Raw genomic sequence first — 57,671 nt, 5'->3', positions numbered from 1 at the left:
GCATCGTCGCTCAATATGGTATTACTGGCCTACAAATCGCGACCATGATGGCTGGTGTGATATTACTCGTTCTTGGTCTTGCTAAACTGGGGAGTATTATTCGCTACATTCCTCATCCGGTCATTGTGGGCTTTACCAGTGGTATTGGGGTCATCATTTGGATTGGACAGTGGCAAGAGTTTTTTGGTTTACCGGCAATTACCGGAGAACATTTCCATCAAAAACTTATTGCGCTTTTTTATGCCTTGCCCAGCCTAGATGTGACGACCACCCTGCTCGCCCTATTTTCACTTGCGTTGGTTATTTGGGGGCCGAAACTTCCGAAGTTAAGTAAGGTTCCTGGGCCACTATTGGCTTTAGTCGTTGTCACTGTATTTCAATATACGATTGGTTTTGATGACGTGCGCACCATTGGTTCTGCTTTCGGTGGCATTCCGCAAGGCTTGCCGGAATTCTCAATACCAAGCATTACGTTTAGTCAAATGCTATCACTGATTGGTCCTGCTTTTGCTATCGCTATGCTTGGCGCTATTGAGTCACTACTCTCTGCTGTCGTCGCCGATGGCATGACCGGCACCAAACATAACTCCAACCAAGAGTTAGTGGGTCAAGGTATGGCGAATATCATCGCCCCACTATTTGGGGGCATCGCAGCAACAGGCGCTATCGCTCGTACCGCCACCAATGTGCGTAATGGTGGCAATAGCCCGTTATCCGGAATCGTCCACGCTCTGACTCTTGTAGTGATTCTATTAGTCTTAGCGCCACTGGCCGTCAATATTCCCCTAGCAACGTTAAGTGCCATTTTATTTGTCGTGGCTTGGAATATGAGTGAAGCACCACATTTTATTAAATTAATAAAACGCGCTCCAAAGGCAGATGTGGCTATTTTGCTGATCACTTTTGTATTGACCGTATTCGCCGATTTAGTGGTCGCTGTCAATATTGGGGTCATCATCGCGACCTTGCATTTTGTTAAACGCATGGCCTCTAGTGTCGAAATTAAAGCCAGTACAAGCCCAGATTTAACTCAAGAACTTGCAGAGCATGGATTATCTCAATTGCCACGTGATATTGCCGTGTATGCTCTAGAAGGGCCATTTTTCTTCGCTGCTGCAGAAAACTTCGAACATGTGATGAGTAATATCCAAGAAACACCACGCATTTTAATCATTCGTTTAAAATGGGTACCTTTTATGGACATCACTGCGTTGCAAACGCTAGAAGCGATGATCAAACGCTTCCAGAAAAAACAGGTCCAAGTACTGATCTCAGGAGCGAACTCTCGCGTGACACTAAAATTGCATCGTTCAGGGATAACGGAGTTAATTGGTGAGCAGAATCTTTATGCTACGTTTTCAGATGCATTAAAAGATAGCTTAGCAAAACAGACTAAACCTACGGTTAATTAAATCGTATCTCAAGTTCTCTATTTTAAATCACGCCAACCATAACAACCCTTATTTCTTGTTGTTTTTCAATAAAATACAAAAAACAATCAACAATAAGGGTTTTCTTCACTCCCTTACACTCCTACAAAACAGTGCTACAACTCACAAAAATAACACCGCCTACTTAAACAATAATTTAACCAATGCAACAATAACAAAACAATTCGCTACTATCTGTTTTTTGATTAGCGCAAACGATTGAATAACTAACCCCATTTATTGAATAGTATTGCAAGCAGGGTTGAAAATAGTTATTCTGCGCACATTGATTAAATAGGGATGTTTAGTGAATTAATATGCCAAGGAATGGCTTTAATTAAACAGTTGTAAACAGGAAAAGTAATGCAAGATAACTCTCAAACTTTACCAGCGCAGGAGAAAAATCTCCCTGCTGCTAGTCTGTGGATGTTCCTCATCCCATCATTAATTGGTGTGTTCCTGTTTATGGCACCCGTTTACTATAATGGTGGATTGACAATCCCTGTCGCCGTGTTAGCCAAATCGATACAAGCCCTGTTCGGTGATTACTTAGTCAGTATTATCACGGTCATTGTCGCTTTTATGTCTATCGCTTCAGTGGCGACTAAACTCTTTAAACCTCGTGTGATTGTTAATTCCCCTTTCCTCAACAATTTATTCAATCCAAGCTGGGTATGGCTGACGGTTCGTGTTATTGGCGGTGCAGCCATCATCATGACCTTTTTTAAAGTCGGTCCAGAACTGATTTGGGAAGAGAACACGGGTGGATTAGTCTTAGAAGGCTTACTACCCACTTTATTCTCGGTGTTCATTTTTGCCGGTTTACTGCTTCCACTACTATTAAACTTTGGTTTATTGGAACTGATGGGAAGTTTACTCAGCCGTGTCATGCGCCCTTTGTTTAACCTACCTGGACGCAGTGCGATTGACTGTACCGCTTCTTGGCTTGGTGATGGCAGTGTCGGCATCTTGCTGACCAGCAAACAATATGAAGATAAATTCTATACTCAACGTGAAGCTGCGGTCGTCGGGACTACCTTCTCTGCTGTCTCGATCACCTTTAGTTTAGTGGTGCTCGCGCAAGTACAATTAGAACACCTCTTTTTGCCTTTCTACGGTGCGATTTGCTTGGCTGGTTTTGTTGCAGCGGTGATTATCCCTCGCTTGCCACCACTCAGTTTGAAGAAAGATGAGTTTATTGATGGAACTAAACCACATAAAGATGCCGATGCTATTCCAGAACAGCACAGTGCTTTCTCTTGGGGTATGTCACTCGCATTAGAGAAAGCCGCGCAAGTGAAATCCGTAAAATCGGTGTTTGGCGAAGGCATCCGTAATGCGGTTGATATGGTATTTGGCGTCTTACCGGTCGTGATGGGTTTAGGTACGATGGCTTTGATCATCGCTGAATATACTTCTGTCTTTGCGATTCTTGGCCAACCTTTCGTTCCTTATCTAGAGTTTTTAGGGGTACCAGAAGCCGTACAAGCCTCACAAACGATTGTGGTTGGTTTTGCAGATATGTTTATCCCTGCAATTTTGGCAGCGTCAATCGATAACGAAATGACTCGTTTTGTCATCGCAGCAATGTCAGTTACTCAGCTTATTTATATGTCTGAAGTCGGTGCATTATTACTCGGTAGCCGAATTCCGGTTAATATCCTTGAGTTATTTGTGATCTTTATTCTCCGGACTCTTATCACACTACCGGTTATTGTCGGTGTAGCACACTTAATATTCTAAGCTCACAAGGCTTGATCAAACAAAAAGCGCCACTCAATAATGAGGGCGCTTTTTGTTTTGACTCTTACTAACTAAGACAGTTTTGACTGCTTGAACAACATAAAGTGAGTAGCGTTATTCGTCATCAGGCTTAGGCGCTGTTTTCTTTTTCGGGATAAATACCGAATCACCCACCGCCACATTCTGATAAAAACTTTTATCGCGTTTCACTGGTTTTTGGGGCAGCGTTTTAACCTGCTTTTTCACTTTACCTGTTGAAACCGTTGCTTTATTCAGAGGCTGACGAGGACGTAAGCCTGTAAACTTACCTTGCAGACCTTCTAACACTTCAAATTGAATATCTTGCTGTAAAAAGGCTTCCACTCTTTTAAAGCTGTCCCAATCTTTAGGACCAACCAAAGAAATGGCATCACCTTGATTACCGGCACGCCCCGTACGACCCACGCGGTGCACATACTCTTCCGTATGTTTCGGCATATCAAAGTTAATCACATGCGTGACGTTGGCAATATCCAATCCTCGAGAAGCAATATCGGTGGTAACTAAGATCTTAAATACCGCACGTTCAAATTGACTCATAATCGTATTACGTTGAGTCTGAGTGAGGCTACCACTGAGGGCAACGACTTTTAAATTTTGCTCATTTAGCTTATTAGTTAAACGTTCCGTATCTGCGCGAGTCGCTGTGAAAATGATCACTTGTCGATACTCAGCATCGTTTAAGATGCGATCCAGTAATGCTTCTTTATGATCAAGATGGTCACACAAATAGAAACGCTGGCGAATGTCTTTATGCTGTTCATTGCCTAAACCAATCGCAATCCGTTTAGGCTCTTTCAACATCTCATGCGCAATGGTGTTCATTTCTGCGTGATCCAACGTGGCAGAAAACATCAATGTTTGTCGGCGACGATGCTTAGCAGCATTGTGGATATGCCGTAACTGTGGTGCAAAACCGAGATCCAACATCCGATCCGCTTCATCCAAAATCAGCGTATCTAACCCTTGTAAGAAAAGAGAGCGATGTTCAAGGTGATCCGCTAAACGTCCCGGCGTAGCAACAATAAACTTAGGACCTCGACGCAAGGCATTCACTTGATCATTGAAGTTTTCCCCTCCGGTGATCAAGGTTGCCGTGTAGCTTAATCCCGCTAATGCCGAACGCAATTCACTGTAGACTTGTTTTGCTAACTCACGAGTAGGGACCAAGATAACACCACGAGGGTCACGTGCAGATAACGCTTTGGTTTTTAGCGCTTTATGCAGCATTGGAAGCAAGAAGGCTAACGTTTTCCCCGAACCCGTTTTGGACGAAGCCAATAAATCTTTACCTGCCATCGCAACAGGAATAGCTTGTCGCTGGATATCGGTCGCTTGCTTAAAGTCATAATGTGCTAATGTTTTTAATAAGCGATTGTCTAGGCCTAATTCTTTAAACTGCAAAGGATTCTCCAATAAAAATAACGCCGCCTGAAAAGTAGGCAGTCAACAAAATATCAAACGTAGTATACCAAATCACTTGCAACGACAGTTAACGAAATGACGCTTCCTTCAATCCGCCTACATATAGGCTCTGTGATAAAGTGAATGCGGCTTCCAACCTCTGATTATAGCGTCAAGTAACGACTGGGTATCAAGTGACATAATAACTTGAATGTGACCGCTATAGATAGCAATCCCATAAAATATTCTCTGTTTTAAACAATACCAAAGTCATAAAACATTGAGGCAAAGCCCAAACAATTGATTAAGGTATAAAATTTTGGGTTATTTTGACTTTTAATCTATAGTCGTGAGTGAAAATAGTGTCTACACTTTAACTCGCTACTATATGGTATACACCTAGGCGGTTGGTCAATGCCTCTCCGGAGCACATGAAGTGGCAGGTCGATGGCAAGATAAGTAAACCCCATTAGCATGGATAGTGTGACTGGGCCAGCTTGTGGAGCCAATACCACGCTAACCTCAAGTAGAAACGGATCGCCAAGGTCAAGTGAACAATAATGTATAGGGCGTATTTGATAAATATCAACAAGGAGTTCAATATGAACAAAATGTTACTTGCCGCTGCAGCGTCTTCTGTACTTCTCCTAGCCGGTTGTGCATCAGGTCCTGACGAAGCAACCACGACTAAGCTAGATCAGTTAAACAACCAAGTCAGTCAACTCAATAGTCAAATTGCAGCACTGAAAAGTGAAAATGCCTCGCTAACTGATGCAGCCCTCGCTGCACAAGAAGAAGCAGCACGCGCGAACGAGCGCATCGATAATATTGCTCAGTCTTACACCAAGTAAGTTGTTCGATTCAGTAAAAAGGGTAAGTGAAGCTTACCCTTTTTACTTTTCCTCATCTCAACCATCGCCTTTCACCATCACACACGACTCTCAATATCGTTCAGCAACCCTCAAGGATTTTCAATCATTGCCTCTAACCAACGTCCGGTTTTGTCGCGTTCAATTCAGCTGCTTTTTGCAAGCTGTACGCCGTCAACGGATCGATGTTTTGCACTAATTTTTCAACCTGTACAATGGCGTCGATGGATGAACTATTTTTTCGATAGCTCAGGTAAATTGGCCAATACCAATCGGCAACGGCAGCCACTCGATACAATTGTCCCGATTGGATGAAGGGAGCAACCACGGATGCGGGTAAATAAGCACTCCCTCCTTTCTCTAAAATAAAATCTAAAGCAATACGCGCCGTCGAAGTCCGTAAGAATGGCGCAGGTGCTCGAGGATGCCTATCGGCATGCTCTGAAGCAAAACGCATTCCCCAGTCAACATAAACATAACGATTCTCAAAAACGCTATCAGCAGTATCTGGTCGAGTTGAAACAAGCACTAACACCAAGTCGGCGACTTTCTTGCATTGCAGCTCATCGGCTTTAATTTGATCAAAGGCAAACGCCATATCCAGCGTGCGTTCAAGTAACTGACGGTTCAGTTGCTCTCTCCCCATCACCTCAGCTTTAAAGCCATAACCACTGAACGCATCAGTCACCGCGCTTAGACAGTTTTGCAAGTACGCATCCCATATGTTAGGTGTTCCGCCTAACGTGAGCTGTAGCGCCTTACCGCTCTCTAAAGAGAGCTCAAGCTTAGCTTGCTGTAACGTTGCGACCATGACCTCTGCATAACCGACCAAACGTTCACCAGCTGACGTCAATTTAATGTTGTTTCGATCGCGGCTAAACAGCTGCGCGTCAAAATAATTTTCTAACTGTTTGATTCGAGCGCTAACGGCAGCTTGAGTCAAATAAAGATTTTCCGCTGCCCGTCCAAAATGACGAACTTTAGCCAGTTCAAGAAAAGTACGAAAGACTTTTACGTCCATTATTGAATCCTCTGCTATGACTGGTGAAGATTAACAAGGAACGACAATTATGACGATAAAAAATTTTTGTTTTTCTTTTCCAGAGTTTGCGCCTAACTTTCGCCGTAATCCACAGCTAAGTAGTGGTGTACCTAAATGGCCTCAGAGATACGCCGTATCACTGGAACATTGAGCCTAAAATACCTTTAAGTACTCCGCGTATTCACACGAGGTTGATATGTCTGAAACAGTCTTTCGTCACGGTAAAAAACGTTTTTACGATACCAAAAAATTTCCCCGCGGTTTTGCCAAGTCTGGTGATTTCACTTTAGGTGAAGAAGAACTGCTGATCCTTTACGGAGATACTATGCTTGGCCTTGAATCCGGTGAGCTAGTCCCAGAAAACGCTGAAGAACAACATTTTGTTGAAGTACTAGCCAATCCAGAACTAGCGAGCAGTAAGATCGAGCGAGTTTGGATGAAGTATGTACGTCTATCACGCGGTCGTAAACGCTTCCATACCCTAAATGGACGTAATAAACCCGATGCGTCCGATGATTATACTGATGATGAACCAAGCTTGGTTGAAGAAGATTAATCGTTACGAATGATAGCAGACCGCTCATCAAATTAAGCCCGTAGTGCGTGTTAAGTCACAGCTCGATGGTCAATGCCTTGCACTTGATGACTCAAACGCTACATTAGTGATTGGTTTTTTAACCCAATGAATCTTTCTCCCAAAGCCCCTAGTCTATTTTTGCTCGGGGCTTTGTTTTTGATATCAATAACAGCCAGTAAGGCATCAATACTCTACCTCTCCCAGATTCTATCCACATTATCGCATCATATACCCAAACGACTTAGAGTTGCAGGTAGGCGGAAAGTGGCTTGATAAAAGAAATCTATTTAGCCAATAGCGCAATTTTTTTCAGAAAACTGTCGCGTAAATGCTCTTGGTCATAATCCAAATGATACGTATTATGGAAACCCACTTTGAGTTCAACACCATTGCCTCGCAGATACACAGTGTATCCATCGTAATCAGAAAAGGCCTCTATGCCTTCATAAATTTTACCAAATTCTGTCGGTGTCCCGTGTTCCATCACTTTTTCGTAAGCGTGCAGTATTTTGCTTGATTCAAGTTCATTTTTCATTGCAGTAGCTCCCTTAAGTGCTCTCCCATTTAGTATGGATAATGGGATGATTTCTTGCCACTCATTCACTCTAAATATCCACATTACCATTCTGCTTAGAGCAATATCTAAAGTGAAGAGACTTAATTCACCCTGTGAATTTTTCCTTTTTATCATTCAATAAAATTAACCCAAACGGTTCATGTAAGTGGAGGACAAACGCATTCATTGGCTGATAAAAAGCAATCCATCTCCCTAAAACAAAAAAGTTTGACCCAAAGCATAGCCGTTACGAACAACTTATTTTATAATGAAAATTAATGTAATTAGCACCGTATCCGTAGCACTGAGAGAAATGGGTGAGCATTACCTCACACCATAACAGCTTTAAGTCGCAGGGGATCAATAAATATAATTAGGGGTAACTGATGAGATTAATTCCATTACAACAAGCGGCACAGGTAGGTAAGTGGGCTGCGGCACATATTGCAAAACGTATCAATGCTTTCAAACCGACTGCCGATCGCCCTTTTGTACTTGGGCTGCCAACCGGAGGAACGCCGCTAGCCACTTACAAAGCACTGATTGCGTTGTATCAAGCTGGTGAGGTCAGCTTTAAACATGTCGTGACGTTTAATATGGACGAGTACATAGGTATTGCTGAAGATCACCCAGAGTCCTACCACTCTTTTATGTACAATAATTTCTTCAACCATATCGACATTCAGCCGCAAAATATTAACTTATTAGACGGCAATACTGACGACCATGAGCTGGAATGCAAACGCTACGAAGATAAAATTAAATCTTACGGTAAAATTAATCTCTTTATGGGTGGCGTGGGTAATGACGGACATATTGCCTTTAACGAACCTGCGTCATCACTCTCTTCACGTACTCGCATAAAAACCCTAACTGAAGATACTCGTATTGCTAACTCGCGCTTCTTTGACGGTGATATCTCACAAGTACCTAAATATGCGCTAACGATTGGTGTTGGTACCTTGTTAGATGCTGAAGAAGTGATGATCCTCGTAACCGGACACAATAAAGCACTCGCCTTACAAGCCGCTGTTGAAGGTTGTGTGAATCATATGTGGACCGTATCAGCGCTACAATTGCATCCTAAAGCGGTGATTGTTTGTGATGCTCCCGCGACTCAAGAACTTAAGGTCAAAACGGTCAAATACTTTACTGAGCTAGAAGCTGAAAATATTAAAGGCTTCTAAGCAAAAATTTAGGCCCGCATAATCGCGGGCCTAATTGTTTAAGCAACCTCAGGAATAGGCTTAGGCGGATCGTCTGGATTAGGTTCTTTCTGTACGGTTGGTATTTGACCTTCTTCAACGGCATGTTGATAACAACCCGTCAACTTAATCGCCAAGTACATATCCGCACGCAACACCAGTCCGCCATCCCCAACAGGGACGCCCGCAGCTTCACACCATTGGCGTAGACTGCGCTTGCGTCCGGCAAGAATTAAACGAATACCACGTTTTTTAAGTAACGTCTGTGTTTCAGCCAGTACCGCCATTACACTTAAATCCAAATGAGTAAAACTCGCTACGGCGTCAATCACCACACAGCTCAGTTCACCTTGATTTTGATCGATCTTTTCTAATAAACGCGCTTTAAAGTACGGCGCATTAAAATAAGTTAATGGTGAATTAAAACGGTACAACAAAAGGCCAGGAATGGCAGACGCTTTACTGGATTCATCCATGGTACGAATTGTACCGTCTTCATCCAAGCCTAAGCACTGATCGCTCGGGCGCATCACCACACGTAAAAATTGGAATAATCCTAATAAGACGGCAAGCGTAATACCAGGAATTACCCCTACGACCAGCACCGCGATCAACGTAATCGACGAGAGATAGAAGGCATCACGATTGCGTTTTCTTAATCCCCAAACCCCTTTGAGATCCAGTAATGACATTGAAGCAATGATCAAGACGACTCCTAATGCCGCACTCGGAATATATTGCAGTGGTTGGTAAAGAAAAATCGCCACAAAACCAATCACTACAGCAGCAATGATTGATACTAATTGCGATTTTCCGCCATTAGCATCGTTCACGGCCGTACGCGAGTCCGCCCCACTAATCGCAAAACCTTGTGAAAAAGCCGACGCTAAATTTGCTAAACCAAGCGCTCGAAACTCTTTATCCGGATTAATATCATAACCATTTTTCGCCGCAAAACTGCGCGCAGTCAGCATCATACTCACAAAACTCACTACAGCTAAGTTAAGTGCAGGCACAACCAGTTCTCGAGTAATACCAATATTAAATGCTGGCGCTTGAAAAATCGGTAGGCCACCTTCGATAACCCCAACAACACTTACCCCATAACGATCAAGTTTAGTGAACCATACCAAAATAGCCGCAACCACGATGGCTAACATTGCCGCAGGCCACGCAGGTCGAAAGCGTTTCGATAACCAATAAACGAGTAACGTTATTCCACTGATCAACACCGTTTGCCAGTGTAAATCCAATAAACGGTGGGGAGCTTCAATGATTCTTTCTAATAGATAACGCTGCTCATAGTTAATGCCGAAGACTTTACCTAGCTGCCCAACAATAATGGTTAATGCCACGCCATTGAGTAGCCCAAGTAAGATAGGACGAGATAAAAAATCAGCAAAAAGACCTAAACGAAAGCGACTCGCAATTAAGCACCAAAAACCGGTCATCGCCGTCATGGTAATGACCAACTGCCAGTGTTTAGTCGGATCACCAGCGGCTAGAGGTGTAACTACAGCTGCCACTACCGCGCACGTCGCCGCATCAGGCCCCACAATTAGTTGTCGAGAAGTACCAAACAACGCATACACCATCATCGGTAGTACGCAGGAATAAAGGCCAACAATCGCCGATACCCCTGTCAATTGAGCGTAAGCAATCGCGACAGGTAGTGCGACTGCCACCACTGAAAAGGCGGCACGAACATCATCCAACAACCACACTTTTTCATACTGCTTAAGCTGATATAACCCAGGCATCCACTGCTTGATTGATATTGACTTCAATGTTGTTTACCCTACCAAAGATTGCCAAATAATAACTCAGAGCTGTTGTTCAGCTTAGAGCGACTGACGATGATACTGAAAAATGGATCGTTATCTATCATAACTCAAGTGTTATAAACTATCTCGGCTAATTAGATGATTTATATAACCAAAAATCACAGAGATAGACTTGGATTTGTTCATAACGTCACTTCAATTAATAAGACGATATCAACGTTTACTATCACATAAAGATAATGATCATTCTTTCACTCTGCCCAAAGGTTTTTTATGAATTATAATGCTGCTATTTTTGATATGGATGGCCTACTGCTTGATACCGAACGCGTGTGTTTAAGAGTATTTGAACAAGCATGCCAGACGGTAGGTGTTCCTTTTCTGCGCGAAGTCTACCTCTCTGTGATTGGCTGCAACGCCGCTGGAATTGAGCAAGGTTTAAAAGCAGGCTATGGTCCCGATCTTGATTATCCACGGTTGCACAAAGAATGGCGCAAAGGCTACGACGCGGTCGTTAAACATCACCCAATTCCCGTCAAAGAAGGCGTAATTGAGTTACTGGAATGGCTGAAGCAACACAATATTCCTACTGCTGTCGCCACGTCAACGCAAAAAGAAGTCGCTACCATTAAATTACGCTTAGCCAAACTTGATCACTATTTTGATTCCCTCACTACGGGTTGTGAAGTTGTCAATGGTAAACCTGATCCTGAAATCTACCTTTTGGCAGCCCAACGACTATCGGTAGATCCTCAACAATGTTTGGCATTTGAAGATTCCAATAATGGTGTTCGCTCGGCCATGGCTGCCAAGATGCATACGTTTCAAATCCCAGATCTCGTCGAACCTAATGACAGTATCCGCGCACTTGGCCACCATATTCGGCCATCATTACAACACGTCCTCAATGAGTTACAAGCATAAAACAAGCAGACGCCAGACGTTAAGCCCTCAGTGTATCGACACTCTGGGGGCTAGTTAACGTCACCTTTAGCGTTTCATGCGTCGCCAAAGCATTTTTTCAAGCTCAATCAATATCATGACTGCAATTCCGTAAGCGACCATCACCACCCAATAGCTAGCCGAAATTGGCGCACTTTGAAATAGCACGTTCATGAACGGCAAATATAAAAATGCCAATTGTGCGCAAATCATTGAGGCAATCCCAACGACAATCCATGGGTTGGTCTGCCATGACATAGTAAAAATCGAACCATTCAAACGACGGCAGTTTAATAAAAAGAAGCTTTGCACCACCACAAACAGAGTAACAGCAATACTGCGCGATTCTTCTAAACTCGCACCTTGTGCAACTGACCACTGGAATAACCCAAACGCCCCCAATAGTAATAAGCTACTGACCGAAATAATCCGACCGACAATTTCTCGGCTGAGAATCGGCTGTTTTAACTCGCGAGGCTGCCGTTGCATAATGCCTTCTTCTTTGGGTTCAAAAGCCAGCATTAAGCCAAGAAAAACGGCAGTGGTCATATTAAGCCACAGTGCCTGTACAGGTAAAATTGGCAATGTTAATCCAAAGACAATCGCCACCATAATCACTAATCCTTGGCCTAGGTTCGTTGGCAGAATCCACGTGATAAATTTGATTAAATTATCAAAAACATTGCGCCCCTCTTCTACTGCCGCTTCAATCGATGAAAAGTTATCATCGGTCAGTACCATGTCCGAAGCTTCCTTCGCGACTTCAGTACCGCTGATCCCCATGGCAATACCAATATCCGCTTGCTTTAAAGCAGGCGCATCATTGACGCCATCACCTGTCATCGCGACAACCAATTGGTGAGATTGTAAAGCATTAACCAATTGTAACTTTTGCTCGGGTGCCACTCGAGCGAATACCGAAACTTCACGACAAGCTCGCATCAACTGCTCGTCATCTAATGCACTCAACTGTTGACCCGTTAATACCGCCCCAAAATCAGAGTGAGTATCACTGGCGATACCGATTTGAGAGGCAATCGCTTTCGCTGTTAGCGCATGATCGCCGGTGATCATCTTGACTTGAACACCCGCTTTTTGACAGGTCTTAATCGCTTCAATTGCTTCGGCACGAGGGGGATCTATCATCGCTTGCAAGCCTAAAAAAATAAGATTCGCTTCGCCTTCATGTTGATTAAAACGCTGCAACGTTTGTTCATGATGATCAACCCACTGCAACGCAAACGCTAATACCCTCAACCCTTGACTCGCCCATTGAGTAACTTGCTCATCCAGCTTATCGTGATCGAGTGTTACGACACTACCATCAGACATCAATTGCTGACGACAACGGCGACTGATTTGTTCTACCGAACCTTTGAGGTAAATCAAATTGTGTTGATCATCAAAAACGATGCAAAGTTGCCATGTATTGACGGTCAGACTCAAAAGGAATGGTATCGAGACGACGGTAAGTTTGCTGGCAAGACGCATTATCTAATCCCGCTTTTAATCCGCAAGCGATCAGTGCCCCCTCCGTTGGATCACCTTCTACCAACCAACGGTCTTCTTTTTCCAACAGCCGCGAATCATTATTTAATAATCCCGCACGTAATAAATGTTGAAAAGCCGTATTCTCTTTCCAAATATCAGAAACTTCACCATGCGGAGCATAACCACTGCCTGTTACTTCAAGAGCAGAGCCTCCCGCATAAAGCTTTTGCACCGTCATCTGGTTTTCGGTCAAAGTCCCCGTCTTGTCTGAGCAAATGACGTTGGTCGACCCAAGCGTTTCTACCGCTGATAGCTTACGAATAATCGCATTACGTTTTGCCATGCGACGTACACCTATCGCTAGCGTAATGGTAACCACCGCAGGAAGACCTTCCGGAATCGCGGCCACCGCCAAAGCAACGGCTGCCATAAAAGTATCCGCAGCAGGTAAACCATAACCAAGCCCGATAAAAAAGGTTACCCCTGCTAAAACTAAAATGACCCATAGCAATAATTGGCTAAATGCATGGATTTTCCGAGTGAGTGGCGTTTCTAACTGGGTGGCTCCGGCAATCATGCTCGCGATTTGGCCAGTTTGAGTGTTATCGCCAGTGGCGACAATAATGCCTTGAGCGGTACCATAAGTGACTAACGTGCCCGCAAAAGCCATATTTTGCCGATCGCCTAATACGGTATCTGGTTCAAGCTCGCCCAACTGCTTTTCAACGGGCACTGATTCCCCCGTTAAGGTCGATTCATCAATTTGTAAATCTCGGCATTGATAAAGACGAATATCGGCAGGCACTTTATCACCCGATGCTAAAACGACAATATCGCCACACACAAGATCCGTGGTAATCACCGACTGTTTTTTACCATCGCGGATCACTGTTGTATTGGAAGACAGCATCTTCTTGAGTGAGTTAATCGCTTGCTCGGCTTTACTTTCTTGCATAAAACCTATCAACGCATTGATTAAAACCACCAATAAGATGACCCCAGCATCAACGTATTCGCCCAAGATGGTCGTGACTAACGTTGCGACTAACAATATGTAAATCAAAGGATTATGAAATTGTAATAGTAAGCGTTTCCATGCTGGCATCATGGCCTGACCAGTAATGACATTTCGTCCATCACGCTCTAGTCTAATTTGAATTTCTTGGGATGATAAGCCATTGTCTGTATTGGTATTGAGCTGTTGGACTATATCTTGCTCAGATTGGCTATGCCAGGCTTGGCGGCGGACTTTCGTTGTCGCGGTGTTCGGTGAGTGTTTTTCCATAATCACCTCCTTTAATGATGACCCTAAATAAAGACAAACGGCTTGGTATTTTTAACCTATAGTGCATGACGAAACAGCATCAAACTCTGCCAAAGCAGGCTCCTATAAAGATAGCGTTTGTGGAGCAAGTTATGAGAATAGCAACAAAAAATTGTCTTAGTGTTCAAAATTTTTCCGTGAATAAACATCAATAAGCACCTGATGCTGATTTGACCATAATAAGAACTCACTCTCATTAAATAGACAACATTCTCATTAGTGAGACAGCATTTTCGCAATATCTGTTCAGATAACACCTGAGGGTAACACAAAGAGTGCTAAAGTAATGTAAACACACGACCGTTTTAGGGATGAAAATCTTGCCAGTCAATCGCACAAGACAACGCACTTTCTCTTTGTTGCTTCTGCCACTTTTGATTTATTTTGCCACTTTTCCACTGATTAGCTCTTACGCTACAAACTTATTATTGACGCAAAAAAATCCCAAATCGAACGTTATTTGACCCTGCGTAGTAACGAGTTACAAACCATGATTCAGCAGCAGATCAAACAACTGCAATTTGACTGTGGCGATCATGACTGGCAAGTGATTCGCGATCCCCACTATTACAGTCGTTATATCCGTTTTATGGGCATCGCAACCAATGAAGGGAAACAGTGCTCAACTCTTGGGTATCCATTAGAATGGACTGCACTGAGTGATCTAAATCATAGTAAAGGAGCAGCGGTATTTTCTCTCGCGGCAACACCAGACATTGCCGGTACAGAAAGTGAACTAATGATCCAATTTTCTCAAGAAGGTAATACAGCAATTTGGGTTTTAGATAGCAGTTGGACACAAAGCAAGCTCAATCAACCTTGTTCCGGCTGCTTTTATTATGAAGCGCGATTTGTCAATCAAGAGCATCTCGTATTATTAGTTCAAAGAGGCAATGAAGCCATTCTCAACGAAACTAATGCTTATTCATTGAACATGTCAGTGCAAGGCATTGCAGCCGCCAATACACAAGCTCTCTGGGCGGGGCAGGCCCTAAAACAGTATGTACAACATAACCTATTGATCTGGGGCACGCCATTGAGCCTTTTATTCGGTGGTTTACTGATGGGCGGTTATTGGATTATGCGAAATTACCGCAATTCAATCGAAGGCTTAATTGAAAAAGGGATTCGCGACAATGAATTTCTTCCCTATTATCAACCCATCATCGATAGCCGGACTGAAAAAATTGTCGGTTACGAAGTACTTCTGCGTTGGCAAAAAGGTCACGAATTAATCGCCCCAGATTTATTTATTCATGCCGCTGAAAGTACAGGATTAATAATTAAAATCACCAATCAAATCATTAAGATCGTCTTACGTGATTTAGACCATTTACCAATATCACATTGGGTCAGTATTAATTTGGTCGCTGAGCATGTTGAAAAGCGTCATCTTTCTACTCTGCTACGTTCTCTGAATTGGCCTCAATCTGAACGCATGAAGTTTGAACTAACAGAACGTATTCCGATCAACGATTTAGCCGTCGCGAGTGAGGAAATTGCCCTACTGATGAACAAAGGTTACCAGTTTAAAATCGATGATTTCGGTACAGGTTATGGGGGGTTTTCTTATCTACAACATTTGCATATTCGTAGCATAAAAATAGACAAAATGTTTGTTGATATGATAGAAACCGATGATGTGAAAAAGAGCGTGCTAGACTCGATTATTGCTTCAGCAAAAGCGGTCAATATTGAGTTAATCGCAGAAGGCGCAGAGACCATCAACCAAGTCGATTACCTTGCTCAACAAGGTGTGTTTTTAATTCAAGGGTATGTCTACGCAAGAGCGATGCCGATTGATGCGATAATCAAAAAACTTGATGCTGAAGAATCAGTCACAGTGAACTGATAATATCTCGCCGTGATGACTTATCATCACTAAATCGGCTTATTGGTAAAAGATAAACTCGACAGTCCTCGCTGTTTATACCCTTCCTACTTGAAGCAGCAGCGGTGTTGGCTACGTTCGTTTCCCCCAATCACATCGTTTTTCTATGCTCATGGGGATTTACTCACTTGCCGCCTACCTGCAACTCCAAGTAGTTGGGTATAGCGAGTATGACGTCGAGGTTAGCGACTCGGTAGACATGATGCTATGGGAAGCAAGTATGTGAATCACAAGCTCAATCAATACGCTTAAAAGCCAATCCCAGCCCCGATAGTAATTGAGGTTGAATCTGCACTTCCTTGGGTGCTATAACCGATTTCTAGAGAAAAATTCGAACCGTCCATATTATTCAGATTGATTCCTACGGCTCCAGTCAAACCAAACCCATCACTTTCAACGTCTTTATAAGTCCGATTGTAGTATTGACCACCCGCTCGTAAATACACATCACCTATCTGCATAGGGTGACGCAGCGTCATAGTTAGCGGGACGGTATAAGCTTTATAAGCGTGTTTATCACCTTCTTTATCTTTTAAATCGGCGTTCGTTTCGCCATAGCCTAAGTTAACCGAACTAAATGGCGTCAAACGGTAGGAGCCTCGAACTTGCCATTGATAACCCGTTGCACTTTGCCCGCCATAAGACACTTGCGTAGGACCAGCACTGGCCGTCATATTAAAAGGGGTAGATTGAGCATAAACGGGGGCAGCAGCAGCCAACAATAAAGCCGCTAAGCTTAAGGTTGGAAAGTACTTTTTCATGAGTATGTCCTTATCTGTCTCTAGAGCGAAAAGTCTTTCTAGTGTAACGGCTAATCGACTAAAAAACTTAGCCCTTTTTATCACGGGGGAGAGCTAAGCCACAAAATCGCCATGTACATAGCAAAATCCAGTCACATCATCTTACTGCACCCTCATAGCTAAACCACTTGGAGTTATAGCTAATCAAGCCATATGGAATAAAAAGTGTAAAATAGGCATACTGTTGCGAAATGATTGAAATAACGAACCCATTTATCTTATATAGGTATTGACGGCATCAAATGCTAGAAAATGCCCATAACCAAACAGAGTGATTGAACACTCAATTTATCATTTTGATTGGAGAACACGATGCGACGCTACATTTTACGCTTGATCAGAATAGCTCTATTTATCAGCGTTCTCTTATCTGGAAGCACAGTCGCTTCACCACGCGCTGAAATTGCTTGGTCCATGATCGCTGAAGGCGCAGTGTTGATTGATGTTCGAACTGAACAAGAATTTATGCAAGGGCATCTTGACTCCGCTCAGCACATCCCACTGAGTGAAATGATGAACTCTGGCTTAACCCAATTTGCCAAAGACCAACCTATCGTGCTTTATTGTCGCACTGGTAACCGCTCTAATATCGCTAAACAACATTTGATTAAACAAGGGTTTACTCATGTCCATGATGCCGGTGGACTGGATGAAATACGCCAATCCATGCCAAATCGAGATTGATTCTATAGTATGAAGACTCACGAATATCAAACGCTTGGCGAGGTCATCGCGGCATTAAAAACCCCCCAGTTTACCGCTCAGTTTATCCAACTGCTTAAGCGCTTTGTCACTTTTGACTGCGCTGTGATCCTAGGCTATCGCCAACATAAGCATCCGATTTATCTCTATGATTCACTGCCCTCGCAACGTCAATTGCTATTTCAGCACTATTTAACTCATTCGTATCGATATGATCCCTTTTACGTCGCGATCGTTGAGCAACAACAAACTGGTGTTTTACAACGTAGCGAGTTTAAGCCTGTCAATCCATTGCAGGAAAATTATCATGTCGATTTTTATCAAAAAACGGGTTGGCAAGATGAAGTCTGTATTGCCGTCGATCTGGAGGATAATCGCTGGATCGTTATCTACTTAGGCATGCTACAAACCGATCAACCTATTTCACAGCAACAAATTAATGGCTTAAAGCAAAGTTTTACGGTTTTGCAGGCTTTATGCCGTCAACATTGGGGATCACAAGCATTATTCCTGGCAGAAAACAGTCAATCAGAGCATGATTTACGCCACTGGGTAGCAGCAGCTATCGCTGATTTTGCCACCGATTGTCTGACTCCTCGTGAACAGCAAATCACTACGTTATTGGTTCAAGGACTCGATTCCCAAGAAATCGCCGCGCAGCTTAGCATTAGTCACGGGACGGTAAAAAACCACCGCAAACGTATTTACCAGCAATTGCAAATCTCATCATTAAGTGAATTATTCCAATTATTTTTAAACCATTTGATCACCAAAGGCTATTGACAGCAGAGTTAACGCGCCCTATCAGCTTTACGTGAGCGATTATTTTCCCTCATCCATAAAATTGCCCTATCTATCCCTTTAGGGACATCGTCTCTGATGGGTTTTATCCGTATTCTGGCCAAATCCAGTCTATAAAAGATGAAAGGCCGTATGAACTCAGCACATTTCCTACATGAATTAGCCCAACGAGGCTTAATGGCACAAAGCACTCCTATCGACGAGCTCAGCGAGCTCTTGAACCGTCCACAAACACTTTACTGCGGCTTCGACCCCACTGCTGGCAGCTTACATATTGGTCACTTAGTCCCTTTATTAATGTTGAAGCGCTTTCAAGATGCTGGGCATACCGCCATTGCTCTGATTGGTGGCGCAACGGGGATGATTGGCGACCCCAGCTTTAAAGCCGCGGAGCGAACATTGAACCCATCAACCACCGTGCAGCAATGGGTCAATGATTTAGCTCAGCAAATTGATCAGGTGATGACACCACATATGACTCAGCCACTTCTTTGTGTCAACAACGCCGATTGGATTACAAAAATCAATGTGATCGACTTTTTCCGTGATATTGGTAAGCACTTCTCCGTCAATACGATGATCAACCGTGAATCGGTCAAGCAACGGTTAAGCCGTCCAGATCAGGGGATCTCGTTTACTGAATTTAGCTATTCCTTGCTACAGTCATTTGATTTCGCCCATTTGAATCAACAATATCAATGCAGATTGCAAATTGGCGGTAATGATCAATGGGGTAATATTGTGAGCGGAATCGACCTTACCCGCCGGCTTAATAATCAAGTGGTTCATGGTTTAACCCTACCTTTGATCACTAAATCAGATGGCACTAAGTTTGGTAAAACAGAGAGTGGGGCTATCTGGCTCGATAGTAACAAAACCTCACCTTATGCCTTTTATCAATTTTGGCTCAATACCGATGACGCTGATGTGTATCGCTTCCTACGCTACTACACCTTTTTGTCACTGTCCGACATTGAAACCATTGAGCAACAAGACAAAGCCAGTACGGGTAAGCCACAAGCGCAACAAGTGTTAGCTGAACAGTTAACTCGCTTTGTACACGGTGAAGAAGGCTTATTAAGCGCGCAGCGCATCACTCAGGCGCTATTTCGTGGTGAGATGAACCAACTGAGTTTAGCTGAGTTGCAGCAGTTGGAACTGGATGGGCTGCCTTGTTATCAAACGGATAATACGGATAGCCTTATTGAGTTGATGTTGGTAACCCAATTAGCTAGCTCAAAACGTCAAGCCCGCGAGTGGTTAGCCAATGGTGCGATTCGTATTAATGGTGAGCGTGTGGAGCAAGAACAGCTCAGTAGTCAATTTGCCTTGTTTGATCGCTATTATGTCATTCAACGTGGTAAGAAACAGTTTGCTTTGGCCAAACTCAATTAAGTTTTACAGTGTAAATAGGCACCATAATTATGGTGCCTTACAACCTCAACCTAGCGAATAAACCTCAGCTCACTGGTAGAATATGATGATAGCTAATCATTCTCTATACTTAGGGTCCGCTGACCTTTTGAGCTGATTTTTCAGCAATTTGTGGCTTCTTTATACAAAGCAGAGAAATGTAGTTATTCTACCTGAGAAACCGATAACGCCGTAGAAAGGAACCATAAACGCAGCCCGAAGGGTTCAGCTAAAAACGTTTTAATCGCAAAGGGTCAACAGACCCTATAAACATTCAATAATAAACCACACGTTAAGAATATTTTTATGCTAATTCATCCCTCTTTATGGATTTGGATACCCTTGTTGCTGGCCGTAATCGTGGGCTTTCAAAAACGTCTTTTACTCACCTTCTCGTTACTTGCTCTCTCACTGGTTGGAGCATGGTTCACAGAACGCCTCTCTAGTCTCGCATTTTTGTATGTTTCACTAGGGCTGATACTCGCGTATTACACACCATCGCTCGCCAAGCGTTGGCAAACCGTAGCACAGTGTACTTTGCTCGTTTGGTGCGGCTTATTGTTGTTACACATTATCCCAGGATTTGAAAACCCTAAAGTCTTAGATGGGGTGCTGGCGGGGCCGAATAGTGTCCCTTTCAATCTCTATCTTAATCTCGATAAACCGATGGTCTTCTTTGCCCTTCTGCTGGCTTATCCTACCCTATTAGGTCATCAGCAGCGCATTCCTTGGCGGCAAGTGGTTTTACTTTCACTACCATTATTCAGTTTGTTATTGCTTGCTTGGGGATTCGGTGCGATTAAACCAGAGTTAACGCTCCCTACATGGTGGTGGTTATTTGCTCTTAATAATGCGTTGTTGACCTGCGTTGCAGAAGAAGCGTTCTTCCGAGGTTATTTACAACAAAAAATAACGGATAAGTGGGGATTTAGTTTAGGTATTATTATTGCGAGTAGTCTATTTGGCTTAGCTCACCTAGCAGGAGGCGTCACTTTAGCACTATTTGCCACTTTAGCTGGTGCTTTTTATGGTGCGATCTATTATTGCAGTGGTCGTTTGTGGGTTGCCGTGCTCTTGCACTTCTTATTTAATTTTATCCATCTTATTTTCTTCACTTACCCAGTAGCAATGAAAATCTCGATATAAGCTAGACAACAAAAATGCCGCACTTGTACAAAGTCGGCATTTTATCAATCTCGATACTCATTACCAGCCTTGAGGCCGATACACTAACTTAGCCACGCAGACGTTGAGAAATAATCTGATCGATACTCAATTTACCCGCACCAGACATCATTAACGACACGCTGGCCGCCAATAAAGCTAATGCAAATTCGTAACCACCATTCGACATGAATAAACCATGCTCAAAATGCACCGCAAAAATAGCTACTAACATAGTTACAGAAAGTACCGCTGCAGCAGGACGAGTCAAAATACCCAGTAAAATGGCTAAACCACCAAAAAACTCACCACTGCCGGCTAAAAATGCCATCAACATACCCGGGCCTAAACCGATCGATGCCATCCATTGTCCGGTTCCCTCTAGTCCATAACCACCAAACCAGCCGAATAACTTTTGTGCGCCGTGTGCCATAAAAACAATCCCAATCGGGATACGTAAAGCCAGTGTACTGTAACCAGATTTTGATTCAACCAGCTTGGTAATGAGTGATTTCATGTCTTTTCCTCAATAAATTTAACGATTCAATTTAGACAAAGAATTATTGTCTTTCCTAAGATAGTGCTTAGTTTAGAGAAAAAAATTGTGATGGAAACCCATATAAACTGACAATAACATACGAAATTTCTGAACAAGATGAATATTGAGCCAATGCTGCTCATCTCAGTCCACACAACCTCCATTCAATTGTCACGATTTTTATCCGAAAGTACCGCTTATACCCCTATAAACTATCCGTGTTTGTACAAGCCATGCTTCGCTATACTACGCGCCAACTCTTTATACGGTTTTTAAAAGGTCCCCAATGAGTCACTATGTTGTCTGTGCTCTGTACAAGTTTGTCGAGCTTAACCATTACCAAACGCTGCAAGCTCCACTGCTTGAGCTAATGGAAAAGCATCATATCCGCGGTACATTATTACTCGCTAGCGAAGGGATTAACGGCACGGTTGCCTCATCACGAGAAGGCATTGATGCTTTAATTGCTTGGCTGGATACAGAGCCTTGCCTCAAAGGAACCGTTTATAAAGAATCTTTGGCTTCAGAGCAGCCCTTTCAGCGCAGCAAGGTCAAACTCAAAAAAGAAATCGTGACGATGGGAGTTGAAGGTATTAATCCTCGTCATGTGGTTGGCACTTATGTTAAGCCGAAAGAATGGAATGCGCTGATTTCCGATCCTGAAGTGCTGGTCGTCGATACTCGTAACGATTATGAGATCCAAATTGGCACCTTTAAGCATGCTCAAAATCCACATACCGAAACTTTCCGTGAGTTTCCCGACTATGTAAAACAAAACCTCGATCCTGAGAAACATAAAAAAGTAGCGATGTTTTGTACCGGCGGCATTCGCTGTGAAAAATCCACCGCTTATCTTAAAGAACAAGGATTTGAAGAGGTTTATCACCTCGAAGGTGGCATTTTAAAATACTTAGAGGAAGTGCCAGAGCAAGAGAGCTTATGGCAAGGTGATTGTTATGTCTTCGATGGCCGCGTCGCGGTTGGTCATGGATTACAAGAAAGTGATTACCAAATCTGTAATGCCTGCCGGTTACCGATTACCGAACAAGATAAGCAAAGTGAACAGTTTGAACAAGGGGTTAGTTGTCCACAATGCTTTGGCACTCATAGCGAAGAACAACTGGCACGCTTTCGTGAAAGAGAAAAACAAGTGCAGTTAGCCAAACAAAGAGGTGAAGCGCACATTGGCAGCGATACAGCGCAGATTATCGAACAAAAACGAGCTGAAAAGTTAGCCCGTAAAGCCCAGCAACGTAACCAAAAAAAACCTCGTTAATCTGCCATTCAAGCTTTAGCCTTAATGATTACCTTCATTAAGGCTAGCTCAGCGCGTTAGAAGTAACGCTAGCGCGCTGCTCGTGCTTTGCGGCTAACCATATAAAAACTCTGAGCAAGATTAATGCCGCCACAGCGCCAATCAGCGAGACATACAGCGTACTGAAATAGTTGAACAGCTCACCCACGACACCCAACGCTACACTCGCCACTAATGAGCTAATACTAAGAATACTGGAAAACAGTGTGGAAGCTGTCCCCAAACGATCAGGCATCATATCCTGCAACACCACCATGCCTAAAGTCGCACAGACACCGATAAAAAAGCCATTGAGGATTTGCGCTAATAATAAAGTGGTGAAGGTCGTATTGGTTAGCATAATCAAATAAAATGCCATGCCACTCATTATACCCGCGCACAGAAGTTGAGTCGTACCAAAACGCTGCGCTAATTTCCCCGCCAGCAACATGATTGGTATTTCACATAACGCTGCCATCCCAAACAGTAAGCCTAACCAATGAGCGGGAACGAGCAACTCTTGTGAAAGATACAAAGGCATGCTGGTAATGTATAAATTATTCGCTGCAAAGGTAAACACCATCGTCATACAATATAAAATGATAAGCCGCTTTACCGCCCCTTGCTTGGGTAATGATAACGCGGCAGCAGGATCTGAGGCTGACGCTTTTTCAACACCTTTCGGTAAATATTTAGCAATCAGCACAATAGCAATCGTCACAATCACAGCAGAAACACTGAACGCCGCATTAAAACCAAAGCTGGCTTTGAGCATAAATGCCAAAGGAGGGCCAAACACCCAAGCAATGGCAATCCCTGCGCGCATCGTGGCAAGAAAAGTAGTTTTATCTGCCACATGGCGATCAGCGTACTCCCGTCCTAGGGCAAACAGTTGACCAAACGATGCACCACTTACACTACCAAATAGGGTAACGACAACAATCGCTAACCAATAACTACGAATGAGGGTAAAACTGACCACAGTGATCAAATAACAGCCAAGTGCTACCAATAAAATCACTTTGCGTTGCCAGTGCCGATCCGATTGTCTGGCTAACCACTGCGACACCACCACGGAACTCACAACCGCCATGACCATATACACACTCAGCATCATCGGCGAAGCACCGAGCGCTTCAACAATAAATAGACTCGATAATGGGTAAAAAAAAGCCCCACATAATCCCGTCACTAAGGCGGTCATGATAAACAATAAGGCGGTTTTATCTTGATACATGTCATGCTATCCAATGGCAGGAAGTAACCCGATACGAGTCACAAATAAAAATTACCATGTTCCCAAGTTGCTTGGCGCTGCCGCTTTAAGTTGTAGGAGAACACGCCGCTAGTGTAATCAATCCTGATAAGATAAATGATGCTATTCCTGCCACTTTTAATACTAAACCGTCAAAATAAATACATCATTTGACAGAAAAGGCTAAGCCTTTATGATCAGAGCCAATAGATGGAGAACAGCTATGCGCCCTTTGATTGAAAATGTACTGCAGAGCCTAAACCATGACTGGGTTATCCGTCATTATCACTGCCAAGCGGATACGGAAGAGTTTTCTTGCCCGTGGCATTATCATACGGAATATGAATTGGTGCTCTATCACAACCCGAACCAAAACTTTCAGGGAAACTATTTTGCAGGGGATGCTAGCGGTACCGTGGACGATCACACCTTATTATTATATGGCCCCGGCTTGCCTCATATGATCACTGGTCGCCTACACCACAAACAAGCGCAAGCACTGCACTCAACGATTGTCTGGTTTAAACCAGAATGGATTGATAAAATTCAAGCTATCTTACCACCGACACAGTCTATTCAACGTTTACTTGAGAATTCAGCCTACGGCTTAAAACTGAGCCACGCAACGGCTCAGGCTATTGCTAACCAGTTGAGTGATATTGAAAAGTTAGCCAGTTCTTATCAGGCGCTACGAATTATAGAGTCGTTATTGATCATGGCGGAAGATCAAGACGCTCAGCGTTTATCAGCCTCTAGCTACCGACTATCGCAATTAAGTGCCAACAGTGAAGCACACAAAAAAGTCCACCTTGCCAAACGCTATATCGAATCTCATTTCGCTGACCCGATAAAAATAACCGATTTATGCCGTGTACTGCATATGAGTGAAAGCTCAACCTATCGCTTATTTGAAAAACACTACTCGATGAGTTTTTCTGAACATCTTAAAAAGTTTCGGATCGGTAAAGCATGTGAGCTGCTAGCCAGTTCTTCGCTTCCCATTGCTCTGGTTGCTGAGAAAACTGGCTTTAGTAATCTATCCAATTTTAATCGCCAATTTAAAGCGATTAAAGCCATGACACCAAAAACGTTTCGCAATCAGTTTCAAACTCTACGTTAATCGTCATCAGTCAAAAGCTGTGTCGCTGCAATGCCATTATCTTGTAAAAATGCCAGTAACTTGACCAAATTCTGTACTTGAGCGGTTTTATCCGCTGCAATCACAATAGGCTGTTCGCTGGTTTTGCTGCGCTTTAATAATGCCTCTGTAAAATCTTGCCAAGCGACATAAGTGGTACCATCAATTGCCCAATACGGCTGTTGAGCCAAAATATTCACCGTAATGGATTGGGTATTGATTTCACTGACCACAGATGAATCGGTGCTCGGTAAAGACACGTCTAATGACGTAAACTTAACCGCGGCAGTCAGCAGTAGAAAGACCATCACAATAAAGATGATATCCAATAATGGCGTTAAATCTGGCATCAGTGATGATTCTGTCGTTGGCGGCGTTTTAATCATGATGGATTGACCGCTGTTTTTTCAACGACATGATTAGCATGGCTGCAACGTCCATTTTTAGTAGTGCAGTCATGCTGTAGCGATACCCCTTCAAGCCATAAATTGACATAGTTTAAAGTATGCTCAAGTTTCGCCATGACTCTATCTGCCCATGCACCAAGTAATTGAGCCGCGGTAATCGCAGGGACGGCAATCAATAAACCTGCTGCCGTCGTGCGCATCGCAATCCCTAATCCATCGGCGAGATCATTCGGTGTAATATTGCCAGACGAAAGCGCGACACCTTTAAACATTTCAATTAATCCGAGTACCGTACCTAATAAACCCAGTAATGGACTGATCGCACCAATCAGGGATAATAATCGTAATCCGGAATGAAGCTGATGGCGCTTATCTTGAAGCCAGATCCCCGCCGTATCTTCACGTAGCCCTTTAGAAAAATCGTGATGAGCCAACAGCATCGCGACCCCTTTGTAAAGTAGTGACCGTCTAGTCGATAACTCCTCTGCTAACGCTTCAATTTGATCGCTGTGCATCGGGGAAATTTGATTAAGCGCCGCACCAATCGAACCTCGACTGGCCCCAAGGGTAAATAACACTTGGATTAGACGTTCAACGATAATCATCGTCGCGAAAAGAGAGCACAAAAATAATGGCCAAGCCATCAGGCCAAGCTCTTGCTCAAGTTGAGTCAGTAGTTCCATTATCCTTCCAATTTAAAACGTACAGGGATTTGCACACGGTGAGCCATGGTTTGCCCATTCACCGTGTAAGGTGAAAATTTCCATTGTTTAATCGCACTCAGCGCCGATTGATCGAGCAATTGAGCTCCCGATGAAGAGAGTAAAATTTGCTTAATTTGTCGGCCATGCTCATCCAGCCACACTTCATATAAAGCCACCCCCTCAATACCACGCTTTTGAGCCAGCCTTGGGTAGTGAGGCGGTGTGGGGCGCGAAAGAAATGAGGGCGTTTCCACAAGCGTAGGTTGATTGGTTATCCCACTACGACTGGGCTCTGGAGCCGGCTCCTTATTCTCTTGCCACTGATTGGTCGGTTCTTCCTTGACTACCGACGATGATGATGAGGGCGCTGTTTTTTTCTCCAATGGTTGAGTCGCAGGAGCAGGTTTATCCGACTTCACTACCTTTTTCGCTTCTTGAGGCTTTCTCTGCTCTGGCTTCGGCGTATTCGGCTTGCTCTGCTGTTTAGGTTCAGTTGGCGATGACACCAGCTGCTCATGACGTACAGTTTGAGGTTGAGCAACAAAGTTGAGCGATACCGAGGTCGATTGATTCCCAGCTGGCATAGCAAAAACTTTGGCTTCATCATCCATCAACAGCAGGGTTCCATGAATGGCAAGTGAAAGTGTCGCCGCAACACAATATCTGGGGAAATTCACGTCGTGCTCCAAATCAAAACTAAGCGCCTTAATGGGGAGATTATTACCCAACAACTAAACAATATCAATTATCAATTGCATTATCATTTACAAAAGATGACAACTTGAGCCGAAGAGGTAAAAATTGCAGTAAAGCTTTATATTTCAATGAATAAGAGTTTAGTTTGAGATAGGTCGGATGAATGTTTTGGGCATAATCAGTTAATGTAATGCCATAGCTTCAGATGTCAGAAGACAATCTAAAACTATGGCAGAGCAAAATCACCTTTTACTTTAATAATTAAAACTCATATTTTGCCGTAATTGCAAAATTACGCTTCGATTGAGAATAATCATTATCTAAAATATTCTTACCTCTAATGTCATTCCAGCGGTAATACTCTTTATCTGCAATATTAAATATACCAGCAGTCAAAGTCAGGTCTTTGATTGGTTTATAATAAGCTGTAATATCAAAAATAGTTGAACTAGATAACTCAACTTGATTCTCTGTACCACCAGTTGCTTTATCATTATTAATATTACGGTTTGATTTTCCCGCAGTATAGTTGAGTTTTAAACTCGTTCCCCATGTCGAATCTGGATCATCAAAATTCAAAGCTGCCACAACATTCCATGGATTGATACTATTAAGAGGTCGTCCATCACCATCTTTACCTTCGGTATAATTCGCTGCTAATCGAGTTGTCAACCCTCGTGGAGCATTCAATAATTCATCTAACTTTAACTGATTAGATAATTCGACGCCCTTAATAGTCGCTTCACGTAAATTGATATAAGAGTGATAGTTTATTTTCGATTCGACCTTAGTCACTACCCGCTCTATAAAATCATCATAGCTGCTATAAAATAGTGAGATATCTGTTGCAGAAAAATCGTTATTGTGACGATAGCCTAGCTCATAAGAAAGGCTTTTTTCAGACTTAAGATTTGGATTAGGCTCAATAACGTAACCATGAGCAAGGTTACTAAAGCTATAGTAAAGCTCGGTAAAGTTAGGTGAGCGCAACCCCTGACTCACTTGCGCGAAAATTGCACTGTTTGGGTCTAAACGATAAAGAGTACCCAACCGCCCGGTTACAGCAGAATCATTAAATTTGGATAGCCCTTTTCCAGCATTATCACCAGGTTCAGTTCTGAATGAATCGTAACGTAAACCAGGTGTTACAATCAAATTACCATTAAGCAAAGCAATTTCGTTTTGAATAAATAAACCAATTTTCTGTTCTTCAGCATCGGGTGTATACACAATCACCTGATTTGGTGTCGCTGGATCAGAATTATATTCATTGTTAATATTTGAAATATCACTGCTTAGCAAATTGATACCATACATAATATTATGCTCACTATTATTTAAAGTAATGAGCTTATCGAACTGAGCTTCTAATTCAATTTTGTCATCGCTATAAAAATAATCTTTCGTTTGATGATTATCATTGTTAGCGGGTTGATAAGGAGGTCTTCCGGCAGAGGCTGGCTGAAAACGCTTAGTTAAACCGTTTTCTTCCTTACTTTGCCATGAGACTCGACTGGTTATCGTATCGGCAAGCGGTAAATCAGAAAACCAAATATGTTTTAATCCAAAACGGTACTGCTTGGTAATATCTCGTCCGGTATAATTTTTATAACTTGAGTGAACAATATCAGAGTCAACCTGATTACGCAGCATTTCTCCTGTAAACTCGATTCGATGCGCTTCAGAAAGTTGATATTGTAGCTTCAATAATAAGTCATTATTCGCGCTGTCTTGTCCAGAAATTGAATAATTTTCTTTGTGATCACCAAAGTTTTTTGGCTCTTGACCATCACGACGAGTAAACGCCACTAAGGTTTCTAAATCACCGCTACGATGAGCAATAGCAACGTGTTCACTGAATGATTTATCTTCCGAAGCATAAGATAATTTAATTTGTCCACCTGTCGTCGCATCCCCTTTTAAAAAATCTCGTGGATCTTTGGTCTCAAAAGCTACAACGCCGCCAATAGCATCACTTCCATGTAAGCTTGATGCCGCCCCTTTAACAATTTCAACACTTTTCAGCATGTCTGGTTCAATGCTAATAGCGCTTGAACTAATAAAAGAGTAAGGCCCTCCGTCATCAAAAGCTTGGCTTTGTGTAACACCATCAACCAAAATTTTAATGCGGTTACCCTCTATACCCCGAATATTAATGGTTTGCATTCCTTGACGTGAAGAACCACTGGTCGTTACTCCCGGCGTGTATTCAAAAATGTCCGCAACGTCTCTAACCATAGTCGCTTCTAATTCTTTACTTGAGATCACAGCTACCGAGGCTGCGGTATTATCAAGACTTTGCGCCGTCCGTGTCGCAGATACGACCACTTCATCAAACTGAGTTGTTTTTTCGGCAAACGCCGCAGGAGAAAGAGCAAGCAATATTGAGGTAGAAAGTAGCGTTTTAGTCAACATCTGAGTGATTACCTTATTCATCAATAACAGATTTACAATGTGCGCAATACTACTTTATACGAATAACAATTACTATCATTTGCATTAACCAGAAATTAAGTTGAGATTGTGCTGAAAATAACCAAAAAATTCAATATGCTTATATTTATTAACACGTTAGATTTAAAAACTATCGTTTAGCCAATACAGTGGAAATCAAAAATACGTGATAAGTATCACAATCAAAGCTGCGCAGTAAAAAACCCAACTCAGTAAAACGCTACCTTTACAACCCCCAAATTTATTTACTTTTGTAAAAAAATGTATATGGTACCGCTCCCAGATATTGATAATAAAAGATGGACAAGGTACTCATATGCAACCACATAAATTCTCAACGTTGGCTGGGACACTGTTACTGATCTCGCTATCCGTGACTGCGTCTGAAAAAGAATTGGATATATTTAACCAAAGCACTAGCGATAAAGCGGCACAGACCTTAGACCTTGATGCGCCAGCAAAAGACAGTTTCATTTTCAAATTGCCACCCACTCATAATCCTTATCTTGATTCTCAAGAAAGCTACGATTATCTGGCCTCTGATGCTCGACCGAGCGTTAACTCACCACTCACGCTAGACGCACCAGATCCTCATTCTTTTAGTGTCAAACCAACCGTTAACAATCCTTATCTTCGTGATGGCCAAGATGATTGCCAGTATGTTGAAATAGTTTTCGATCACCAAGACAAACAGTTATCGGTCGGTTCTGATAACCAAGGTAACCCTTGCAGTCGGTCGCATTTGACTATCTCGGACTATCAAATAACTACACGCTTTAAATATGAAGAGTAAATAAGCGGTTTTCAGCCTTTATAAAAAACAGATTATTGATTAAATGTATGATCGCTCTCAATCGTAGGGGGACATATGTCCTCCCGATTAACACAAAGAACCATTTAAGATAGGCGCATACAATCAATCACCACGGTAATGACTATGGATCTTTTTGCTCTACTCGATATTAATAACACACTGGTTAATATCCCGATTGGCTCTGGCTATGCCATGAGCTGGATCGAAGCTTTTGGTACCGTATTTGGCTTGCTATGCATTTGGTTTGCCAGCCAAGAAAAAACCATCAACTATCTTTTTGGTTTGCTCAACGTCACCCTATTTGCCGTGATCTTTTTCCAAATTCAACTCTACGGTTTGTTATTGCTTCAACTGTTCTTTTTTTGCGCAAATGTCTACGGTTGGTACGCATGGACAAAACCCAACGCGGAAGGTGATATTTTACAAGTTCGTTGGTTAAGTAAACAAAAACTACTGATCACAGCGGGTATTAGTATCGTCAGTATTGGTTTACTGACGGTTTATATTGATCCTTTCTTTTTTGCTCTCGCAAACATTAGTGTCGAAATCATGAATGGATTAGGAGCTGAACTTGCACAACCTGTGTTAGAACCCGATGCTTTTCCATTTTGGGATTCAACCATGACAGTGTTATCCATCGTCGCGCAAATTTTAATGACACGTAAATATGTCGAAAACTGGATGCTATGGATTGTGATTAATATCATCAGCGTCGGTATTTATGCGACTCAAGGTGTTTATGCGATGTCTGTGCAATACGCTATTTTGATGTTTATTGCCGCAAATGGAACTCGGCAATGGGTTCGTACTGCACAACGTAACAGCCAAACCGTAACGTCAGCAAACCAAGTTCAAGAGGCCTCGGTATGATTCAGCCCCACATCAATGTTGCCCATGGCCAAGTCGCCAATCGCGTGATTGTCTGTGGGGAACCGAATCGAGCCAATCGAATCGCAGCACTACTCGATAATCCTGAGCTGATTGCTGAAAATCGTGAATACCGCTTATTCAATGGTCGTTATAATGGGCGAGAGATCACCGTATGTAGCACTGGTATTGGAGCGCCTTCTTTGATCATTGCGATAGAAGAGTTAAAGCAGTGCGGTGTCAGCCATATTGTGCGCGTTGGTTCTGCTGGTGCAATGCAGGCTAACATTCAACTGGGTGATCTGATTGTCGCGGAAGCCGCGGTACGGGATGAGGGCGGGTCAAAAGCCTATATTGCAAACACCTACCCTGCATTTTCCAGCTTTTCGCTTCTGAGTCGCTTACACGAATTTTTAACACAGCAGCCCACAGCGGTCCATTTTGGATTGGTTCGCTCACACGATAGTTTTTATACCGATGAAGAACAAAACCTGTGTCATTATTGGAATAAGAAAGGAGTCTTAGGGGCAGATATGGAAACATCAGCGTTGCTCACCGTAGGGCGATTACGTGGCTTACAAGTTGCGTCTGTACTCAATAATGTCGTTTTGTACCAGCAAGATGTACAGCAAGGCGTCACGCAATACGTTAACGCTGATCAAGCGATGATGGCGGGTGAAACACTTGCCGCAACGGCAGCGTTAGATGCCTTGAGTCACTGCGTTTAATTTTTCCTGCAAGCGCATTAAGCAGCGGTGACTACCATACCGCTGCTTATCTCATCTCTTAGCGCTCATTGATTTTCACATCAGAGAAAGCAAAACTTGCGACCTGTGGCTAATCAAGCTAACGTTGAACATCCTGATTTCTCGTCGATATATTATGAAAATAACCCCCTATTCATCCGGTCGCTTCCACGCCTACTTGGTAGAACAAAAGCAAGCCTTTAAGACATTCATCTATCAGTGCCAAATGAGTACCGCTTATATCGATGCTGGGAGCGATATTCTTAAGCAAGGTGAACCACTAGAGCATATTTACGTGGTTCCCGGCGGGCGCGTTTCAATGAGCATTCTCGCCGCTAACGGGCGACGATTTCAATTAGGAGAGGCTAACTGCGACTATCATATTTTTGGTGAGATGGAGTTTTTTACCGCAACGCCCTGTCAGTGGACGGTCACCGCCGATGAGCATCTACAAGTCGATATTATTTGTCTCACTTCGCTAGCGAAAGCCCTTGAACAACATCCCGAAATGATGGTGTATTTTGCCGCTGCGTTGGCAGAAGATTACCGTGATTCAATGGAGATCTACACTAACCGCCTACTCCATCCTTTGACTTATAACATTGCTTATGACTTACTTTTACGCCAACGCTCAACGATGGCGCTGGGGAGCTTTAGCAAAGCGAGTCAAGAAGCCGAGCGATTTGGTACCTCAGGCAGAGTCTATCGCCGAGCGGTCAACGAATTGATCGCTCAAGGGTTAGTGGAAAAAACCGCGACTGGACTAACTATTGTTGATGAACAAGAGCTGCAACGCTTCTTAAATAGCAATCCTCAATAACTTAATTTTATATACCATCACACTTTAGGGTTTTCGTTTGCATTAGGTTTCTTCGTTTCAGCGATACAATCACACTTTGTGGTTGGCAAAATCGATACACTGAAGTCTAAAAACACACGGAGTACCCCTCTTTATGACACGTCCGATTATTTTAGATTGCGACCCCGGCCATGATGATGCCATTGCGTTAATTCTAGCTTGCGCTTCCCCATCGTTAGCAATCAAAGCAGTGACCACCAGTGCCGGTAACCAAACCCCTGAGAAAACCTTAAATAATGCTTTACGTATTCTTACCTTACTGGGTAGAAGTGATATTCCAGTGGCTGGTGGAGCACTAAAACCCTTAATGCGCGAGTTGATCATTGCTGATAATGTTCATGGTGAGACGGGGCTGGATGGCCCAACCTTACCTGACCCCAGTTTTGCTCCTCAAACGGAGCACGCCGTTGAGCTAATGGCTAACATCCTTAGACAAAGTGAACAACACGTTACTCTAGTGCCAACGGGTCCACTGACGAATATTGCCCTACTGCTGGCCACACATCGTGAGTTAATACCGAAAATTCAAGAAATTGTCCTAATGGGCGGCGGCGCTGAAACCGGAAACTGGTCTCCGGCAGCGGAATTTAATATTTATGTCGACCCGGAAGCCGCTAAGCTGGTTTTTCAATCCGGTATTCCGATCACCATGTGCGGACTCGATGTCACCCATCGGGCACAAATCATGGATGAGGATATCGAACGTATTCGGAAAATTGATAATCCGATTGCTGGTGTCGTGGCCGAACTGCTCGACTTTTTTATGATTTACCATCGTGACCCAAAATGGGGGCTAGCCGGCGCACCGTTGCATGACCCATGCACCATCGCTTGGTTATTGGCCCCTGAACTGTTTAAAGCTCAAACATGCTGGGTCGGTATTGAAACTCAAGGTGAGTATACGCGAGGCATGACCGTGGTTGATCGTTATCAACTAACGAATCAGCCCGCCAATGCGACCGTGTTATTTGATGTTGATCGGCAGGGATTTGTCGATTTATTGGTTGAACGTTTGCACTATTTTACCACTCATTCATCCGCTTCCTAAATGATGTGATATCCAAACGACTTGGAGTTGCAGATAAGCGACTCTCGATCAGCATCAATATTAAAACGAGCTGAACTGACATCGCTGCAACTTCAAGTAGCAAGGGGATAGTGTTAACGGAGCAGAGATAATCAGATAATCATAGGGAAGTACGATCAACTCTGCTAGAATGCGCACCCTCTGCAAGGATGAACAAGTACATCACCAATATCTGCCAAATCCTGCTATACCTACCCTATCTACCGTTTACCCTTAGGAGCCGATTATCATGACTGATCAAGAAAGAATTGAACTACAAAAAAACAACCCATTACACGGCCTTAAGTTAGAAACCTTGCTGCAAGAGCTGGTGGATTTTTACGGCTGGGATATTTTAGATACGGCGATGCGCTTTAACTGTTTTCATACCAACCCTTCGGTAGCAAGTAGTGTCAAATATTTAAATAAAACCGATTGGGCACGAGAAAAATTAGAAAACTTTTATCTGTATCGTTTTAAACGTATGCCCCGCGCTTCCAGTGAAGAGTTCAATATATCGCCACGGGCACGTACCTTCCCTCATGGCCTACAGCCCAAAGAGCCGATGGAATTAACCGTAGACTCGATTTTGAAATCACAAGCTAAAGCGGCTTCCGCTCATAAAGAAAGAGCGGCACGCAGTCGCCAAAGCCGTCGTTAAATTAATATCCGATGCGCTTTCAGGGTAACGATAAACACTATTCACTGACTCGCCGGCGTTGATTGATTTTCTCGACCACTTTTTTCGCGACCAAAGGGAATATCCCTAATAACGCGAACGAGAATAAAATCGCTGGCGATAAAATCCCCCCAAGGCTATCTAGTTGCGCTAGTTGAGTCCCCGCGTTAACGTAGACAAGGGTTCCGGCCAACATGCCCACTTGACTGACCCAGTAAAAGGTTACGGCGCGAAGCGTGGTTAAGCCCATTAAAATATTGATCAGAAAAAAGGGAAAAATAGGCACCAGCCGTAGAGTAAATAAATAAAAGGCTCCGTCTTTTTCTACGCCATTATTCAGTGCTTGTAAGCGCTCACCAAAACGCCGTTGTACGGTTTCTTTCAGTAAATAGCGCGCAACTAAAAAAGCGCAGGTAGCACCGATGGTGCTGGCAAAAGAAACGATCAGTGTTCCCCACCATAAGCCAAATAACGCCCCCGCGGCAAGCGTCATCACCGCTGCTCCCGGTAACGACAACGCAGTCACTAGCACATAGATCGCTAAAAATAGCATCCCCACCAGCAAAGGCGCATCACTACGCCATTGTTCAAACTGCGCTAAATGACGCTGAACGCCGTCTAAGGTCAGCAACTGATTGAGATCGAGTGCAAAAAATGCTACGCCCAATATCGCAATCGTGATCAGTAATAACCACTTTTTCATATTTATATTCCTTATTAATCATCGTGATTGCCAATACAGGCTTTACTCTTTGCATAAGCAACTGACTCGCTATGACAATTGCACCGTTTTCTGAATGATTTCACGCCCTTCTGTTTGCACATAATTGAGAAAAACCTCGGCAATCGGCGATAAGGCGCGCTGCCGAGTCCACGAGAATGACCATCTGGTTTTGATCGGTAACGACTCAACATTAATCACTTGAACACCGTATATATTACCAAACGCCAAGGTATGAGCAGATAAAATAGAGACCCCCAAGCGAGCTAATACGGAATGAATAATCGCCTCATTACTGGCAATCGTCATTTTAATATTAGGCTGATAGGCTTGTTTCTTAAAGAAAGCTTCCGTTGCATAGCGGGTTCCCGAGCCCACTTCACGGATCAAAAAATCTTCCTGACAAAACTCGGCTAATGACACGCTCTCTTGCTGTGTGAAAGGGTGGCTCGCCGCGGCAATCGCCACCAAATCATTGGCCATAAATTCAATCACGTCCAGCTCTAAGCCTTCGGGTAAATGACTAAACACATAAAAATCATCGGCACCATTCTCACAGCGCTCCATCACTTGCTGCCGGTTGGCGATCGTCAATTGAATATCGATGCCGGGGTAGCGCTGACAAAAAGGGCCAAGTAAATGAGGAATAAAATACTTTGCCGTGGTGACCACCGCTAATTTGAGCGTTCCCGACTCAAGGCCTTTTAAACGCGACAGACGCATGTCCAATTCTTCACAGTTTTGGAGAACTTTTTTCGCCGTTTCTACCGTGGCTAATCCAGCATCGGTAAAACGAAGTGTTCTACCAACTTGTTGATAAAGCGGTAAGCCTATCGCCTCAGCAAGCTTTTTTAACTGCATAGAAACCGTAGGTTGAGTTAAAAACAAGCTGTCTGCCGCAGCCGTAATACTTCCGCCATGATAAACCGCTAATAAGATCTCTAGCTGGCGAAACGTGCCAATATGGGCGTGTAATCTCGATGCCACTGCTCACCTCCAACCAAGTTTACCGAGATAATATAGAGCATTATCTATATAAAAGTTAGTAATTATCTATTTTTATCTATTATTAAAACAGCATAACATGCTGAAAAATTTGCAGGAGAGTGTGATGAGATTTCGTACAATGGCACTGCCAATGACCACAGTGATGATGCTAGTAACCTTCTACTATTTAGGTTTGTCCATCGGGCATAACACGTTTAGTTTTCTTGTTTGTGCTACTTTACTAGCAAGTTATACGGCATTCCAAGGGGTTAAAACCGCGTTTAATCGTTCTGGCAAAACAAAAATGCACACCATCAGCTTAACAAGCAAGGAGAGCACTAAACATGGTGCTTGATGCGGTGATTGCTTTTTTTATCCTGGGTATTGTCTGCCAGCTACTGGGCGCAAAAATTCCTTTCCCAGATAACCTGTATAAAACCCTCAGTCTGATACTGATGATTGCGATAGGCCTTAAAGGCGGTATTGCTTTACAAGCACATATCGCGGCCAGCTTAGTCGTGATGGCTTTGATTGTGGTGGCATTCGGTTTGTTGCTACCTCTGATTGCTTACCCACTGCTGAGATATTTTGGTCAATTAGATAAGATTAATGCCGGTGCCATTGCTGCTCACTATGGCTCGGTCAGTGTCGCTACTTATGCCGTCGCGGTTGCTCTACTTGAAGCCAAGCAGATCCCGTATGAAGCTTACTTCCCTCTGTTTGTCGTGTTATTGGAGATGCCAGCGATCATCGTTGGTTTAATTCTCGCCAAAGGCAGTGTATCGCTGATTAATCGTCACTTTCTTAAAAAAGAACTCCTCGCCAATCCAAGCCTGCTATTGATGATCGGCAGTTTAGTGATTGGTTATGTAGGTGGCGATACCGTATACAAGCTTTCGCCACTGTTTATTGACCTTTTCTCGGCTATTTTAGCGTTATTTCTTCTGAAAATGGGCTTAATTGCCGGTCAGCAATTAGCAACGCTTAGAGATAACAGCCTATTTTTAATCAGCTTTGCTATTTTAATGCCGATGATTGGCGGGTTAGCCGGTACAGGGCTCGGCATGCTACTTGGGTTTAGCGCTGGCGGCATCACGCTGATGGCGGTACTTGGAGCCAGCGCATCGTATATTGCTGTCCCGGCCGCGATGAAAGAAAGTCTGCCCGAAGCCAATGCAGGGATGTCGATCACCGCGGCATTAGGCATTACTTTTCCTTTTAATGTCCTATTTAACGTGCCATTTTTTATTGCTCTTGGTCAGGCTGTTAGTTAAATACCGTTCACCGGTTCGAGACCATAGGTATCATCTACACCGAAGAGATAAATACCTGCCTCTTCCTCTATATCACGGGTAAAACAAATCAGAAAAGGCACCCAGTGTGATAAGCTGCTGTGCCTTTTATCCATACATCAATTTATCTTCACACTACTTCACTGACGGCCTTTGGCATCATACGGTTGTGTGGCTGCCATGGTGAGTTGATCGATGGTGGCTGCAATTGAATACGCCAACATTGATTACTCGGTGATAACGAATGGCTCGCTTGCAGTGTCGTTAAGTTATTTACGAAAAGAATATCCCCTGCCACCAAAGTATTTTCAAAGCAAAGAGACGGCTCTGTGCATAAATGGTCAAGACGCTGTTCAATCGGCTCTCCACTTGAACGCCCATCCACTTGCGGTAAGCGTATTGTTGAATGTTGACCACGTGAGTGACCCTGCCAGCGCAAAATATCTTGCCGAGATACTTGGCAATAACGAATCAATGGCGGTAATTCCTGCTCAGCGTAGTCTTGGTGATGCTTTATTGGATATAACATGCTCTTTCTTAGTTGCTCACGTTCTTGACCACGTAAGGTTAACGGCGCTAATCCAGCATCTATCGTAGTCACATGGATAGGCGTTTCTGAATAAGCGCAATACAGAGCATATTCATGAGGAGTAATATCTTCGTAATCGTATCGATAAGTTCGATTAGCCATCGCATCAGATAAAGTAGCGAATTGCCAACCAATAGATTGCTGTAGCGCATCACCGGACAATTTTTCAACAACGCGATCATTATCCAAAATGACAGCAGAACGATGTTGCAGATACCAAGTCGAAAAATCATCTGGATGATGAAAAGGCGCAAAACCATGCAATAACACCGAACCAAACTCTTTAACTAGTTGGCTCAATTCATTAATGTTCAAGACAGACGCCGATAAAGAAGGTGTAGGACTGATTAAACGTAAACCTGCTTTTTCATGATGTAACTCTGCTCGAATTTGGCTGACAACGTGACTCATTGATTGATCAACGCAAGTTAATTGTAAATAACACCATGTTTTATCCTTATAGAAAATAGGTAAAATAATGCCTGTACGCTTGAGATAGTTTTCTTTAGTGTCAATCATCACTTTACCTTGGCTTGCATCAAAAAGTACTGTGCTATGCCAAGGTGTTTTAAATTGTCGCTCTGTAAATAAATATAATGAATACTTTTTTCCATTCATTGGATGTTCATGAATACTCAAACGAATCGAATCGGAAAACTTTTGTTTTAGAAAGTTATCTAGAGCTTTCCCTTGTATCATCATTCCTTTAGCAATTTCAGCTAAACGACGACGACGCTCTTTGTAAGAAAGCGTTGACAATACATATTTTTGATCTTGATTCATGAATTTTTTCAAACCTAGATAGGTTTGATTCATTTTATTATTCCTAAGTTTTAACTCAGTGAAATTTTCCGCATAGCCTGGCTCTGAAAACATATTACGTAATCCAGAAAAATACTCGGTATCACAAAGATGATCAAACTCTTTAAAATCTTCAAAATTAATTATTTTTATTAAATCTTCAGCATGCATATTGACAAGCATTTCTTTTAGTCCATCAGAATACGCATAATGATGAGACAAATCAACGGCAATATAATCTGAGAATGTATGGTAGTCTGAAAAAATATATAAGACGACCCCTGGAGAATAAACCGCTTCAATATCACGAAGACACTGTAAAAAGCGTCTTAACACTAGATATTCACCTATATCTGGCTCATGGCTGATCACTTTATCTAAATTATTGGTTTTACATGGGAATGCAGGTAATAGTAATTTGATTTTTTTCTGTTCTCTTATCGAATCACGCAGTTGCTGTTTTAGTGTGGCAATCCCTTGATACGATGCATCACATTGCGCAATAATTTGGTCAAGTAAAATAAACGTAATTTTATCTATCTCTGTTTCTCGGTAAACATCAAGCATAACCAGCCCTTAATTATTTTCATAATACTGAATAAACGATGACAATTTAGGTTATTGTCAACCCATAAAATGGAACCGCTCCCATGAAAATGGGGTTTAAGAATTTAATTATTATTAAATCGAAACCAAAGCATTCAAATTCTCTCTAATCGACTGTGTCATTATTTAGATGACAACGCAGTTTGACTAGATGACAAAAATAGAACCCAAAGTTACCAATAAGGGAACAGTAATGCTTAATGAATTAAAACGTATTGCCATATTTAATAAAGTGGTCGAATGTGGTTCCTTCACATTAGCAGGAGAGTCACTCGGCATGGGGAAATCCAAAGTCAGTGAACAAGTCACGCTATTAGAAAAAAACTTAATGTGCGGCTACTTCACCGAACAACCAGAAAAATTAGTTTGACCACCGAGGGAAGCACTTTTTATCAATACAGCCGTGGCTTACTGAATATCGCTGATCAAGCACTGGGAGCAGTGAATCATTTAGCGTCAGAGATATCAGGAACAATTCGTATTGGAACGACGATTGACGTTGGAACCTTTCTGATCAATCCATTATTAAATGACTTTTATCAACAGTATCCACATGTCAATTTTGATCTTTGCTTAGATGATGGTCTGCAAGATATGGTCGAATCTAACCTCGATTTAGTGATTAGAATTGGTGAGTTGACGTCATCGTCGATGGTAGGCCGAGTGATTGCTCCTTTTGAATTAGGTATTTACGCCAGTCAAGATTATCTCAATAACGCCAAGCCGATCACTTGCCTAGACGATTTACAAGATCACGACTGGGTTTACCTCTCTCGGCTAAATTTACCGAATAATATTCTTACATTAACTAACCATAATGGGCAGGAGCAGCAAATAAAATTACAACCTAAACACACCAGTAATGCGCCGTTAGGTGTTATGGCCATGATTCAAAATGGATTAGGGATTGGCCCTATCGCTCATTTTTTAATTGATAAAATCCCCGGTCCATCACTCATTCGGTTATTTCCCGATTTTTACCAAGTCAGCACAACGATGAATATTCTCTACCCAAGTCGAAAAAATATTCCGCCTCGTGTACGGTGCTTTATTGATTATTTGATAGCATCACTCAAAGTATGATGGAGAATAAACAACCCGACTATTTTGCCTCATAAAATGAGTCGTCGGTAACATCACTGGCGTTTTAGATAGTCGATGAGTAGCAAAGAAATAAGCAAATCATTTGCGCCACCATCAACTGTCTGTTGGTGAGGACGATCATCGTCCTCACCGCTTAAAGCTCAGGTTGCACTGATAAACCATTCGATATTGCCTCGATACTGGTTGCTAACCACGCATTCAAATCAAGTAAACCATTGATTGAATGAATGTAGCTATCTGGACGTATTAATAACGCTTGGTCAGTGTATGGATTTTGACTTGTCCAATAAGGAGCATACTCTGCCCGCGAGCCAATTCGAATCACCTTAATAAACTCTGGCAGATTCAACTCATAATCGGTATCACTTGCGATCAATAATGTCCATTGACGATAATCCAGCAATGAATAAAGCCGAGTTTTTTGCGTTGGCGTATTGAATACAAAATCAAATATCCGCGTACCGACTAATCCTTGTTCACCATAACGAATGCCCATTCCGGTAATATTGCCCGAACGCTTCTCGACTATTTTCACGTAATCTTGCGCATGAGTATTCGTTGCAGAAAACTTGGTCGAGCGCACTAACTCACCCGAGCTGGCAATTACACTCTGGGCAACGGGTTGACGCTCCTCTTGATAGCTGGTTAGCAGTGACTCATTCGTATGACCTTTTAGGGCCATGTTCAGTTTCCAGATCAAATTAAACGCATCGGCTAATCCGGTATTCAAACCTTGCCCGCCATTGACAGAATGAACATGACAAGCATCTCCGGCTAAAAAGAGGCGATTTTCTATGTCATAACGCTCAGCAACGGACTCTTTAACCGCAAATTGAGAGAACCACACTCTCTTTTTAAACCTTAATTGATGTGGTGCCATGGCACGATTAATTTTTTCAATCACTTGCTCTACGGTAAAGTCATGCGTATCCATTCGGACATAAAAACGGTCGATGTCACCTTCACGAGGAATCCACGCGACATCCGAAGTCTCTGCTTGAAAGACGATGATTTCCGGAACTTTGGGGAAGTCACTGTCAATAACGCCGTCAATCACAGCCCAAATAATTTCCGGACGCACTATCTGGAAGGGAATAGTGAACCGCTGGCGAACAAACGACTGAGCGCCATCGGCACCAATCACAAAACGCGACTCAATGATCTCGCCATTGGTTAACTCGGTCAGGCAATTCTCTGGATGAATAACAATATCCTTCACCGATGTTTGACGCCATACTGGGGCATTCAATGACGTGAGTTTATCGTCCAGTAGCTGCTCAAGATAAGACTGACCAAGCATCAAAAAATGCGGATGCAAGCAGCCTTCCAACGCTTCCCACCATGAAGATTGGCGGGAAATAAATTGTCCATCTGCCCATACGGAACTGGTATTGCAAGGCTTACCCAGTGGATACAGCGGCTCAAAAAGATCGACAATTTCTAATAATTGTAACGTTCTCGCATTAAGCGCATCAGCACGACCAACCTGTAATGGCTCTGACGATTTATCAATGATAACCGTACTCAATCCACATCGCTGCGCTAAGTAAGCGCTCATTAAACCAACCGGACCTGCACCAATAATAACAATATCAACTACTCTTGCGGACATTCGTACGACTCCAAACTAGGGTTATGGTAAGGCGGATTGCTTAAAACCTGCACACGACGAATATGCCGTGGGGTATGTGATGTGAAAGCCTCGCGGCCATGTAATAAAGAGAAGTTATCAGTAATAACAATGTCCCCTGACTGCCACTCATGTGCATAGAAGTTGCGTGGGTCATACAAAGCGCGGCGTAAACTTTGATGGCACGCCATTGCTTCGCTACCTGAAATGCCCGATAACGTAACATCTGGTGGATTAAGTAAATCACCATTGTCGACCACATGGGGTTCGTTATAACGAATGACGTCATAGCCTTTATATGGATGAGGCATCACGATGGGAGAAACCGTTTTACTGTGATAAAACTCCATTTTACGTTGATAGTGTCCCGTCACTTTCCGCCATAATGAGCGCTCCTGCTCCGAAGCATTGTCTAAGGCAAGCATGGTATGACAAAACGTTGTCCGTCCACCATTACCGGGTAAGGGAGCCTCGACACATTGGAAAATCTGATATTCCGGTACTTGCGGACGATACATACCATCCCAATGCATCGGCATGTAACTGCTGTCGAAAATATGATCTTCGGGCTGCTCTTTTTGAATCAGCTCAAGTACTCGGCCAAACGGCCATATGCTCACTTCTCCCCATTGCTCACAATAATCAGCAAAATCTTCAGCCTGTTCAAAAACCGTAAAGCCCCGTAAGAGCACGAGCTGATGACGCTCAAACAGATGACGTAAGCTCGATATATCAAGCTCAACAACATGGGTAGAAGAGTGTTGCGCTTCAACCATAACCCCAAAAGGGTCGAGTGACGTTATTTTATAAGGCATTTCAACGGTCTCCATACTGGGTTAGTCAATACTTCTCCGTCAGATTATTCGCCTTCTGTATCGTATTGACTAGACAGCCAAAATAGAACCCATCGTTACTGATCAAGGAACAATCGCCTGAATATGAACACACGATGCGATTGAGATAAACGACGAGGCCCAAACAACGACGGCTTCAATCAATCAAGTTAACCGCGTCTTTCATCGTTCTGAAATGAAGATGATTTGTTGAGAGCAAACACCAAGTCGCTACTGTATCTGCCTGACAAAAATGGTAGTTGACCGTCACTCTCGAATTGAGAACCTCAAGTAAAAAAGGAGAAAACTGAAATTGTAATGTCTTTTGTTTTTGATCCACAGTAATCAACTGTACACAGTCAAAATCTAAAACTTGTTTTACAAAAGGAAAAATCGCTTTATAAATCGACTCTTTCGCGGAAAAAACAAGGGTTAAGAACGATTGAAATTCGTCAAACTGTTCTGCGAAAACCATCTCACCCTCTGACAACACCTGATTGGTAATTTCTTTAGCAAATTGCGTAGTGATGACTTTCTCAATATCTATTCCAACTGAGATACATTCGTCGCTTTGAAATCCGACGGCTGAAACGGCATAGCCCAAACAATGGGAAATAGACCCAACTATCCCAGTCGGCCACATCGGTTGCCGATGTTCTCCGATTTTAATACTCACTACGCGAGAACCCATCAATTGATTCAGCCCACGTTGTGCACATACTCTACCGGCCAAGAACTCACATTTTCGCTTCAATACCGCTTGATTTAAGGTGTGAGGTAACTCGGTATACTCCATTAACATGGTATTGATGAAGTGATACGAATAATCCACGGTTAAGAAATGGATTTCTAAAAAACTAGGCAAGTTTGGAATAAACATGAGTATTTCTATCCAGCCAGCAAATGACAATGGTTAGTATTAATATTTATAATGCAATAAAAACAATGTGTTATATATACTAGGACGCATTTCCCCATTTTCCTACCTCTTCTGAATATTGACAAATTACCGTTAGTCTCACACTATACCCCAAACGCAATGATAATAGTTATCATTAACAAATGTGGGACAATAGAAAACCACAGATTAGCTCGATTTGGAAACGCCCATGCACTCTATAACCGACGTCATCAATGCTTCAACCTTCTCCCCTTTGCCCGATATTGGCGTATCGTTAACCAATACTTCCGTGGATGAACGACTGTATCGCTTTGTTAAAAAACAAAGAGAGGAAATTAAGCGTATTATCTGTGGGGAGGATTCTCGTCTCTTAGTCATTATTGGCCCATGCTCGATCCATGATCCTAAAGCAGCCCTAGAATACGCGATGCAGCTCGCCAAAATTCAAGAAAAATATCGTGATAGCTTAAAAATCGTGATGAGAACTTATTTTGAAAAGCCACGAACCCGCAGAGGATGGAAAGGATACATCGTTGATCCTAACTTAAACGGCCAATTTGATTTAGTTCAAGGCCTGTATCGCAGTAGAAAGCTGCTGAAATCGATACTTGAACTTGGAATCCCAACGGCTACAGAGTTTCTTGACACCAATATCGCACCTTACATCGCTGATTTGATCTGCTGGGGAGCAATTGGAGCAAGGACAACAGAATCACAACCACACCGCCAACTCGCCTCTGGATTAGATTGCCCAATCGGATTCAAAAATGGGACCGATGGCAATACCGCAATCTCTATTGATGCGATTCACGCAGCACAAGATAATCATGTACTGATTGTGTCATCAGCTGATGGCACCCCAATGGCCGCACACACAGTAGGCAATAAACATTGTCACATTATTTTTCGTGGTGGCTTAACTCCCAATTATTCAAGCGAACATATAAAAAATACAGCTGAACACTTAGAGTCCAACAATCTTAGCCCTAGACTGATTGTTGACTGCAGTCACGGGAACAGCAGTAAAATTGCTAAAAATCAATTGAAAGTGGTGAAAGATATCGCTACCCAGCTCATTGATGGAGAACAAAATATAGCAGGGGTGATGTGTGAAAGTTTCTTAAAAGGTGGAAATCAAAGACTTGATCAGACTCTCGTTTATGGTAAATCGATAACCGATGAATGCCTAGACTGGGAAGACAGCACTGTTTTCCTAGACACACTTGCTCAGGCAGTAGAGTATTATCGTAAAGTACACTGTCTTCAATCAGAAATCGCTTAATAAAACAGGCTCTAAGAGCCTGTTTTATTTTGACTTTTTAATATTGTCGAATAATTAATTATCGAGCGTTGCGCCGCCATCTACTCGTAAGTCATGCATAGTAATTTGACGCGCAGAGTCTGACATGAGGAAAAGCACCGTATTCGCTATATCAGCAGGTTCAGCCATCCTTCCCAATGGAATACCTAGACGATATTGAGCAAGATTTCCTTCAATCACTTGTTGCTCACCGTAACTTTCATTCCAAAGCTGTGTCTGCATTTCTGTTCTCGTAGAACCTGGGCTGACTATATTGCAGCGAATACCGAATTCTGCCAACTCTAATGCACAGCACTTGACTAACAGATGCAAGGCAGATTTTGATGCTGCATATCCACCAATATTCATTCTTGGCGTATTAGCGGAATTTGAACCAATAACCACAATATTTCCCGACTTCCGTTGTTTCATTCCCTTGGCTACATTCTGAATAATGCTCATGGCAGCAAAAGTATTAACCTCAAACATTTTCCTAATTTCTTCAATAGGCATTGAAGAAACACTCCCGATGCTTAATATTCCCGCACAGCTGACTAAATGATCAAAACGATACTGACGACAAAGCTGCGCAACTTTCTGATCTAATTGACTATCAAGCAAATCAATCGCATAACAATCGAGCTGATCAGCATACTGTCGTTGCAGAGAGGCCAAATGTTCATCAAGCTTGTCAATGCATCGATCGGTTGCAACCACTCTATACCCTTCGATGAGCAGTCGTTCCAATACCGCATACCCAATACCTTGGCTTGATCCTGTTAGCAATACTGTTTGATTGTTCTGATTCAACCTAACATCTCCTCTTTTATATTAACCACCCACCAAACAAGATCGATTACCATTTGAAACTGATAATCGTTATCATGTATAATCTTACAATGTATTGCGTATGAAACAAATAGCAAATATTTGCCACCTTTGTGAATGAGGTCATTATGAAACGCGAAGTTGTCGGATTCTCCAGAATGGCTGAAGAACTGTTGAGCCAAGAACTAGAAACTGCCCCTTTTTTCTTTGCATCGCCACATAACTCAATGCTGGGTGTGGGTATTGAGCAACAACTCGATCAAGCTATTCCATTTTCTGAGCTAGCTCTTCGTGCTAACCAAATGCTCGAACAGGTGAAAAAATCAGAGAATGATAATCCTGTATTGTTTGCTATCGTACCGTTTGATGAAAAGACTCCAACTAAGTTTTTTATCCCTGAGAAGCTGTATATCTCCAGTAGTGCACGAGAACGTAAAAATAATAAGGTTGGCGCAAACAAGGCGACGGTCATTTCTCCCCCTACAGGCAACGACTATAAACAGGGTGTCGCAACCTTGTTAAACCTGTTTAATACTACCGATCTTTCTAAAGTCGTACTGTCTCGATCAGTGCGAATAGCCACCGATCAAATCATTGATCAAAACGCATTACTACGAAACTTACTTGCCATTAATTCTCTCGGTTATACTTTTGCTGTCGATATTGGAAAAGAAACTAAGCTGATGGGGGCAAGCCCAGAATTGCTATTGGCGAAAAAAGGTGGGCATGTGGTTTCCAATCCACTCGCAGGCTCACGTCCAAAATCAATCAATGAATCCGATAACCAGATATCTCACACTTCTTTACTCGACACTCAGAAAGACTTAAATGAACATAGCTTTGTCGTGGAAGAAGTTGAAAAAGTACTCAGCGGCTACTGCCGTAATCTCTTTACCCCCATGGTGCCATCTGTGATCGAAACGGAAACGATGCTCCACCTCTCAACGAGATTAGAAGGCCAAGCTATTGATCCAGATATAAACTCACTTCAAATTGCGGCAGAACTTCATCCGACACCAGCGGTATGTGGCTTCCCAAGGCACTCGGCTTATCAAGCGATTAAACAGATTGAAAAGTTTGAACGTGGTTATTTCTGCGGGATGATTGGCTGGTGTGACGCGCGAGGCAATGGTGAGTGGGTTGTGACCATTCGTTGTGCTGAAGTTAGCCAACGAGAAATGTGTATTTTTGCTGGTGCTGGAATCGTCCACGAATCATCGCCACAAAGTGAACTTGAAGAAACAGGCGCAAAAATGAGTACCATTTTAAAAGCTGCCGGGATAAAGATTGACGAATTACTTACGGCATAAGGGCGTTCTATGATTTCTTCGACTTCAACACCATTAGACTTTACACCTTGGCCTACTGACTATGAGCAGTACTACCGTAAACAAGGATACTGGCAAGATCGTACACTATTTGATTGCTTATCGGTAACGACGGTCCAATCACCGGACGCCATCGCCTTAGTATGTCAGGATCAGCAATATACTTATCAACAGCTTCAAAATAATATTGCCCAACTCTCAAAAGGCTTTTCTGCTCTGGGCCTCAGTGCTGGTGATAACGTTGTATTACAGATGATCAATGAAGCTGAATTTTTCTTCTGCTTTTTTGCTCTCACCATGAAAGGGATCAAGCCCATTCTTGCATTACCAGCACATCGTCATAACGAGTTGAACTATTTCTGCCAGCACGCTGAAGCAAAGGCTTATATTTTTTCTGATCAAATCGCAAATGTTGATACACAAAAACAAGCCCTATTGTTACTTGAAACTTGTCCATCACTAAAATTCGCTATTACATCAGGTAAAAGCACTTATAGCGATATTCAATCGCTCAATACTCTTTACTTGGATGCCTGTTACCAACAAAACAGTAAAGCAGAAGATGTCGCTTTTTATCAGTTGTCAGGCGGAACAACCGGCACACCAAAATTGATACCGAGAACCCATAATGACTATGTCTATAGTGTAATAGGCAGCATCGAGATTTGTCAGTTTAACTCAAGTACCAAATACTTATGCGTACTACCTGTGGCGCATAATTTCCCACTGAGCTCGCCTGGCTCATTAGGGGTACTGTTTTCCGGCGGCTGCGTGATACTCAGTCAAGATTCATCGCCTAAAGCCGCATTTGACTTAATAGAACGCCACAAAGTGACGGTATCAGCGCTCGTTCCTCCTTTAGCCTTACTATGGATGCAATACGCACCTTCAGCTAACGAGGACATTTCTAGTTTAAAGCTAGTGCAAGTCGGTGGTGCTAAATTCAGTCAAAGTGCAGCACAACAGTTACCAGAAAAACTAGGTTGTCAATTACAGCAAGTATTCGGTATGGCAGAAGGCCTCGTCAATTACACGCGTTTGGATGACCCCATCGACGTTATTGTTTCAACCCAAGGGCGGCCTATTTCCCCCGATGACGAAATACTGGTGCTCAATGAAGACGGTAAGCCGGTCCCCCCTGGTCAGGAAGGTCAACTCCTGACCCGAGGTCCATATACCATTCGCGGTTACTACCGAGCACAAGAACATAACCAACGCGCTTTCAATCATCAAGGGTTCTATTCTACTGGCGATTTAGTCAAGCTGACTCCAGAGGGTAATATCATTGTCACTGGACGCGATAAAGATCAGATCAACCGTGGTGGAGAAAAGATTGCAGCAGAAGAAGTCGAAAATCTATTATTACAGCATCCAGATGTACATGATGTGGCACTAATTGCCGTTCAAGACGAATTTCTAGGAGAGCGTAGCTGCGCGATTATTGTTTTAAATCAAGAAAAAGCACTTAAACCAATCATGCTCAAACGTTTTCTGCATGCCAAAGGGCTAGCTGAATACAAAATTCCTGATCAAATCCGATTTATCGATAAATTACCCAAAACACCTGTCGGTAAAATTAACAAAAAGCAACTGAGAGAACAATTCTCAACAAACTAAAGAAACACTAAAAAACCGATTTCGGATGAAATCGGTTTTTTATAATAATGGTACGGCTAGGCTATTTCGTAATTCTTAGCTTTTTCAATCGTTTGCCACCATTCTCTCAATGTCACTTTCTTAATAATTTCAGAGAAGGCGATATTGGCGCCTTGATTTCGCCAACCTTCGAATAATCTCATGGCACGAATCGAGTCCAAACCAATCAGTATCAAATTTTCATCAACGTCTACATCTTCTATATCGAGATCTAACATTTCTGCGATATCTTTTTGCATCACTTCTAGACTGAGCGGTGCCACGAATTGAATGCTGTGATGAATTTCTTCAATCACGCGTTGCGTAGACTTCACACTACCAGCTCGGCCAGTAATGTACGCAAGCATCTGCTGGTGCTCTGCCAATGAAAAGTCGGCTACGGCATCACCGACCACAAAAGGCTTAATATCTAGCATAAATGCATCAAGAGCCGTTGAAAGAATACCAATATGAGCGTAAACACCCACGATAATCAGTTGATCGCGACCCGTTTCATTCATCCACTCTAGCAATGGCGTTTTCTTAAAAGCGCTATAACGCCACTTAGTGTAAGTAATATCCTCTTCTTTCGGCGCGACATCTGAAATAATTTCTGTATCTTGGGTCAATCCTGTCCCCCAAAAATCTGTTAATAATGCGCGCTCTTCTGGATCTTGATTCGCTGGCTGAGCCGTGTATACCACGGGAATATTAGCCAAACCGGCGGCTTGTTTTATTAATTGAATATTCTTTATCAACTCAGGGATAGGGGCCTCGGCCCTATCAAAGAAATTAATAAAGTAATTCTGCATATCATGCACCAATAGCACGGCTTTCTTGGCATCTAGCTGCCAGTTTACCTTGTTGGCTGGAAACGAATCACTTGAGGGTATGTGGTACGCTGCTATCTTAGGAATGGCCATTGTTACTATCCTTGTGGAGAAAAGTTGCTGACTTACTGACGTTCAACATACATAGGCATATGAACAAAGTCGTTCTAATTTGTGTTGCACCGCAAAGCAAATGCTAACAATTATCATTAGCGAGATAATAGACAACCATTCCATTTAAATCAATTGATAATGATAGTGATTCGCAATACATTATCGACTATTCCCCCAAACAACCTGACGTGACCGCGAGACGGTCAATCAGTACCGATGAACATTGATAACGATGTGACGAGAACGAACATACCCAACAAGGGGAGAATATAACGGTGTTACTGCTAGACCATATTAAAGAAAACCCTACGCACAATAACCATTGGAGATCCTTATGCGTCGCTTATCATTTCTCATGTTCGGAATTATTGTTACCCTTGGCATAATAGGATGTAACGACAACACAGAAACCCATTTATCTCCCAGAGACCTAACCATTTCCCAGGGCTGGCCTAAAACGATTTCGAGTAGTTATGGTGAAGTTGTCCTTAGCGAACCACCAAAACGAATCGTTTCTACCAGCGTCTCGATAACAGGAACCTTGCTGGCTATTGATGCTCCACTGATTGCTTCAGGAGGTACTGGCCCAAACACTCTCGTAGCCGATGAAAATGGGTTTTTTCATCAGTGGAGCCAAGTTGCTTCCGATCGTAGTATTAAATCTTTGTATCAAGGCGCGGCGAATGCAGAGGCGATCGCCAAAGAGCAGCCTGATTTGATTATCGTTGCCGCAACAGGCGGAGACTCAGCGGTGAAACTCTACCAACAATTCTCAGTCATCGCTCCTACTCTTGTTGTCAATTATGATGATAAGAGTTGGCAAGAACTGGCACGATTATTAGCTTCTATCACCGACAGAGAACAACAAGCTGAAGCCGCGATCAGAAGGTTTGATGCCAAACTTACCGCATTAAGAGATAAAATATCACTACCACCTCAACCTGTCTCAGCGATGGTGTACTATGGCGATGATCGCGGCGGAAACTTCTGGACAGAAAGCTCAGCTCAGGGACAAATTCTAAACGCGTTAGGGTTTATCATAAGCCCGCTTCCAGATAGGCTTAAAAACAACCATCAAATGGGAAAACGTAAAGATATTGTTCCGGTCAACGGAGAACACTTTGCTGATGCCATTACTGGCCGCTCTATTTTGTTATTTTCCGCCGATGACACCGCTATCGAACGAGTAAAAAACAACAAATTCATCGCCTACTTACCCGTGATCAAACAAGGAAATATTTTTCCAATGGGCAATGATTCTTTCCGGCTCGACTACTATAGCTCGATGAATTTACTGACCACTCTAGAATCTGCATTTACTCCCAGAGACTTAGAGATGCCAGTAGGCGGTAAGTGAGTTTATCGCCAATCACATAGACAGACGATGCGATTAACGTAAACGAACGCAGCCAACACCACTGCACCTCCAAGCAAAAAGAGGGCATGCCCTGATATCGCCTCACATAAGGCGGTATCCGTTAACTTGATGCCACTTGTGAGCAATCCGTTAATTTTTCTGGAGGCGCTAAGGCAGGATCAAATAATGTTGCTTGGCGTAGCGAACGAAATGCAATCACCATCAATATACCCATTCCAGTCGCCCCTAATCCAAAACTCAAAATTGACATCGCTGGAGCCATAACTTTACCCAATGCTCCTAGTCCTAACGCACCGACAGAGTCACCACTGACATTTTGTGCCGTCCATAAACTACTGACCCGTCCCAACAAGTGATCAGGCGTATGGCCCTGTACTATTGAATATTGGATCAAAGACGCCACAGAACCTAAATAGCCATAGACCACCAACACCGCGAGAAACAACCAGAAGTTGCCCGCTAATCCCATCAAGACTATCGATAAAAAGGTACCCATTGTCGAATAAACCATGACCATGCCTGGCTTAGGTGACATTTTCACCCATCCAGAAGTTAACGCCCCTATCATTGCACCGAGGGGAATGGCTGAATACATTAAACCGACATTCGTAGCATTACCGGTAAACGTCTCTAAAGCCAAAACTGGAAACATGACTCTAACCGCCGTTGCTAACGTTTCTAACGTACCAAACACCACAACACAGCCAACAACTTTGTTGGAAAATAAAAACCTCACCCCCTCATACAACGAGAGTAATGGATTCTCCGGTGTCTGATGAGTCGCTTTCATTTTAGGCAATTTAAACAAAGGGATTAGGGTACCTAATGTGCCAATAGAGGCGGCTAAGTAGTTCCAACTCACATCACCAAACGAAATGATAAGCCCTCCGATCGCTGGAGAAAGAACCATCCCAATGCGCACAGTTAACATACTCAAAGCCGCTGCGGCGGGTAGGTTTTCTCGACCGACAATCACCGGTAGAGAAGCCATCAAAGCCGTCATACCCATCGCACCAAAAAAACCATCCCACACAGAAAGTATATAAAGCGCAGCCAATGATGAATTAGCCAATAAACTGTTCAGTGCTAATGCACCAAAACCGATTCCGCAGGTCGCGCGGGCAATCAAAATCAATTTTCTTCGGTCGTATTTATCGGCCAGTACACCACCAATGAGTAGTCCGACAAACATACCTATACCATCTAAGGCCATAATTAGACCGACTTGCAGGGTTGACCCCGTCATTTGATGGATCTGGATTGGAACAGCAACGGTCATCATTCCTAAAGCAAGAACTGACATCATTCGAGCAATGAATACCATTCTAAAATGGGGGTTTTCTTTGAGCAGGCTAAAATCTAATAGTAATTGGGAGGTTTTCATATTTTTACGTCGAAAGTTGAGGAAACAAAAAGTAGCTCTGAGCTATAAAAGCTTAAAACTTGAACATTCTAACCACTAGAATATAATAACGCCAATGATAATAATTATTATTGGTATTTGTAGTGAGTGTATTTCCACAATTGAGTGCGAACCAACAGGTTCTCAAAACATCCGTACTGAGTACTCTGTTTTCTAACCGACTATCGAGTCAATTGAGTAAGTTCATTTCTCTTACCGTTGCCCTGTTTATTGTCTGTATAGCGAGTTTATTTATTGGGGCAAAAAGCATCCCACCCAGTGTTGTCATTGATGTATTGCTATCCCAAACTATCTCTACTGACAGCCTTATTATTATAGAAAGCCGCCTACCTAGAACATTGACCGGCTTATTCGTCGGATCGGCTTTGGCTGTCGCTGGCTGCTTGATTCAATCCATCACCCGCAATCCTCTTGCTGACCCTGGGATTCTTGGGGTCAACTCAGGGGCAAGTTTCTTTGTCTTAGTTGGCGTGGTCGTATTAGGCAATCAAAGTATGTCAGAACATCTTTGGTTAGCGTTCTTAGGGGCAATGATCACGAGTATTTTTGTGTATTTAATCGGAACATACAAAGAAGCCAAAGTTAACCCTCTTAAGATGACGTTAGCCGGGGTGGCTATCGGAGCTCTACTTGCGGGCGTTTCTTCTTCAATCACTCTGGTCAATCCCATCGCGTTCGACGAAATGCGCTTTTGGGACGCGGGCTCATTAGATATCCGAGATCTTTCACTCGTCTCAATGGCTATTTTTCCTATCCTAGTTGGCATTATCGCAGCGATAATCATCGCCCCAGCTTTAGATAATATTTCTCTCGGTGAAGACATTGCACAAACATTAGGAACAAACGTCAAGTTCGTACAACTTACCGCGTTATTTGCTATTGCGTTACTGTGTGGAAGCTCGACAGCGATCGCAGGCCCGATCGGCTTTATTGGCCTCATGATCCCGCATATCGCTCGTCGTTTGTCAGGCCCCCATCAGTTATGGTTGACCCTATATTCGATCGTACTCGGACCTTTGCTGATCATCAGTGCCGATATTATTGGCCGAATTATTGCCCCCAATGAAATTCGTGTTTCTATTATGACCGCTTTTGTAGGGGCCCCTGTTTTGATTTATTTGGCTCGTAAAGTCACCACTTTTGGTAAACAATAATGCAACCATCCAATACTATTTTGCTAGGTAGCCAAAATGGCTGGCTGAATATCCTTATCTCAAAACGCTCGCTCAAATGGTCTTTAGTTTTATTCTGCTTCACCATCATCGTCGCAGCTTTTGCGCTCTCAACTGGGCAGTTACAGACCTCCTTTACTGAGCTGTCACAAGTACTTCTTGGCAAAGGGGAAAAGTTTCTTACTGCCGTCATCCTTGAATGGCGACTACCGCGTCTCACCTCCGGACTCATCTTTGGTGCCGCTCTCGGGGTGAGTGGTGCTTTGTTTCAATCCTTAATCCGTAATCCATTAGGCAGTCCAGATATTATTGGATTCAATACTGGTGCTTATACTGGTGCACTTGTTGTCATTATTCTGATTGGAGGCAGTTATTTCCAGATAGCTTTAGGTGCGATTATCGGCGGTATTGTCTGCTCAGGTGTGGTTTATTTACTGGCCTTTAAGCACGGTATCGAAGGTTTTCGTCTTATCATCATCGGTATTGGTATCAGTGCAATGTTAAGCGCTTTGAATACTTGGATGATGGTTTCAAGTAGCCTAGAAACTGCGATGACCGCCGCCCTGTGGGGAGCAGGCTCTCTTAACGGGTTGAGTTGGAAGCAAATTATCCCTTCATTATCATTTATATTAGTGGCTTTGATCGCAGCAGCCATGCTGACACGAAAAATGAACATACTAGAAATGGGCGATGACAGTGCAAAGATTCTGGGAATCAGTAGCGAAAAAACACGCCAACTCGCCCTATTATTCGGTGTCATTTTAACCGCAGCTGTAACCGCCACAACTGGCCCTATCTCTTTCATTTCTCTTGTTGCGCCACAATTGGTGAAAAAGTTGATGAAGGAAGGGGGAGTCGCCCTCATTCCGTCTGCATTAATGGGGGCAATGCTGCTTACTTTATCAGACTTTATCGCTGCTAATTTATTTGCCCCTAATCAATTGCCTGTCGGAGTTGTCACCATCAGTATTGGTGGTTGCTATCTGATATATCTTTTAATTCAACAATCCGGAAGCTGATGTTTTGGTAAATACACTACAATCCATATTTGAAGAGAGCCGTTTGCAAGCCAAAAATATCACGCTCGCTTATCAAGATACTCAGATCACTCATGGACTATCGCTTGACATACCAGATAAGCAATTTACCGTTATCCTTGGACCCAATGGCTGTGGTAAATCGACTTTACTGCGCGGGCTAAGTAAACTGCTCTCCCCCAGTGAAGGAAAAATTTGCTTCGATGGTAAGAACCTCGAACGATATCCACGAAAAGAATTAGCCAAAATACTCAGTTTGCTCCCTCAATCTGCCATCGCACCAACAGGTATCACTGTGCATGAACTGGTCGCAAGAGGACGCTTTCCCCATCAATCTTTTCTACGTCGCTGGACATTAGAGGATGAAAAAGCCGTCAAGGATGCCATTCAAGCGACCAATATAGAGGGATTACTGCAGCAAACGGTTGACTCTCTATCCGGCGGACAACGTCAACGTGTATGGGTAGCGATGGCTTTAGCACAGCAAACGCCCTACTTGTTATTGGATGAACCCACAACATACCTAGATATCGCCCATCAAATCGAGTTACTCAACCTGTTTAGAAAGCTAAATCGAGAAGAGAATCGCACCGTCGTTGCCGTACTGCATGACCTGAATCATTCTTGTCGCTACGCAGACCACTTGATTGTGATGAAGTCAGGCGCGATTATCGCCCAAGGTAGCCCAAAAGAAATCATTAGTGAAGCATTGATCCACCACGTCTATGGGTTACACAGCATTATTATTGATGACCCTCTAAGCCATACTCCCTTGATCATACCCAAGTCTTGATAACGAAAAAAACCGGCGTATGCCGGTTTTTCCTTATGCTTTGAGCGTCTTTTTCTCGGATAACAGTTGGTTAAGTTGCTCACCGATTTTTCCAACATGTTCGGATGTAATAATGTCTTCATGAGAGCAATCAAAGTAATACTTTTCTAGCCCTGTTATGAATGACTGCCAGTGCTGATCAATATCATAGCCTTGGGGTAGCGTTCTTTGAGCGACAAATAACTCCACTCTACCCTGATACTTTAATGATTGAGCCCCAGACAGCAACCGAACCGCATCCTCATAGTTGGCGGTGATGTCCTCAAACATCTTGGCTCTTTGCTGATCAAGTTCATCATCTGTTACATCATTGGTGGTAAGAAATCGCTCTTTCTCTCGTTGGATTTCATCCTGCACCTCTTCATTCATTGGTCCTTCCCAATCCTGCCCTTCGGGTGGATAAGTATCGAAAAGACAAAGAAAGGCCACCTCTTCACCTTGCTGCTGAAGCTGAGCAGCTAAGCTATGTGCCACATTGCCGCCAAATGAATAGCCCAATAGATGATAGGGTCCATGAGGCTGTATCGCCTTTAGGGCTTTCAGGTAAATATCACAAGCTTCTTGCATGTCTGCTCCCACCGCCATGGCCCCAGATGGGCGTGGAGATTGGAGACCAATAATAGGATAATGTCCTTGTAAATACTTCGGTAATCCTGTGTATTGCCAAGCAAAACCCGATGCTGAGTTGATGCAAAATAAAGCAGGCCCATGGCCTGCACGGATAGGAAGTACGTCTCCAAACCCTGCCAAGGTTGGATCATTACGAGCCTTATCATCAAGCAGTAATAACGCCAGTTTTTCCACCGTAGAATTGACCATGATTTGACCGACAGTAACTGGGACATTTAAGACTCGTCGAATGTCTGCTGCTAGCTTCATAGCCATTAAAGAGTGGCCGCCTAACGAGAAAAAATCATCTTCAGCAGACAGCGAGTCAATGCCTAACACATCAGCAAAAATACCTACTAGTTGGGTTTCTAAGCCAGGACGCGCTTTACGGCCTTCCCCTATCAGTATATCGCTAGGTAAAGGCAGCGCCTTACGATCTAACTTACCATTAGCGCTGAGAGGAAATGTCTCCATGATAATGATTGCGATGGGCACCATATGAGCAGGAAGGTAATCTGCCAAAGCAGCTTTAAGCGCTTCACCCTCGATATGGACATCTTCATTGAGAATCACGTAACCAACCAATTGACGCTCATCGGCTCCTGCCATACTTTTTTCTAAGCCGAAGACTTTGGCACAGACCAAGGCTTGCTTAACACTTGGCAAAGACTGAAGGGCGACTTCGATCTCACCGAGTTCAATTCGCTGACCTCGGATTTTTAGCTGCTCATCACTTCTTCCCAAATATTCTATTTTCCCTGACGGTAACCAACGGACGATATCCCCCGTCCGATACATGCGCTCTCCATGAGTAAACGGATTGGCTATAAATCTATCGGCGGTAAGTGAATGTCGATTAAGATAACCAATCGCCAGTTGTTCTCCAGCAAGATACAACTCACCAGGAACACCGAGAGGTGTTTCTCGCAGAAAGCTATCTAAGACATACAACTGCGTATTCCAAACTGGCAAGCCAATCGGTACGCTATTGCCAAAACTCTCGTCCAGTGATTCACCAAACGCTGGA

52 protein-coding genes and 1 pseudogene (2 of these 53 only partly in view) are annotated in these 57,671 nt (G+C 43.1%); 30 read left to right on the top strand and 23 right to left on the bottom strand.

The features are described 5' to 3' along the window. Together VIB_RS14655 and VIB_RS14650 are read left to right on the top strand one after the other, a co-directional pair. Positions 1–1,412, top strand: the 3' portion of a protein-coding gene (locus VIB_RS14655) for a SulP family inorganic anion transporter (RefSeq protein WP_004396981.1). Its footprint begins 250 nt before the window's first position; only the last 1,412 of its 1,662 coding nucleotides appear in the window; its start codon lies off the left edge, out of view; it ends in the stop codon at positions 1,410–1,412. Between the two features lie 381 nt (positions 1,413–1,793). Continuing rightward, a complete protein-coding gene (locus tag VIB_RS14650) occupies positions 1,794–3,173 on the top strand; it encodes a YjiH family protein (protein ID WP_040905289.1) in 1,380 nt (459 codons plus the stop codon). A 114-nt stretch (positions 3,174–3,287) separates the two neighbouring features. On the opposite strand, the gene VIB_RS14645 is transcribed toward VIB_RS14650, so the two are convergent. Next, positions 3,288–4,616 (bottom strand): DEAD/DEAH box helicase, encoded by a 1,329-nt coding sequence (locus VIB_RS14645; RefSeq protein WP_004396979.1) that lies wholly within the window; start codon positions 4,614–4,616, stop codon positions 3,288–3,290. Between the two features lie 602 nt (positions 4,617–5,218). Between VIB_RS14645 and VIB_RS14640 the strand changes: the two genes are divergently transcribed. Then, positions 5,219–5,467 carry an Lpp/OprI family alanine-zipper lipoprotein gene (locus VIB_RS14640; protein ID WP_004396978.1) on the top strand — a complete coding sequence of 83 codons (249 nt, stop codon included), beginning with the start codon at positions 5,219–5,221 and terminating at the stop codon, positions 5,465–5,467. A gap of 133 nt (positions 5,468–5,600) precedes the next feature. On the opposite strand, the gene VIB_RS14635 is transcribed toward VIB_RS14640, so the two are convergent. Next, positions 5,601–6,506 (bottom strand): LysR family transcriptional regulator, encoded by a 906-nt coding sequence (locus VIB_RS14635; protein ID WP_004396977.1) that lies wholly within the window; start codon positions 6,504–6,506, stop codon positions 5,601–5,603. A gap of 49 nt (positions 6,507–6,555) precedes the next feature. Here VIB_RS14635 and VIB_RS18235 point away from each other — a divergent pair, with 49 nt between their 5' ends. Both VIB_RS18235 and VIB_RS14630 read left to right on the top strand, forming a co-directional pair. Beyond that, positions 6,556–6,678 (top strand): hypothetical protein, encoded by a 123-nt coding sequence (locus VIB_RS18235; RefSeq protein WP_256593216.1) that lies wholly within the window; start codon positions 6,556–6,558, stop codon positions 6,676–6,678. A 45-nt stretch (positions 6,679–6,723) separates the two neighbouring features. Next, a complete protein-coding gene (locus VIB_RS14630) occupies positions 6,724–7,083 on the top strand; it encodes a MaoP family protein (protein ID WP_004396976.1) in 360 nt (119 codons plus the stop codon). Between the two features lie 304 nt (positions 7,084–7,387). Here the strand turns inward: VIB_RS14630 and VIB_RS14625 are convergent, their stop codons facing one another. Continuing rightward, complete coding sequence (locus VIB_RS14625; RefSeq protein WP_004396975.1) at positions 7,388–7,639, bottom strand: DUF3081 domain-containing protein; 252 nt, start codon at positions 7,637–7,639, stop codon at positions 7,388–7,390. A gap of 407 nt (positions 7,640–8,046) precedes the next feature. On the opposite strand from VIB_RS14625, the gene nagB reads away from it, so the two are divergent. Next, positions 8,047–8,847, top strand: a complete 801-nt coding sequence (gene nagB, locus VIB_RS14620; protein ID WP_004396974.1) for a glucosamine-6-phosphate deaminase — start codon at positions 8,047–8,049, stop codon at positions 8,845–8,847. Positions 8,848–8,885: 38 nt separating this feature from the next. Here nagB and VIB_RS14615 read toward each other — a convergent pair whose 3' ends face one another. Continuing rightward, a complete protein-coding gene (locus tag VIB_RS14615; protein WP_004396973.1) occupies positions 8,886–10,625 on the bottom strand; it encodes a SulP family inorganic anion transporter in 1,740 nt (579 codons plus the stop codon). A 297-nt stretch (positions 10,626–10,922) separates the two neighbouring features. Here VIB_RS14615 and VIB_RS14610 point away from each other — a divergent pair, with 297 nt between their 5' ends. Next, positions 10,923–11,573, top strand: coding sequence for an HAD family hydrolase (locus VIB_RS14610; RefSeq protein ID WP_004396972.1), 651 nt, complete (start codon positions 10,923–10,925; stop codon positions 11,571–11,573). Positions 11,574–11,639: 66 nt separating this feature from the next. Here VIB_RS14610 and VIB_RS17820 read toward each other — a convergent pair whose 3' ends face one another. Together VIB_RS17820 and VIB_RS17815 are read right to left on the bottom strand one after the other, a co-directional pair. Continuing rightward, positions 11,640–13,082: an HAD-IC family P-type ATPase gene (locus VIB_RS17820; protein WP_208855683.1), complete on the bottom strand. Its 1,443-nt coding sequence runs from the start codon at positions 13,080–13,082 to the stop codon at positions 11,640–11,642. Further along, complete coding sequence (locus tag VIB_RS17815; protein ID WP_004396970.1) at positions 12,994–14,367, bottom strand: cation-translocating P-type ATPase; 1,374 nt, start codon at positions 14,365–14,367, stop codon at positions 12,994–12,996. Before VIB_RS17815 ends, VIB_RS17820 begins: the two co-directional genes overlap by 89 nt. A gap of 529 nt (positions 14,368–14,896) precedes the next feature. Between VIB_RS17815 and VIB_RS14600 the strand changes: the two genes are divergently transcribed. Continuing rightward, the gene (locus VIB_RS14600; protein ID WP_004396969.1) at positions 14,897–16,258 is read left to right on the top strand and encodes an EAL domain-containing protein; all 1,362 of its coding nucleotides are present in this window, start codon (positions 14,897–14,899) and stop codon (positions 16,256–16,258) included. Between the two features lie 287 nt (positions 16,259–16,545). Here VIB_RS14600 and VIB_RS14595 read toward each other — a convergent pair whose 3' ends face one another. Further along, entirely contained in the window at positions 16,546–17,058 is a 513-nt protein-coding gene (locus VIB_RS14595) for an outer membrane beta-barrel protein (protein ID WP_050782759.1), read from the bottom strand. Positions 17,059–17,409: 351 nt separating this feature from the next. Between VIB_RS14595 and VIB_RS14590 the strand changes: the two genes are divergently transcribed. From VIB_RS14590 to VIB_RS14575, 4 genes are all read left to right on the top strand, one after another. Further along, positions 17,410–17,781 (top strand): rhodanese-like domain-containing protein, encoded by a 372-nt coding sequence (locus VIB_RS14590; RefSeq protein WP_040905285.1) that lies wholly within the window; start codon positions 17,410–17,412, stop codon positions 17,779–17,781. A 9-nt stretch (positions 17,782–17,790) separates the two neighbouring features. After that, positions 17,791–18,582: a response regulator transcription factor gene (locus tag VIB_RS14585; protein ID WP_004396967.1), complete on the top strand. Its 792-nt coding sequence runs from the start codon at positions 17,791–17,793 to the stop codon at positions 18,580–18,582. Between the two features lie 150 nt (positions 18,583–18,732). Then, positions 18,733–19,995, top strand: a complete 1,263-nt coding sequence (gene tyrS / locus VIB_RS14580; protein WP_004396966.1) for a tyrosine--tRNA ligase — start codon at positions 18,733–18,735, stop codon at positions 19,993–19,995. A gap of 324 nt (positions 19,996–20,319) precedes the next feature. Continuing rightward, a complete protein-coding gene (locus VIB_RS14575; RefSeq protein ID WP_004396965.1) occupies positions 20,320–21,159 on the top strand; it encodes a CPBP family intramembrane glutamic endopeptidase in 840 nt (279 codons plus the stop codon). Positions 21,160–21,247: 88 nt separating this feature from the next. Here VIB_RS14575 and VIB_RS14570 read toward each other — a convergent pair whose 3' ends face one another. Continuing rightward, positions 21,248–21,694 carry a DoxX family protein gene (locus VIB_RS14570; RefSeq protein ID WP_004396964.1) on the bottom strand — a complete coding sequence of 149 codons (447 nt, stop codon included), beginning with the start codon at positions 21,692–21,694 and terminating at the stop codon, positions 21,248–21,250. Between the two features lie 307 nt (positions 21,695–22,001). Here VIB_RS14570 and trhO point away from each other — a divergent pair, with 307 nt between their 5' ends. After that, complete coding sequence (gene trhO / locus VIB_RS14565) at positions 22,002–22,991, top strand: oxygen-dependent tRNA uridine(34) hydroxylase TrhO (protein ID WP_004396963.1); 990 nt, start codon at positions 22,002–22,004, stop codon at positions 22,989–22,991. A gap of 43 nt (positions 22,992–23,034) precedes the next feature. Here trhO and VIB_RS14560 read toward each other — a convergent pair whose 3' ends face one another. Next, complete coding sequence (locus tag VIB_RS14560) at positions 23,035–24,246, bottom strand: sugar efflux transporter (RefSeq protein ID WP_004396962.1); 1,212 nt, start codon at positions 24,244–24,246, stop codon at positions 23,035–23,037. A 241-nt stretch (positions 24,247–24,487) separates the two neighbouring features. Here VIB_RS14560 and VIB_RS14555 point away from each other — a divergent pair, with 241 nt between their 5' ends. Continuing rightward, positions 24,488–25,384: a helix-turn-helix domain-containing protein gene (locus VIB_RS14555; protein ID WP_004396961.1), complete on the top strand. Its 897-nt coding sequence runs from the start codon at positions 24,488–24,490 to the stop codon at positions 25,382–25,384. Here the strand turns inward: VIB_RS14555 and VIB_RS14550 are convergent. The 4 genes from VIB_RS14550 to VIB_RS14535 all read right to left on the bottom strand — a co-directional run bounded on the left by VIB_RS14550 (position 25,381) and on the right by VIB_RS14535 (position 29,624). Beyond that, positions 25,381–25,788, bottom strand: coding sequence for an ExbD/TolR family protein (locus VIB_RS14550; RefSeq protein WP_040905279.1), 408 nt, complete (start codon positions 25,786–25,788; stop codon positions 25,381–25,383). The genes VIB_RS14555 and VIB_RS14550 overlap by 4 nt on opposite strands. Continuing rightward, complete coding sequence (locus tag VIB_RS14545; protein ID WP_004396959.1) at positions 25,785–26,492, bottom strand: MotA/TolQ/ExbB proton channel family protein; 708 nt, start codon at positions 26,490–26,492, stop codon at positions 25,785–25,787. The genes VIB_RS14550 and VIB_RS14545 overlap by 4 nt, the downstream gene beginning before the upstream one ends. Continuing rightward, complete coding sequence (locus VIB_RS14540; RefSeq protein WP_004396958.1) at positions 26,492–27,190, bottom strand: energy transducer TonB; 699 nt, start codon at positions 27,188–27,190, stop codon at positions 26,492–26,494. The genes VIB_RS14545 and VIB_RS14540 overlap by 1 nt, the downstream gene beginning before the upstream one ends. A gap of 280 nt (positions 27,191–27,470) precedes the next feature. Further along, positions 27,471–29,624, bottom strand: coding sequence for a TonB-dependent hemoglobin/transferrin/lactoferrin family receptor (locus tag VIB_RS14535; protein ID WP_004396957.1), 2,154 nt, complete (start codon positions 29,622–29,624; stop codon positions 27,471–27,473). A gap of 355 nt (positions 29,625–29,979) precedes the next feature. On the opposite strand from VIB_RS14535, the gene VIB_RS14530 reads away from it, so the two are divergent. The 6 genes from VIB_RS14530 (at position 29,980) to VIB_RS14505 (ending at position 34,676) form a co-directional block, all read left to right on the top strand. Beyond that, a complete protein-coding gene (locus VIB_RS14530; RefSeq protein WP_040905277.1) occupies positions 29,980–30,456 on the top strand; it encodes a hypothetical protein in 477 nt (158 codons plus the stop codon). A gap of 144 nt (positions 30,457–30,600) precedes the next feature. After that, entirely contained in the window at positions 30,601–31,347 is a 747-nt protein-coding gene (pnuC, locus tag VIB_RS14525; RefSeq protein WP_004396956.1) for a nicotinamide riboside transporter PnuC, read from the top strand. Beyond that, the gene (locus VIB_RS14520; RefSeq protein WP_004396955.1) at positions 31,344–32,072 is read left to right on the top strand and encodes a nucleoside phosphorylase; all 729 of its coding nucleotides are present in this window, start codon (positions 31,344–31,346) and stop codon (positions 32,070–32,072) included. The genes pnuC and VIB_RS14520 overlap by 4 nt, the downstream gene beginning before the upstream one ends. Before the next feature lie 154 nt (positions 32,073–32,226). Continuing rightward, positions 32,227–32,910 (top strand): Crp/Fnr family transcriptional regulator, encoded by a 684-nt coding sequence (locus tag VIB_RS14515; protein WP_004396954.1) that lies wholly within the window; start codon positions 32,227–32,229, stop codon positions 32,908–32,910. Between the two features lie 133 nt (positions 32,911–33,043). Then, positions 33,044–33,997, top strand: a complete 954-nt coding sequence (gene rihA / locus VIB_RS14510) for a pyrimidine-specific ribonucleoside hydrolase RihA (protein ID WP_004396953.1) — start codon at positions 33,044–33,046, stop codon at positions 33,995–33,997. 268 nt (positions 33,998–34,265) lie between these two features. Next, complete coding sequence (locus VIB_RS14505) at positions 34,266–34,676, top strand: VF530 family protein (RefSeq protein ID WP_004396952.1); 411 nt, start codon at positions 34,266–34,268, stop codon at positions 34,674–34,676. Between the two features lie 37 nt (positions 34,677–34,713). On the opposite strand, the gene VIB_RS14500 is transcribed toward VIB_RS14505, so the two are convergent. Together VIB_RS14500 and VIB_RS14495 are read right to left on the bottom strand one after the other, a co-directional pair. Beyond that, entirely contained in the window at positions 34,714–35,397 is a 684-nt protein-coding gene (locus tag VIB_RS14500; protein WP_004396951.1) for a TVP38/TMEM64 family protein, read from the bottom strand. Between the two features lie 69 nt (positions 35,398–35,466). After that, positions 35,467–36,402: a LysR family transcriptional regulator gene (locus VIB_RS14495; RefSeq protein ID WP_004396950.1), complete on the bottom strand. Its 936-nt coding sequence runs from the start codon at positions 36,400–36,402 to the stop codon at positions 35,467–35,469. A 124-nt stretch (positions 36,403–36,526) separates the two neighbouring features. On the opposite strand from VIB_RS14495, the gene VIB_RS14490 reads away from it, so the two are divergent. Both VIB_RS14490 and VIB_RS14485 read left to right on the top strand, forming a co-directional pair. Continuing rightward, on the top strand, positions 36,527–36,757 hold the full coding sequence (locus tag VIB_RS14490; protein ID WP_040905272.1) for a hypothetical protein: 231 nt from the start codon (positions 36,527–36,529) through the stop codon (positions 36,755–36,757). After that, entirely contained in the window at positions 36,747–37,676 is a 930-nt protein-coding gene (locus VIB_RS14485) for a sodium-dependent bicarbonate transport family permease (RefSeq protein WP_004396949.1), read from the top strand. Before VIB_RS14490 ends, VIB_RS14485 begins: the two co-directional genes overlap by 11 nt. Before the next feature lie 148 nt (positions 37,677–37,824). On the opposite strand, the gene VIB_RS14480 is transcribed toward VIB_RS14485, so the two are convergent. After that, on the bottom strand, positions 37,825–39,651 hold the full coding sequence (locus VIB_RS14480; RefSeq protein ID WP_004396948.1) for an L-tyrosine/L-tryptophan isonitrile synthase family protein: 1,827 nt from the start codon (positions 39,649–39,651) through the stop codon (positions 37,825–37,827). 232 nt (positions 39,652–39,883) lie between these two features. Here VIB_RS14480 and VIB_RS14475 point away from each other — a divergent pair. Next, positions 39,884–40,773 (top strand): annotated as a pseudogene (locus VIB_RS14475) (LysR family transcriptional regulator). A 154-nt stretch (positions 40,774–40,927) separates the two neighbouring features. Here the strand turns inward: VIB_RS14475 and VIB_RS14470 are convergent. The 3 genes from VIB_RS14470 to VIB_RS14460 form a co-directional block, all read right to left on the bottom strand. After that, a complete protein-coding gene (locus VIB_RS14470) occupies positions 40,928–42,406 on the bottom strand; it encodes an FAD-binding protein (protein ID WP_004396946.1) in 1,479 nt (492 codons plus the stop codon). Continuing rightward, a complete protein-coding gene (locus VIB_RS14465) occupies positions 42,391–43,239 on the bottom strand; it encodes a TauD/TfdA dioxygenase family protein (protein ID WP_004396945.1) in 849 nt (282 codons plus the stop codon). Before VIB_RS14465 ends, VIB_RS14470 begins: the two co-directional genes overlap by 16 nt. A 175-nt stretch (positions 43,240–43,414) precedes the next feature. Continuing rightward, positions 43,415–44,137: a 4'-phosphopantetheinyl transferase family protein gene (locus VIB_RS14460; RefSeq protein ID WP_004396944.1), complete on the bottom strand. Its 723-nt coding sequence runs from the start codon at positions 44,135–44,137 to the stop codon at positions 43,415–43,417. A 229-nt stretch (positions 44,138–44,366) separates the two neighbouring features. On the opposite strand from VIB_RS14460, the gene VIB_RS14455 reads away from it, so the two are divergent. Then, positions 44,367–45,440, top strand: coding sequence for a 3-deoxy-7-phosphoheptulonate synthase (locus VIB_RS14455; protein ID WP_004396943.1), 1,074 nt, complete (start codon positions 44,367–44,369; stop codon positions 45,438–45,440). 54 nt (positions 45,441–45,494) lie between these two features. On the opposite strand, the gene VIB_RS14450 is transcribed toward VIB_RS14455, so the two are convergent. Beyond that, positions 45,495–46,268, bottom strand: a complete 774-nt coding sequence (locus tag VIB_RS14450) for a 2,3-dihydro-2,3-dihydroxybenzoate dehydrogenase (protein ID WP_004396942.1) — start codon at positions 46,266–46,268, stop codon at positions 45,495–45,497. A gap of 146 nt (positions 46,269–46,414) precedes the next feature. On the opposite strand from VIB_RS14450, the gene VIB_RS14445 reads away from it, so the two are divergent. Together VIB_RS14445 and VIB_RS14440 are read left to right on the top strand one after the other, a co-directional pair. Beyond that, positions 46,415–47,596: an isochorismate synthase gene (locus VIB_RS14445; RefSeq protein ID WP_004396941.1), complete on the top strand. Its 1,182-nt coding sequence runs from the start codon at positions 46,415–46,417 to the stop codon at positions 47,594–47,596. Positions 47,597–47,605: 9 nt separating this feature from the next. Continuing rightward, positions 47,606–49,231, top strand: a complete 1,626-nt coding sequence (locus VIB_RS14440) for a (2,3-dihydroxybenzoyl)adenylate synthase (protein ID WP_004396940.1) — start codon at positions 47,606–47,608, stop codon at positions 49,229–49,231. Between the two features lie 56 nt (positions 49,232–49,287). Here VIB_RS14440 and VIB_RS14435 read toward each other — a convergent pair whose 3' ends face one another. Further along, a complete protein-coding gene (locus VIB_RS14435) occupies positions 49,288–50,172 on the bottom strand; it encodes an isochorismatase (protein ID WP_004396939.1) in 885 nt (294 codons plus the stop codon). A 355-nt stretch (positions 50,173–50,527) separates the two neighbouring features. On the opposite strand from VIB_RS14435, the gene fepB reads away from it, so the two are divergent. Continuing rightward, positions 50,528–51,550 (top strand): Fe2+-enterobactin ABC transporter substrate-binding protein, encoded by a 1,023-nt coding sequence (gene fepB / locus VIB_RS14430; protein WP_004396938.1) that lies wholly within the window; start codon positions 50,528–50,530, stop codon positions 51,548–51,550. Between the two features lie 121 nt (positions 51,551–51,671). On the opposite strand, the gene entS is transcribed toward fepB, so the two are convergent. Then, the gene (gene entS, locus VIB_RS14425) at positions 51,672–52,955 is read right to left on the bottom strand and encodes an enterobactin transporter EntS (protein ID WP_004396937.1); all 1,284 of its coding nucleotides are present in this window, start codon (positions 52,953–52,955) and stop codon (positions 51,672–51,674) included. A gap of 122 nt (positions 52,956–53,077) precedes the next feature. Between entS and VIB_RS14420 the strand changes: the two genes are divergently transcribed. From VIB_RS14420 to VIB_RS14410, 3 genes are read left to right on the top strand one after another with little or no spacing between them, the layout of a single operon-like run. Then, on the top strand, positions 53,078–54,148 hold the full coding sequence (locus VIB_RS14420; RefSeq protein WP_004396936.1) for an iron chelate uptake ABC transporter family permease subunit: 1,071 nt from the start codon (positions 53,078–53,080) through the stop codon (positions 54,146–54,148). Further along, positions 54,148–55,185, top strand: a complete 1,038-nt coding sequence (fepG, locus tag VIB_RS14415; RefSeq protein WP_004396935.1) for an iron-enterobactin ABC transporter permease — start codon at positions 54,148–54,150, stop codon at positions 55,183–55,185. Before VIB_RS14420 ends, fepG begins: the two co-directional genes overlap by 1 nt. A 4-nt stretch (positions 55,186–55,189) precedes the next feature. Next, complete coding sequence (locus VIB_RS14410; RefSeq protein ID WP_004396934.1) at positions 55,190–55,996, top strand: ABC transporter ATP-binding protein; 807 nt, start codon at positions 55,190–55,192, stop codon at positions 55,994–55,996. Between the two features lie 33 nt (positions 55,997–56,029). On the opposite strand, the gene VIB_RS14405 is transcribed toward VIB_RS14410, so the two are convergent. Continuing rightward, positions 56,030–57,671, bottom strand: the 3' portion of a protein-coding gene (locus VIB_RS14405) for an amino acid adenylation domain-containing protein (protein ID WP_004396933.1). It continues 6,827 nt past the right edge of the window; only the last 1,642 of its 8,469 coding nucleotides appear in the window; the start codon falls outside the window, past its right edge; it ends in the stop codon at positions 56,030–56,032.

This window comes from Vibrio metschnikovii CIP 69.14 (assembly GCF_000176155.1).
GTDB lineage: Bacteria > Pseudomonadota > Gammaproteobacteria > Enterobacterales > Vibrionaceae > Vibrio > Vibrio metschnikovii.
Note: the sequence above shows the minus strand (reverse complement) of the source record. Positions and strands in the feature narration are given on the sequence as shown.

Coding starts and splice junctions, on each gene's coding strand:
- fepG (WP_004396935.1), top strand. CDS start 54,148: ATGCAACCATCCAATACTATTTTGCTAGGTAGCCAAAATGGCTGGCTG.
- VIB_RS14535 (WP_004396957.1), bottom strand. CDS start 29,624: ATGTTGACTAAAACGCTACTTTCTACCTCAATATTGCTTGCTCTTTCT.
- VIB_RS14545 (WP_004396959.1), bottom strand. CDS start 26,492: ATGGAACTACTGACTCAACTTGAGCAAGAGCTTGGCCTGATGGCTTGG.
- VIB_RS14570 (WP_004396964.1), bottom strand. CDS start 21,694: ATGAAATCACTCATTACCAAGCTGGTTGAATCAAAATCTGGTTACAGT.
- tyrS (WP_004396966.1), top strand. CDS start 18,733: ATGAACTCAGCACATTTCCTACATGAATTAGCCCAACGAGGCTTAATG.
- fepB (WP_004396938.1), top strand. CDS start 50,528: ATGCGTCGCTTATCATTTCTCATGTTCGGAATTATTGTTACCCTTGGC.
- VIB_RS14610 (WP_004396972.1), top strand. CDS start 10,923: ATGAATTATAATGCTGCTATTTTTGATATGGATGGCCTACTGCTTGAT.
- VIB_RS17820 (WP_208855683.1), bottom strand. CDS start 13,082: ATGCGTCTTGCCAGCAAACTTACCGTCGTCTCGATACCATTCCTTTTG.
- pnuC (WP_004396956.1), top strand. CDS start 30,601: ATGGATCTTTTTGCTCTACTCGATATTAATAACACACTGGTTAATATC.
- rihA (WP_004396953.1), top strand. CDS start 33,044: ATGACACGTCCGATTATTTTAGATTGCGACCCCGGCCATGATGATGCC.
- VIB_RS14480 (WP_004396948.1), bottom strand. CDS start 39,651: ATGCTTGATGTTTACCGAGAAACAGAGATAGATAAAATTACGTTTATT.
- VIB_RS17815 (WP_004396970.1), bottom strand. CDS start 14,367: ATGGAAAAACACTCACCGAACACCGCGACAACGAAAGTCCGCCGCCAA.
- VIB_RS14550 (WP_040905279.1), bottom strand. CDS start 25,788: ATGATTAAAACGCCGCCAACGACAGAATCATCACTGATGCCAGATTTA.
- VIB_RS14440 (WP_004396940.1), top strand. CDS start 47,606: ATGATTTCTTCGACTTCAACACCATTAGACTTTACACCTTGGCCTACT.
- VIB_RS14585 (WP_004396967.1), top strand. CDS start 17,791: ATGAAGACTCACGAATATCAAACGCTTGGCGAGGTCATCGCGGCATTA.
- VIB_RS14455 (WP_004396943.1), top strand. CDS start 44,367: ATGCACTCTATAACCGACGTCATCAATGCTTCAACCTTCTCCCCTTTG.
- VIB_RS14435 (WP_004396939.1), bottom strand. CDS start 50,172: ATGGCCATTCCTAAGATAGCAGCGTACCACATACCCTCAAGTGATTCG.
- VIB_RS18235 (WP_256593216.1), top strand. CDS start 6,556: ATGACGATAAAAAATTTTTGTTTTTCTTTTCCAGAGTTTGCGCCTAAC.
- VIB_RS14635 (WP_004396977.1), bottom strand. CDS start 6,506: ATGGACGTAAAAGTCTTTCGTACTTTTCTTGAACTGGCTAAAGTTCGT.
- VIB_RS14560 (WP_004396962.1), bottom strand. CDS start 24,246: ATGTATCAAGATAAAACCGCCTTATTGTTTATCATGACCGCCTTAGTG.
- VIB_RS14615 (WP_004396973.1), bottom strand. CDS start 10,625: ATGCCTGGGTTATATCAGCTTAAGCAGTATGAAAAAGTGTGGTTGTTG.
- VIB_RS14575 (WP_004396965.1), top strand. CDS start 20,320: ATGCTAATTCATCCCTCTTTATGGATTTGGATACCCTTGTTGCTGGCC.
- VIB_RS14505 (WP_004396952.1), top strand. CDS start 34,266: ATGACTGATCAAGAAAGAATTGAACTACAAAAAAACAACCCATTACAC.
- VIB_RS14460 (WP_004396944.1), bottom strand. CDS start 44,137: ATGTTTATTCCAAACTTGCCTAGTTTTTTAGAAATCCATTTCTTAACC.
- VIB_RS14530 (WP_040905277.1), top strand. CDS start 29,980: ATGCAACCACATAAATTCTCAACGTTGGCTGGGACACTGTTACTGATC.
- VIB_RS14595 (WP_050782759.1), bottom strand. CDS start 17,058: ATGAAAAAGTACTTTCCAACCTTAAGCTTAGCGGCTTTATTGTTGGCT.
- VIB_RS14555 (WP_004396961.1), top strand. CDS start 24,488: ATGCGCCCTTTGATTGAAAATGTACTGCAGAGCCTAAACCATGACTGG.
- VIB_RS14515 (WP_004396954.1), top strand. CDS start 32,227: ATGAAAATAACCCCCTATTCATCCGGTCGCTTCCACGCCTACTTGGTA.
- VIB_RS14490 (WP_040905272.1), top strand. CDS start 36,527: ATGAGATTTCGTACAATGGCACTGCCAATGACCACAGTGATGATGCTA.
- VIB_RS14650 (WP_040905289.1), top strand. CDS start 1,794: ATGCAAGATAACTCTCAAACTTTACCAGCGCAGGAGAAAAATCTCCCT.
- VIB_RS14470 (WP_004396946.1), bottom strand. CDS start 42,406: ATGTCCGCAAGAGTAGTTGATATTGTTATTATTGGTGCAGGTCCGGTT.
- VIB_RS14600 (WP_004396969.1), top strand. CDS start 14,897: ATGATTCAGCAGCAGATCAAACAACTGCAATTTGACTGTGGCGATCAT.
- nagB (WP_004396974.1), top strand. CDS start 8,047: ATGAGATTAATTCCATTACAACAAGCGGCACAGGTAGGTAAGTGGGCT.
- VIB_RS14590 (WP_040905285.1), top strand. CDS start 17,410: ATGCGACGCTACATTTTACGCTTGATCAGAATAGCTCTATTTATCAGC.
- VIB_RS14520 (WP_004396955.1), top strand. CDS start 31,344: ATGATTCAGCCCCACATCAATGTTGCCCATGGCCAAGTCGCCAATCGC.
- trhO (WP_004396963.1), top strand. CDS start 22,002: ATGAGTCACTATGTTGTCTGTGCTCTGTACAAGTTTGTCGAGCTTAAC.
- VIB_RS14465 (WP_004396945.1), bottom strand. CDS start 43,239: ATGCCTTATAAAATAACGTCACTCGACCCTTTTGGGGTTATGGTTGAA.
- VIB_RS14625 (WP_004396975.1), bottom strand. CDS start 7,639: ATGAAAAATGAACTTGAATCAAGCAAAATACTGCACGCTTACGAAAAA.
- VIB_RS14640 (WP_004396978.1), top strand. CDS start 5,219: ATGAACAAAATGTTACTTGCCGCTGCAGCGTCTTCTGTACTTCTCCTA.
- VIB_RS14630 (WP_004396976.1), top strand. CDS start 6,724: ATGTCTGAAACAGTCTTTCGTCACGGTAAAAAACGTTTTTACGATACC.
- VIB_RS14485 (WP_004396949.1), top strand. CDS start 36,747: ATGGTGCTTGATGCGGTGATTGCTTTTTTTATCCTGGGTATTGTCTGC.
- VIB_RS14500 (WP_004396951.1), bottom strand. CDS start 35,397: ATGAAAAAGTGGTTATTACTGATCACGATTGCGATATTGGGCGTAGCA.
- entS (WP_004396937.1), bottom strand. CDS start 52,955: ATGAAAACCTCCCAATTACTATTAGATTTTAGCCTGCTCAAAGAAAAC.
- VIB_RS14445 (WP_004396941.1), top strand. CDS start 46,415: ATGAAACGCGAAGTTGTCGGATTCTCCAGAATGGCTGAAGAACTGTTG.